General features: G+C 52.2%; 44 protein-coding genes and 1 pseudogene (2 of these 45 running past the window's edge). 18 read left to right on the top strand and 27 right to left on the bottom strand.

The window, feature by feature from the left end:
• Positions 1-155 carry the 3' end of a QcrA and Rieske domain-containing protein gene (locus HF324_RS15175; RefSeq protein WP_168803290.1) on the top strand. The gene continues 289 nt to the left of window position 1, outside the view, so only the last 155 of its 444 coding nucleotides appear in the window; the start codon falls outside the window, past its left edge; the stop codon is at positions 153-155.
• Between the two features lie 119 nt (positions 156-274).
• On the opposite strand, the gene HF324_RS15170 is transcribed toward HF324_RS15175, so the two are convergent.
• Positions 275-1,090 carry an alpha/beta fold hydrolase gene (locus tag HF324_RS15170; protein WP_168803289.1) on the bottom strand — a complete coding sequence of 272 codons (816 nt, stop codon included), beginning with the start codon at positions 1,088-1,090 and terminating at the stop codon, positions 275-277.
• A gap of 135 nt (positions 1,091-1,225) precedes the next feature.
• On the opposite strand from HF324_RS15170, the gene fbaA reads away from it, so the two are divergent.
• From fbaA to HF324_RS15150, 4 genes are all read left to right on the top strand, one after another.
• Positions 1,226-2,290: a class II fructose-bisphosphate aldolase gene (fbaA, locus tag HF324_RS15165; RefSeq protein ID WP_078672958.1), complete on the top strand. Its 1,065-nt coding sequence runs from the start codon at positions 1,226-1,228 to the stop codon at positions 2,288-2,290.
• Between the two features lie 237 nt (positions 2,291-2,527).
• Positions 2,528-3,376, top strand: coding sequence for an acetyl-CoA carboxylase, carboxyltransferase subunit beta (accD, locus tag HF324_RS15160; protein WP_168803288.1), 849 nt, complete (start codon positions 2,528-2,530; stop codon positions 3,374-3,376).
• Positions 3,377-3,482: 106 nt separating this feature from the next.
• Positions 3,483-3,920 (top strand): SsrA-binding protein SmpB, encoded by a 438-nt coding sequence (gene smpB / locus HF324_RS15155; RefSeq protein ID WP_078672956.1) that lies wholly within the window; start codon positions 3,483-3,485, stop codon positions 3,918-3,920.
• A gap of 38 nt (positions 3,921-3,958) precedes the next feature.
• Positions 3,959-5,125, top strand: coding sequence for a tetratricopeptide repeat protein (locus HF324_RS15150; protein WP_168803287.1), 1,167 nt, complete (start codon positions 3,959-3,961; stop codon positions 5,123-5,125).
• 134 nt (positions 5,126-5,259) lie between these two features.
• Here the strand turns inward: HF324_RS15150 and trxA are convergent, their stop codons facing one another.
• A complete protein-coding gene (gene trxA / locus HF324_RS15145; protein WP_168803286.1) occupies positions 5,260-5,556 on the bottom strand; it encodes a thioredoxin in 297 nt (98 codons plus the stop codon).
• Positions 5,557-5,702: 146 nt separating this feature from the next.
• Here trxA and HF324_RS15140 point away from each other — a divergent pair, with 146 nt between their 5' ends.
• Positions 5,703-6,269: a methyltransferase family protein gene (locus HF324_RS15140; protein WP_168803285.1), complete on the top strand. Its 567-nt coding sequence runs from the start codon at positions 5,703-5,705 to the stop codon at positions 6,267-6,269.
• A gap of 59 nt (positions 6,270-6,328) precedes the next feature.
• On the opposite strand, the gene HF324_RS15135 is transcribed toward HF324_RS15140, so the two are convergent.
• The 5 genes from HF324_RS15135 to HF324_RS15115 all read right to left on the bottom strand — a co-directional run bounded on the left by HF324_RS15135 (position 6,329) and on the right by HF324_RS15115 (position 15,492).
• Positions 6,329-7,831 carry a RagB/SusD family nutrient uptake outer membrane protein gene (locus tag HF324_RS15135; protein WP_168860190.1) on the bottom strand — a complete coding sequence of 501 codons (1,503 nt, stop codon included), beginning with the start codon at positions 7,829-7,831 and terminating at the stop codon, positions 6,329-6,331.
• A 10-nt stretch (positions 7,832-7,841) separates the two neighbouring features.
• Entirely contained in the window at positions 7,842-10,928 is a 3,087-nt protein-coding gene (locus tag HF324_RS15130; protein ID WP_168803283.1) for a SusC/RagA family TonB-linked outer membrane protein, read from the bottom strand.
• A gap of 571 nt (positions 10,929-11,499) precedes the next feature.
• A complete protein-coding gene (aspT, locus tag HF324_RS15125; RefSeq protein WP_168803282.1) occupies positions 11,500-13,215 on the bottom strand; it encodes an aspartate-alanine antiporter in 1,716 nt (571 codons plus the stop codon).
• Positions 13,216-13,271: 56 nt separating this feature from the next.
• Positions 13,272-13,751, bottom strand: a complete 480-nt coding sequence (gene rnhA, locus HF324_RS15120; RefSeq protein ID WP_246269545.1) for a ribonuclease HI — start codon at positions 13,749-13,751, stop codon at positions 13,272-13,274.
• Between the two features lie 103 nt (positions 13,752-13,854).
• Positions 13,855-15,492 (bottom strand): acyl-CoA carboxylase subunit beta, encoded by a 1,638-nt coding sequence (locus tag HF324_RS15115; RefSeq protein WP_220101319.1) that lies wholly within the window; start codon positions 15,490-15,492, stop codon positions 13,855-13,857.
• Positions 15,493-15,544: 52 nt separating this feature from the next.
• On the opposite strand from HF324_RS15115, the gene HF324_RS15110 reads away from it, so the two are divergent.
• On the top strand, positions 15,545-16,003 hold the full coding sequence (locus tag HF324_RS15110) for a DinB family protein (protein ID WP_168803281.1): 459 nt from the start codon (positions 15,545-15,547) through the stop codon (positions 16,001-16,003).
• 276 nt (positions 16,004-16,279) lie between these two features.
• Here the strand turns inward: HF324_RS15110 and HF324_RS15105 are convergent, their stop codons facing one another.
• A complete protein-coding gene (locus tag HF324_RS15105; RefSeq protein WP_168803280.1) occupies positions 16,280-17,218 on the bottom strand; it encodes a bifunctional helix-turn-helix transcriptional regulator/GNAT family N-acetyltransferase in 939 nt (312 codons plus the stop codon).
• 196 nt (positions 17,219-17,414) lie between these two features.
• Here HF324_RS15105 and HF324_RS15100 point away from each other — a divergent pair, with 196 nt between their 5' ends.
• Entirely contained in the window at positions 17,415-18,860 is a 1,446-nt protein-coding gene (locus HF324_RS15100) for a sodium:solute symporter (protein ID WP_168803279.1), read from the top strand.
• Between the two features lie 146 nt (positions 18,861-19,006).
• Here the strand turns inward: HF324_RS15100 and HF324_RS15095 are convergent, their stop codons facing one another.
• Positions 19,007-19,963 (bottom strand): ion channel, encoded by a 957-nt coding sequence (locus HF324_RS15095; RefSeq protein WP_168803278.1) that lies wholly within the window; start codon positions 19,961-19,963, stop codon positions 19,007-19,009.
• Between the two features lie 55 nt (positions 19,964-20,018).
• On the bottom strand, positions 20,019-20,726 hold the full coding sequence (locus tag HF324_RS15090; protein ID WP_168803277.1) for a DsbA family oxidoreductase: 708 nt from the start codon (positions 20,724-20,726) through the stop codon (positions 20,019-20,021).
• Positions 20,727-20,996: 270 nt separating this feature from the next.
• On the opposite strand from HF324_RS15090, the gene HF324_RS15085 reads away from it, so the two are divergent.
• Positions 20,997-21,395 carry a winged helix-turn-helix transcriptional regulator gene (locus HF324_RS15085; RefSeq protein WP_246269544.1) on the top strand — a complete coding sequence of 133 codons (399 nt, stop codon included), beginning with the start codon at positions 20,997-20,999 and terminating at the stop codon, positions 21,393-21,395.
• Positions 21,396-21,599: 204 nt separating this feature from the next.
• Here the strand turns inward: HF324_RS15085 and HF324_RS15080 are convergent, their stop codons facing one another.
• Complete coding sequence (locus HF324_RS15080; RefSeq protein WP_168803276.1) at positions 21,600-22,523, bottom strand: NADP-dependent oxidoreductase; 924 nt, start codon at positions 22,521-22,523, stop codon at positions 21,600-21,602.
• A 119-nt stretch (positions 22,524-22,642) separates the two neighbouring features.
• Here HF324_RS15080 and HF324_RS15075 point away from each other — a divergent pair, with 119 nt between their 5' ends.
• The 4 genes from HF324_RS15075 to HF324_RS15060 all read left to right on the top strand — a co-directional run bounded on the left by HF324_RS15075 (position 22,643) and on the right by HF324_RS15060 (position 27,032).
• Positions 22,643-23,974: a DEAD/DEAH box helicase gene (locus HF324_RS15075; protein WP_168860189.1), complete on the top strand. Its 1,332-nt coding sequence runs from the start codon at positions 22,643-22,645 to the stop codon at positions 23,972-23,974.
• A gap of 378 nt (positions 23,975-24,352) precedes the next feature.
• Positions 24,353-24,907 (top strand): RNA polymerase sigma factor, encoded by a 555-nt coding sequence (locus HF324_RS15070; RefSeq protein WP_168803274.1) that lies wholly within the window; start codon positions 24,353-24,355, stop codon positions 24,905-24,907.
• Between the two features lie 38 nt (positions 24,908-24,945).
• Positions 24,946-26,031 (top strand): FecR family protein, encoded by a 1,086-nt coding sequence (locus HF324_RS15065; RefSeq protein WP_168803273.1) that lies wholly within the window; start codon positions 24,946-24,948, stop codon positions 26,029-26,031.
• 23 nt (positions 26,032-26,054) lie between these two features.
• Complete coding sequence (locus tag HF324_RS15060) at positions 26,055-27,032, top strand: helix-turn-helix transcriptional regulator (RefSeq protein ID WP_168803272.1); 978 nt, start codon at positions 26,055-26,057, stop codon at positions 27,030-27,032.
• Here the strand turns inward: HF324_RS15060 and HF324_RS15055 are convergent, their stop codons facing one another.
• On the bottom strand, positions 27,033-27,923 hold the full coding sequence (locus HF324_RS15055) for a LysR substrate-binding domain-containing protein (protein ID WP_168860187.1): 891 nt from the start codon (positions 27,921-27,923) through the stop codon (positions 27,033-27,035). It lies immediately after the preceding gene.
• Positions 27,924-28,053: 130 nt separating this feature from the next.
• On the opposite strand from HF324_RS15055, the gene HF324_RS15050 reads away from it, so the two are divergent.
• Positions 28,054-29,319, top strand: coding sequence for an MFS transporter (locus tag HF324_RS15050; RefSeq protein WP_168860186.1), 1,266 nt, complete (start codon positions 28,054-28,056; stop codon positions 29,317-29,319).
• Positions 29,320-29,329: 10 nt separating this feature from the next.
• Here the strand turns inward: HF324_RS15050 and HF324_RS15045 are convergent, their stop codons facing one another.
• The gene (locus tag HF324_RS15045) at positions 29,330-30,313 is read right to left on the bottom strand and encodes a glycoside hydrolase family 43 protein (RefSeq protein WP_220100754.1); all 984 of its coding nucleotides are present in this window, start codon (positions 30,311-30,313) and stop codon (positions 29,330-29,332) included.
• 136 nt (positions 30,314-30,449) lie between these two features.
• On the opposite strand from HF324_RS15045, the gene HF324_RS15040 reads away from it, so the two are divergent.
• Positions 30,450-33,668 carry an AsmA family protein gene (locus HF324_RS15040; RefSeq protein ID WP_168860185.1) on the top strand — a complete coding sequence of 1,073 codons (3,219 nt, stop codon included), beginning with the start codon at positions 30,450-30,452 and terminating at the stop codon, positions 33,666-33,668.
• Between the two features lie 141 nt (positions 33,669-33,809).
• On the opposite strand, the gene HF324_RS15035 is transcribed toward HF324_RS15040, so the two are convergent.
• From HF324_RS15035 to HF324_RS15005, 7 genes and pseudogenes are all read right to left on the bottom strand, one after another.
• On the bottom strand, positions 33,810-35,483 hold the full coding sequence (locus tag HF324_RS15035) for a RagB/SusD family nutrient uptake outer membrane protein (protein ID WP_246269542.1): 1,674 nt from the start codon (positions 35,481-35,483) through the stop codon (positions 33,810-33,812).
• A 2-nt stretch (positions 35,484-35,485) separates the two neighbouring features.
• A complete protein-coding gene (locus tag HF324_RS15030; protein WP_168860184.1) occupies positions 35,486-38,497 on the bottom strand; it encodes a SusC/RagA family TonB-linked outer membrane protein in 3,012 nt (1,003 codons plus the stop codon).
• Positions 38,498-39,015: 518 nt separating this feature from the next.
• Positions 39,016-40,142 (bottom strand): annotated as a pseudogene (locus tag HF324_RS15025) (MFS transporter).
• 140 nt (positions 40,143-40,282) lie between these two features.
• The gene (locus HF324_RS15020; protein ID WP_168803265.1) at positions 40,283-40,873 is read right to left on the bottom strand and encodes a TetR/AcrR family transcriptional regulator; all 591 of its coding nucleotides are present in this window, start codon (positions 40,871-40,873) and stop codon (positions 40,283-40,285) included.
• A gap of 106 nt (positions 40,874-40,979) precedes the next feature.
• Positions 40,980-42,023 (bottom strand): alpha/beta hydrolase family protein, encoded by a 1,044-nt coding sequence (locus tag HF324_RS15015; protein ID WP_168803264.1) that lies wholly within the window; start codon positions 42,021-42,023, stop codon positions 40,980-40,982.
• A 21-nt stretch (positions 42,024-42,044) separates the two neighbouring features.
• Positions 42,045-44,465 (bottom strand): ABC transporter permease, encoded by a 2,421-nt coding sequence (locus tag HF324_RS15010; protein WP_168803263.1) that lies wholly within the window; start codon positions 44,463-44,465, stop codon positions 42,045-42,047.
• A 236-nt stretch (positions 44,466-44,701) separates the two neighbouring features.
• Positions 44,702-45,595: a hypothetical protein gene (locus tag HF324_RS15005; RefSeq protein WP_168803262.1), complete on the bottom strand. Its 894-nt coding sequence runs from the start codon at positions 45,593-45,595 to the stop codon at positions 44,702-44,704.
• 99 nt (positions 45,596-45,694) lie between these two features.
• Between HF324_RS15005 and HF324_RS15000 the strand changes: the two genes are divergently transcribed.
• Entirely contained in the window at positions 45,695-46,435 is a 741-nt protein-coding gene (locus tag HF324_RS15000) for a glycine-rich domain-containing protein (protein WP_168860183.1), read from the top strand.
• A gap of 27 nt (positions 46,436-46,462) precedes the next feature.
• Positions 46,463-46,816, top strand: a complete 354-nt coding sequence (locus tag HF324_RS14995; protein ID WP_168803260.1) for a hypothetical protein — start codon at positions 46,463-46,465, stop codon at positions 46,814-46,816.
• 1 nt (position 46,817) lies between these two features.
• On the opposite strand, the gene HF324_RS14990 is transcribed toward HF324_RS14995, so the two are convergent.
• The 7 genes from HF324_RS14990 to HF324_RS14960 form a co-directional block, all read right to left on the bottom strand.
• Entirely contained in the window at positions 46,818-47,996 is a 1,179-nt protein-coding gene (locus tag HF324_RS14990; protein ID WP_168860182.1) for an acetyltransferase domain-containing protein, read from the bottom strand.
• 79 nt (positions 47,997-48,075) lie between these two features.
• Positions 48,076-51,324 (bottom strand): S41 family peptidase, encoded by a 3,249-nt coding sequence (locus HF324_RS14985; RefSeq protein WP_168860181.1) that lies wholly within the window; start codon positions 51,322-51,324, stop codon positions 48,076-48,078.
• Between the two features lie 257 nt (positions 51,325-51,581).
• Complete coding sequence (locus HF324_RS14980; RefSeq protein ID WP_168803257.1) at positions 51,582-52,028, bottom strand: DinB family protein; 447 nt, start codon at positions 52,026-52,028, stop codon at positions 51,582-51,584.
• Positions 52,029-52,037: 9 nt separating this feature from the next.
• Complete coding sequence (locus HF324_RS14975; RefSeq protein WP_168803256.1) at positions 52,038-53,942, bottom strand: AAA domain-containing protein; 1,905 nt, start codon at positions 53,940-53,942, stop codon at positions 52,038-52,040.
• Positions 53,943-54,009: 67 nt separating this feature from the next.
• A complete protein-coding gene (locus HF324_RS14970) occupies positions 54,010-54,864 on the bottom strand; it encodes a YwqG family protein (RefSeq protein WP_168860180.1) in 855 nt (284 codons plus the stop codon).
• A gap of 16 nt (positions 54,865-54,880) precedes the next feature.
• Positions 54,881-55,525: a PAQR family membrane homeostasis protein TrhA gene (gene trhA / locus HF324_RS14965; protein WP_220100752.1), complete on the bottom strand. Its 645-nt coding sequence runs from the start codon at positions 55,523-55,525 to the stop codon at positions 54,881-54,883.
• A 72-nt stretch (positions 55,526-55,597) separates the two neighbouring features.
• Positions 55,598-56,599, bottom strand: coding sequence for a hypothetical protein (locus tag HF324_RS14960; RefSeq protein WP_168860179.1), 1,002 nt, complete (start codon positions 56,597-56,599; stop codon positions 55,598-55,600).
• Positions 56,600-56,692: 93 nt separating this feature from the next.
• Between HF324_RS14960 and HF324_RS14955 the strand changes: the two genes are divergently transcribed.
• A protein-coding gene (locus tag HF324_RS14955) for an SDR family NAD(P)-dependent oxidoreductase (protein WP_168860178.1) crosses the window boundary here: on the top strand, positions 56,693-57,671 show its 5' portion. It continues 479 nt past the right edge of the window; only the first 979 of its 1,458 coding nucleotides appear in the window; it begins with the start codon at positions 56,693-56,695; its stop codon lies beyond the right edge, outside the window.

Genomic DNA, 57,671 nt, shown 5'->3' with positions numbered 1-57,671 from the left:
CTTTTAACAATACGACGAAGCTGATTGAGTGTAACGCGCCCTGCGGCCATGGCAGCCGGTATTCGACCAGCGGCGCTGTTAACACCGGTCCCGCTACCGCGCCGCTGACAGCGTATACTATCACCGTAAGCGGGAATACCCTCACCGTTACGTGAATTACGAATTACAAATTACGAATTACGAATGGAGGGCTTCCTTATAGAGCGGTTACTTAATAACCTTTCCAAAAGAAAGCCCTCCATTCGTAATTCGTAATTCGTAATCCGTAATTGATTTAGTGTTTTAAGAGGAAGTCCAGTGCCCATCCGGCGAAGTGGGGTGAGCGTAGCACGCTGTTATGATCGCCGGCAACGGTGCCGTGCATTCCGCGGGGCATCATGGCGGCGAGGGAGCCGCCCGTATCGTTGTCTTCATCTTTATCACCTCCGATCACCAGTACCGGCTGCTGCACATCTGCCAATTCCGCAGGTGTGGTGGCCGGCTGGCCCCACTGCATCAGTGCCAGCGCCCGCTGATCTAACCCTTTCGCCTGTACGTTTTTGACCATGGCAGCCAATTCCGGTACATCTTTACCGGAGAGGGCATCGTAGAATTTCAGTCGGCGGGGCCATGCCGGGTCGGTGAACCCTGTGCCGATGCCGCCGAGTACGGCGCAGCTTACCTTTGGGTCCAGTACCAGCAGGCGTGCGGTGATGATAGATCCGCGGGAGTAGCCTACCACCCTGTAGGCTGACAGCTGCAGGTGCGCGGCGAGGCCGATGATATCGCGGGCTTCTGCGTCCTGCATGTAGGCGAGGCTGTCGTGCGGATGGCCGGAAGCGCCGTTGCCGCGCAGGTCCGGGGTGATAACGCGGAATCCGCGTTGCAGCAGGGAGTCGTACAGGGGTGTGGAAGACCATGAATCGCCGCTGCCCATGAAGCCGTGCACGAGGATGACCGGCTGACCGGTTCCTTTATCCGTGTAATGGATACGGGTCCCGTCAAAAGAAGAAAAGTAGTTGGCGGAATCGTTTGCATTCCGATCAAACGTACCGGCGAAGAGTGTTTTAAAGGAAAGCAGCAGTAGTGCGGCGCTGAGTATGTTACGCATGGCTATAACGAATAAGTGGTTAAAATACGTTTTTCCGCCTGTATTTTTCAGCGGAGATAAAAATACATTTCACTATAAAACTTATTTTTTACTGTGTATATTTGCTTTCCTAAAAAAACAAATACATTTTAAAGTATGGGAAAATACAGAGCTGGCGTATTATTCGGCGAAGAGCTGGATGCGCTGTATAACGATGCCAAAGACAACGGATTTGCTATGCCTGCCGTGAACGTAGTGGGAACCAACTCGGTTAATGCGGTACTGGAAACAGCTGCCAAAGTAAATTCACCGGTCATTATACAGTTTTCCAATGGCGGCGCACAGTTTTACGCTGGTAAAGGTATGCCGAACGACAAGCTGCAGGCCAACATCGCCGGTGGTATCTCCGGTGCCAAACACGTACATGAAGTAGCGAAATATTATGGTGTTCCGGTGGTCCTCCATACCGACCATGCTGCCAAAAAATGGCTGCCCTGGATTGACGGCCTGCTGGACGCGGGTGAAGCGTTTTTCAAACAGACCGGTCAACCGCTGTACAGCTCCCACATGCTGGACCTCTCCGAAGAACCTATCCAGGAAAATATCGAGATCTCCCATAAATACTTTGAGCGCATGAACAAGCTGGGCATGTCCATCGAAATCGAGCTGGGCGTGACCGGTGGTGAAGAAGACGGCGTGGACAATTCCGGCGTGGACAACTCCAAGCTTTACACCCAACCGGAAGACGTGGCTTACGCTTACGAAGTACTGTCCAAAGTAGGCAGCCGCTTCACTGTTGCCGCTGCATTCGGTAACGTACACGGCGTTTACAGCCCGGGCAACGTGGAACTGCGCCCTGTTATCCTGCAGAACAGCCAGGAATTTATTCAACAGAAATTCGGCACCAAAGCTAAACCGGTATACTACGTATTCCACGGCGGCAGCGGCTCTCCGAAACACCAGATCGCCGAAGCCCTGGGCTACGGCGTTATCAAAATGAACATTGACACCGATATGCAATGGGCATTCTGGGAAGGCGTACACGACTACTACGAAGCGAAAAAAGACTATCTGCAGGGCCAGCTGGGCAACCCCGAAGGCGCAGACAAGCCTAACAAAAAATACTACGATCCGCGCGTATGGCTGCGCAAAGGTGAAGATACCTTTGTAAAACGCCTGGAAGAGGCGTTCCGCGACCTGAACTGCATCAACAGAAACTAATACCGGTTCCCGGCAGACGCTGCCCTGCAGCGTTTCGCCGGACTGATAGCTCAGTATTACCGCCCGAAGCGGAAACAAAGCGACTTATAGTAAAATAATCGCTTTTGTTTCCGCTTCATTATTAGTGGTTAAAATAAAATAATTTATCCCGTTTCCGGGGGGAGATTCGGAACAACTGTTTGGTTTTATGCTTTAATTCGTATCTTGCACCACTATTTTCTAATCTAATAGTAAAATATGTCAAGCTGGTTTAAGCGAATTAAACAAGGCATCTCCACCTCCACCAGTGAGAAGAAGGAAGCACCGGACGGGTTGTGGCACAAGTGTCCTAACTGTAAGAAAACCACCACTGTTAAGGATCTGAAGGAGCACTACTACGTGTGTGACAAATGTAACTATCACAACCGTATCAACTCCAGGGAGTATTTTGAGATTATTTTCGACGACAATCAGTTCGAGGAACTGTTTTCCAATATTTACCCGACCGATTTCCTGGGCTTTAAAGATCTCAAGCCTTACTCCGACAGGCTGAAAGACGCACAAAAGAAATCAGGCCTGAAAGATGCCATGACAGTTGGCACCGGTAAGGTAAACGGATTAGGCCTGGTAGTGGCCTGTATGGACTTCAACTTCATCGGCGGTTCCATGGGCTCCGTGGTAGGTGAAAAAATCGCCCGTTCCATCGACTACTGCATCGTGCACAAAATGCCGTTGATGATCATCTCCAAATCCGGCGGCGCCCGTATGATGGAAAGTGCTTTCTCCCTGATGCAGATGGCCAAAACATCGGCCAAACTGACCCAGCTCGCCAACGCAAGACTGCCCTTTATCTCCCTGATGACAGATCCTACCACCGGTGGTGTGACCGCCTCCTTCGCTATGCTGGGCGACGTGAACATCGCTGAACCCGGTGCGCTGATCGGCTTTGCCGGTCCGAGGATCATCAAGGAAACCATCAAAAAAGACCTCCCTGCTGGCTTCCAGAGCGCTGAGTTCCTGTTGGAACACGGCTTCCTGGACTTCATCATGGACCGGAAAGAATTAAAAACAAGACTGGCCAACCTGCTCAGTCTCTTCAAAAACTAGATATTCATTTTGGGATTTGCGATTTTTTGATTTTGGAATTTTGAGGACCACCTGGTCAGGTTAAATCACAAAATCAAAAAATCGTAAATCCCAAAATTTTCACCCCATGGCCGAATTAAAGAACAGATCAGCATATTTTGAGTACGCAATAGAGGAAAAATTTATTGCGGGAATGGTATTGACAGGAACAGAGATTAAGTCTATCCGTGCCAGCCGGGTCAGCTTTAATGACTCCTTTTGTTATTTCTCGAAGGGAGAATTGTTTGTTAAAAGCCTGCACATCGCCGAATATTCTCACGGCACCAGCGCCAACCACGATCCCCTGCGCGAAAGAAAATTGCTGTTGACAAAACGGGAATTAAAAAAAATAGAGAACAAAATCAAGGAACGTGGCTATACCATTGTTCCGCTTCGTATATTCATTACGGATAAAAGTCTTGCCAAAATGGAAATAGGTGTGGGCAAGGGTAAAAAACTGTACGACAAACGGGAGTCTATCAAACAACGGGAGTCTGACAGGGAATTACGCCGCCAGATCAAATAACCACGCCGCAAGCTACCTTACTCCTTAAATCCTGTCCCTTGAACACGATCAGTCTACCTATCCGTTCTGCCGGCATAAGGGGAACGCTGTGCCTGTTGGCCTGCATACTGTTATGGAGCTGCCGCTCGGGCGAAAAGCTCTACAACAAAGGCAAGTATGATAACGCCGTCACCGCTTTCGTCAAAAAACTCCAGCGCAAACCCCAGGACGCCACCGCGCTTCAACTGTTGCCTGAAGCCTACCGCCAGGCACAGAAGATGCATGAAGACCGCGTCAACAACCTGCTCCGCTCCAACAATCAGCTTAAATGGGAACCGATACGCAACGAATACCGGACCATGCAACGGCTATACGAGGCCATTCACAGCTCCCCTGCCGCCCTGAAGATCGTCACCCCTAAAGATTACAGCGATGCTATCACCGGCGCCCTGGAAAACGCTGCCGAAACACGCTACGACAGGGGCATCGCCCTTATGCAACGCGGAGACAAGGCCAGCGCCCGTAAAGCATACGATGAATTCGGTGCAGCGCTCAAACTGATCCCCAACTATCGCGACGCCCAGGAACGCAAAGACGACGCTTTCCAGGCCGGCGTGGTATATGTGGTGGTGAGCGAAGTGGACGTCCGCTCCCCTTACTTCCAGTTCAGCGCCGACCAGTTCCGGGACTACCTCGTTCGCTCCCTCCAGCAGCGTAACGTCAACCGTTTCGTCGTGTTCTATGACGAACGTACCGCCAGGAACGAAAACCTGCGGCCCGACCAGTACATCGCCCTGCGCTTCCTGGACTTTATGGTGGGCCAGACGTATGTAGACCGCGCCCGGCGCGAGGTGTCCAAAGAAATCGTCACCGGTACCACCAGGGATACCACCGGTAAAACCATCAATACCTACACCACCGTGCGCGCCACCATTGTTACGACCAAAACAACGGTGGAATCCAGAGGCCTGCTGGACTACCAGATCGCCGACATCCATAACGGCAGGATACTCCGCTCTGACCGCATACCCGGCAGCTATACCTGGTTCAACCAGTTTGCCACCTATACCGGCGATTCCCGCGCCCTGAGCGAGGCAGACCTCGCGATCATCGGAGGACGGGACCTGCCACCACCGCCACCACAGGACCTTTTCATGGAGTTTACCCGGCCTATCTATAACCAGCTGGAAAAAGATTTGCGGGATTATTATGCTTATATAGACTAATCCTTCCCGGGACTAAAGCCCCGGGCGACACTTTTGAGGACAAGGCAGCATACAACCGCTATCAATATACAGAAAGACCGCCCTTTGATAATGATATCAAAGGGCGGTCTTGTTTAATCTCTTTATGTTGGCGATTACAGCATGGGCGTTAATACCGGTATCAATTGATGCGCCGGCACTACCCCACTCTGGCGCCAGGCCAGCTGCCCGTTTTTAAACAGCAACATGGTAGGGACGCTGCTGATCTGCCATTGGGCCGCCAGCTGCTGATTTTTATCGATATCGATCTTAATGATCCGGATCTTGTCTCCAAACTTGTCTTTCACCTCTTTCAGTATGGGCGGCATCATCTTACAGGGGCCGCACCAGGTGGCAAAACAGTCGATCAGCACCGGTGTGCCTGATTGAAGGATGGTCTGCAAATTTTCCATAGCGCACTGATTTAATCTCTTTGCAAAATAATCTTTTTTAAAGACTTGATAATGGACGAGTTGGGAAGCACACGACGGGAAACAACAGCTGAAGTTGAAAACATTTCATATATTAGGGATATCTGTAATCTCAATCCCTTCGTCCAATGAATACGTTATCGACTATCATCTACATGGCATGGTTCCTTTCAGAAATATTACTCAACCGTATACTGCGCGGCAAGGCGCCGGAGGACAAAAAGAACAAAGACAAAGGCAGCCTGGCTTATATCTGGATCGTGATCCTGATCAGCGTTAATGTGGCCGTGTACCTGTCGTACCGTACACAGTTCCCCATACTGCAGCAGGGCAGCCTCATGAACTACACCGGGTTATCGGTGATCCTCGCAGGCATGGTCCTGCGGTTTTATGCCATCGCCTCGCTGGGCAGGTTGTTTACCGTGGCTGTCACCATCCGTAAAGACCACCGCATCAAAAAAGAGGGCATCTACAGTATTCTCCGCCATCCGTCCTACGCCGGGTCCCTGTTGTCTTTCCTGGGCTTCGGCCTGTCGCTCAATAACTGGCTGGGACTGGCCATTGCTTTTATCCCGGTGCTGGCTGCGTTCATTCACCGCATGGACATTGAAGAAAAAGTACTGACCGAAGAGTTCGGCAGCGAATACACCGATTATATGCAGCACACCCGCCGCATCCTTCCTTTTATTTACTGACAGGCATAAAAAAGCCTTCGGAAAAAATTCCAAAGGCCTTGATGTATGAAGGGTAAAAACTAGTTATTCAGATTCGGATTGTTCTGCAACTCACTGAGCGGAATGGCAAACAGATAGTAAGGGCTGTTTTTCACAAAAGCAGATCCGTCCGGCAGTTTAACGGTACGATGCCCTACCCCGCGAACGGAGACAACGGAACCATCCGGCTGCGGCACCTTAATGATACTGTCTGTACCGTTAACGGCTTTAAACGGTTTCCTTACTACGGTACCGCCTGTACGAATAATGTCTACCAGCGAGAAACCTTCGCCCCATAGTTCTTTTCTTCTTTCCAGCAGGATGGTGTCTTTTATAGAACCTCCTGCAGCGGCGTTGTAGAGGTGGGAGTTACGGGCGCTTCTGAGCACATTCAGCACTTCAGCAGCTTTCGCGGTATTGTTGGTGCTGGCGTATGCTTCAGCTTCAATCAGGTACATTTCCGCAGCACGCATCAGTACTACATCAGACACCATTCCACCCGGATCACGGAAGCGGAATTTTTTGTACAGCAAAGCGCCGGGACCGCTGGTGCTCCACTGGAACAGGCGGAAACGTACGTCGGTGCTGTCAAAATAGCCCTGGAACCAGGGATCGGCCTTGAAACTTTTATAGTAAGATACCGGTGTGGACACATCGAGGAAAGTGAAGGTGGAAGCCGCCACGTTCTGCGTGGGCGTCTGCGGCTGGGCCCAGATCCACTCCACATTACCGGCGTCGTTGAAGCCTTTGTTATAATCGTCGCCGGACATCAGCGTGTAACCGTTACGCGCAGCCACGGCAGGATCGATCGCTTTGGCCGGCTGATTGCTGTAGAGATAAGCCCTTGCCAGCAGTCCGTTAGTGACCCTGGTATCGATTTTAAATTTCCGGGTATCGTCGCGCTCATAGTCCGCCAGTAAAGGCAGGGCGGCCTGCAGATCGGCGATCGCCTGCTGATATACCTGTGCTACGGTAGACCTGGCCTTACCCGGCGTGGACGGATTGGCCGGCTCTGTATAGATAGGCGCTGATTTTCCGTTAGGATCGGTAGTAACGCCAAAGGAATAGAACTCCGCCAGTGTCAGGTAGCAGAAACCTCTTAAAGCGGACGCCTGACCTTTCAGCAGCTTGCGCTTCGCTTCGTCGCCGGGCACATTATCTATTTTAGACAGGAAGTTATTGCAGTTATCGATGGTCTTGTACAGGATGGTCCAGTAAGCGCTCACCCTGTTTTTGGTATTGTCCACCATTTCGATGAACGTATAGGAGTCCCTGAAACCATACGAAGTGGTGAGGGCCACATCGCTGCCCATCGCATCGCTGGTAAGGTCCAGCGATTTGAGGCCTGGTACGGCGAAGGTGAAATAGGTCTCATACATATAGGCCCAGATCCCAGTCAGCGCGGTTTCGGCGTTGTCCACGGAGTTAAACACCTGGTCGTCGGGCACGGCATTGGTAGGCCGCGTGTCCAGGAAATCCTTATTGCAGGCAACGAAAGCAACTGCGGCGAATATAGCGATGAATAATAGTCTGTTCTTTTTCATGACACAGTTTTTAGAAGCTCAGATTAATACCGGCGGATAAAGATTTCACGGCCGGATAACGATAGTAGGTAGTACCGCCAACGGTCTGCTCAGGGTCCATACCCTTGTGGTTATACAAAGTGAATAGATTTTCCCCTGTCACATACACCGTGATGTTATTCAGGTGCGCCCTTTCCATCAGCGATTTCGGCAATGAGTAGCTAAGGTTCAGGCTTTTCAGTCTGGCATAGGTAGCGTCGTACAGGAAGCGCGTAGAAGCGGCCGTCCAGCTGGGCGCTACGGTACTTACCTGCGGCACGTCCGTGTTGCGGTTGGTGGGTGTCCAGGCGTCGAGCACTTCGGTAGACCATGCACGGCCGGCAGAGCCACCCAGTCCCATCAGGAACGTGTAGTCATTGTCGAGCACTTTACCACCGATGCTGTACACGATCAGGAAAGACAAGGAGAAGTTTTTATAGGTGAAAGTGTTGGTCAGGCCACCATACAGGTCCGGCAGCGATGAACCGGAATAATACAGGGAGGCTTTGCTGTAGTTGGTAGTATCCTTGATGCTTCCGTCCGGATTGGTGTATTTCCACTGCGCTTCACCGGTATTCGGGTTTACGCCGGCCCATTGACGCAGGTAGAAATCATAGATAGATTTACCCACCATGAGCTTTTTGGTACCACTGATGATCTCCTGCTGCGGCAGGCTGGTGATCTTATTGCGATAGTGCGTCATGTTGAGATCGATGGTCCAGCTGAAATCTTTTGTTCGTATAGGCGTACCATGCAGGTTGAGGTCTATGCCGGTATTTTTCAGTGCGCCTACGTTCTCGTCTACAGAAGCGTAACCGGTAGAAGGTGCTTTGGGCCTGGAGTACAGCAGGTCCTGTGATTTACGGACGAAGAACTCCGCGCTGCCGCCGAAGCGGTTGTCGAACATGGACCAGTCTACCCCGATGTTGAGGTTGAGGTTAGTTTCCCATTTCAGCCTGTCGTTGAACAGGTATTCACGGAAAGTACCCCCCAGTCCGAGGTTGCTGTTAACAGAATACAGCGGCAGGTAGTTATAGTAACGGTCGGTACCCAGGTTGTCGTTACCTTGTCCGCCGTAGCTGGCGCGCAGCGTCAGGAGGTTGAGCCAGGAGCTGCTTTTCAGGAAAGTTTCTTCTGTCAGTTTCCAGGAACCGCCTACTGACCAGAAAGTACCCCAGCGGCGGTCCGGTGCGAAGCGGGAAGACCCGTCGCGGCGCAGCGATGTGGAGAAGAAGTATTTACCGGCGTAGTCATATTCTGCTCTTCCGAGGAAGGAACTTTGCCGGTAGCTATCGGAGTAGCCGTCGAAGCTTCCGATCAGCGCGGCGTCAGCGGGTTCGTCCACACCGGGTACGGAGAAGCCGGATTTGGACCCTGAAAGAAAGGTGTATTTGAATTTATAGGCTTCCTGACCGAGCAACACGTTGAGGTGATGTTTTTCGTTGAAGGTGTTTTCGTAGGTCAGGAGGTTGTTGAAAGTCCAGCTGAAAGTGCGGTAGTTGGCTTTAGATACGGTACCGCCTACTTCGGCGTCGAAGCCGAGGGTGGGGTTCGTATAGTCGTGGCCTACACGATTGGAGTAGTCCGCATTGTAGCTGGTTTTGAACTTCAGCCCTTTGTAGAGCGTAGCTTCCGCGAAGAAACGGCCGGATACGTCGTCGCGAAGCACATTGTGTTTGTCGATACCGGAAGTCTGCACCAGGTTGGTGCGTGGGTTGGCCGGGTCGGGACGATAATCGCCGTAATCGAATATTTTGTTGCCTTTTGCATCGAGGAGATAAGCGCCGGTATTGAGATCGCGCTGATACACCGGATACATGGGCCCCATGAGGCGGCCGTAGTTGATATAGTTATCGCTGCGGCTGTCTTCTGAGGGAGGCGCTTGCTGATCGGAGTGAGCGGCGCTGAGGTTCAGGCCTACTTTCAGCCATTTGCGGGCGTCTATGTCCACGTTGGAGCGAACGGTGTAGCGTTTAAAACCGGAACCGAGGTAGATGCCCTGATCATCGAGGTAACCACCGGAGATCAGGTAGCGGGTTTTATCGGTTGCTCCGCTGATGGCTACGTTGGCTTCCGTGCGGTGACCGGTGCGTTGCATGGCTTTGTTCCAGTCGTCATTCCACAGTGCTTTAGCTCCTGCCACCAGTTTACCGTCGGTGCCTACCGGCTCGGGGAACGCGCTGCCGTAGGGGTTGATGCCCAGTTCCCCTACCAGGTCGCGGCTCGCGTTTCTGGCGGCAGCAATGGAGTCCTGACTATTCAGATTTTCATTGAACAGTGCACGCCAGAACATCGGGAAATATTGATCGGTAGACATCCTGTCATAATCTTTCACCGCTCTTTTAGAGAAGCCCTGACTAACGCGAACGTCTATATTACTGCCTTTCGCTTTTCCTTTTTTGGTGGTGATGATGATCACGCCGTTGGCGCCGCGGGAACCGTATAAAGCTGCAGAGGCAGCGTCTTTCAGCACGCTGATGGATTCGATGTCATAGGGGTTGATAGCGCTCAGGTTTCCGCCGTAAGGCACTCCGTCCACTACATAGAGCGGGTCTGCAGAGGCGTTGATGGAACCAACGCCACGGATGCGGATGGTGGCGTCAGAGCCGGGCTGGCCGCTCTGGGAAGCGCTTTGTACGCCGGGAGCGAGGCCCTGGAGGGCTTTGGTAACGCTGGACACCTGGCGGTTCTCCAGTTCAGTCCCCTTTATTTGTGATACCGAACCGGTATAAGAGCTTTTTTTGGTGGTACCATAAGCGATCACCACGATCTCGTCAATATCTTTCCCGGCAGATTGCAGGGTGACGGTGATGGGTGCGGTACTGACAGGCACTTCCTGTGAGGTCATGCCTACGTAACTAATGACCAGTGTAGTAGCGGCAGGATCTGTCACTTCCAGCCGGAAAGAACCGTCAGGCCCTGTCAGCACACCTTTCGTCGTTCCTTTAATGACGATGGTGGCGCCGGGCAGCGGCTCCTTGTCTTTGGCCGACAGCACGGTACCCGTAACGGTACGTACCTGTGAAAACGCCGCCAGTGGGCCCAGCAGCAGTAGGAGAATCAGCAATCGTTGTAACATAGATCTATGTTGATTGGTTTAGAGAACGAATAAAGGCAATAACAGGCCGGTACCTGCATCAGCGCAGATAACACCAGCTTAGCCTCCTTGTATTGTGTGTACTGTGACAGCTGCCTTCCAAAAAGCAGAGATGTTGCTGCAAATTTTTATCTCGGAAGACCTGTTGTGCAGATAGCGATATGATATTAACTACAGCAACAACAACTTTGGTTGATGCGTTGATCCGGCTGGTTCTTCATTTCCATTATTGGTTTCCTTTGTTGTTTCATAATCTGACCTTTCATTATTCTACTAATCCTATAGACTAATGGGACGCAAAGCTAGGGTGTTTGTACGTAAACAACAAAAGAATTGTTAAAAAAGTTGAACAGTGACGGAAAACTGTGATGAGCGGAACGCTGCTAAACCGCCGCAGGGGGAGTTCTGTGGCCATCAGTGCGGTTGCCGGCCGCCAGGTGCCCGATGGGCTTATCATGTTGGATTTTCAGCGGGCTTATCATGCTTTGTTTTTACGGAGCGCTTTGAATTTTTTGCACTCGGGCCGATTTGAAACGCCTATCATATACTCATCTTACCCTTTATGCATCAGCAGTACAATGATGACACCGGAAGTCGTTAGCGTGATATTAGCTACGGCGTAAGCGACCGTATACCCCAACGCCGGCACCTTGCTGTTTAGCGCGTCCTGTACGGCCAGTAGCGGCGCTGATTCGTCATGCGCACCGGCACAGGCTCCCAGGCCGATGGCCGGATGGAATTTGAAAACATATTTGGAGAGGAACAGCGCTACCACCATGGGCAACAGGCTCAACACCAGGCCTGCGAGGAACAGCGTCAGGCCTTCCTGCTTCAGTCCCTGTAAAAATCCTTCGCTGGCGGTCAGCCCCACGATGGCAATAAACACATGCAGCCCCAGTTTCGTAAGCACCCACTGCGATGCAGGCGGTATATATCCGAAACGGGGATTCACGCTGCGCAACCAGCCGAAGAAGAGGCCGGCCAGCAACGCGCCGCCGCTGGTGCTCAGTTCTACCGGCACATTACCGAACCGTACGCTCATCACGCCCACCAGGGCGCCCAGTGCAATACCACCTGCCAGGTAAGGGATGTCCGTTTCCACGCCTGTCCGTTCTTTAAACCCTAGTATAGGCACCGCAAGGTCCAGTTCTTCCTGTATGCCCACCAATTCAGCCACATCGCCTTTTTGTACGATGGTATTGGCTTCCAGCGGTATCTCGATACCGGCGCGTGTAATTTTGCGGACGCTGATACCATGCAGCTGCGGCTGCCGCACCAGCAACTTAATAGGTTTATTGATGGCGGTATTTTTACTGATCACTACATTGATGGCCTGTACCGGAAATGTCAGCAGGTCGGCATCGGCGACTTCCTTGCCCAGCATATCGCCTGAGGCGATGGCAGCAGACCGCTGCCCGCCGACAGCTATAATATCTCCCTGACGGACCACAAAATCCTGCGGGGTCTCCATCATCTCCCCTTCCCTCCTGACGCGCAGCACATACAACACTCTTTTCTTACGCCGGAAAAATGCCTCCAGCTCTGCTACAGATTTCCCCTCGTCCCCTACCAGTTCATTATTGACGAGGTAGGCGCGGAAAGCCACATGATCATAGGCATTTTTTATATCGCCGTCATCTTCCGCATTGGCGTCTGTGAGCGTTGCTTCCAGTTTACGGGTTTCTTCTATCAGTTTCTCCCTGCTGCCAGACATGAACCACGGGCCGATGACCGACAGAAACCAGCTGGTGCCGGCGGTCCCGAAGATATAGGTCACCGCATAGGCTACCGGTATCTGGTTGACCAGCCTTTCTTTGTCCGCCATACTGATGTCCAGTTCATTGATAGTATTGGAAGCAACGCCGATAATAGCGGAACAGGTATTGGCGCCGGACATCAGCCCGGCGGTAGTGCCTGTATCAAACTGCAGGACAGAAGCAATAGCCCAGCAGAAGAAGAGGCTGCTGCAGCAAACGATAAAAGAGAAAGCCGCTATTGGCAGACCATCTTTTTTAAGTCCCTGAAAAAACTGCGGGCCGATGCTGTAACCGGTACAGAACAGGAACAGCAGGAAAAAAATGGATTTGGCCGCACCCGGTATCTGGATATGTATGCCACCGATAACGATACCTACCAGCAGTACGCCGGTCACGGTACCAAGCGTAAACCCCCTGATACGTACTTTGCCCAGGAGAAAACCAATGAGCAGGGTTAACATGACAGCGATTTCCGGGTATTTCTGAAGGGTTTCTATCAGCCAGGTAAGCATAAACGAAGTTTTTCCGTTTATATTACAATCCGGGCAGCCTGTTGGTTCGGCGATGGTCAATTTCCGTTTTCGAAGCCCTGGTCTACCAGCCAGTTGCCGCTGTCAGCGGCCTGTGTGGCCAGTTCATCGCAACGGTTGTTCAGCGGGTTGCTGGCATGGCCTTTCACCCACTGCATTTTCACTTTATGTTTTCTGTAGAGCGGAATAAAGCGCATCCACAGGTCTTTGTTTTTTTTGTCTTTAAAACCGGTTTTTACCCAGCTCCATATCCATCCTTTCTCAATGCTGTCCACCACATATTTACTGTCGGTGAAAATGGTCATTTCCAGTCCGTCTCTCTTCAGCGCTTCCAGTGCGGTGATGACCGCCAGCAGCTCCATCCGGTTGTTGGTGGTTTTACGGTACCCCTGCGACATTTCTTTGCGCATGCTGCCCCATAATAGTACCACGCCGTAACCTCCGGGCCCGGGATTGCCGCGGGAAGCGCCATCCGTATATATCTGCAATTCTGCCATAGCGCGCAAATATATTGTCATTTTCGGATTTTCGATTTTTTGATTTTGGAATTTTGGGAAGATGAAGTCGTACTACCTGACAAAATATCAAAATCAAAAAATCGAAAATCAAAAAATCTGCTTTTTATACCTGGAACACACCTACGTTGAATGCCTGTTCAACCGGTGCATTGTTAGCGGCTTTGATGCTCTCGGAAATATGCCGCCGGGTATCGGCGGGATCAATGATATCATCTACCCAAAGGCGGGCAGCGGCATAATAAGGGGTGGTCTGGCTATTGTATTTATCAGTAATTTCTTTCAGCAGGCGTGCTTCATCTTCCGGAGTGATTTCCTGGCCTTTGGCTTTGAGGGAAGCCACCTGGATCTGCAGCAGTGTTTTAGCCGCCTGTTCACCGCCCATTACCGCTATTTTAGCGGAGGGCCATGCATAGATAAAGCGGGGATCATAGGCTTTGCCACACATGGCGTAGTTGCCTGCGCCATAGGAGTTACCGATGATGATGGTGATTTTGGGCACGACGGAATTGGATACGGCGTTGACCAGTTTGGCGCCGTCTTTAATGATGCCGGCGTGTTCGCTGCGGCTGCCCACCATAAAGCCGGTCACGTCCTGCAGGAATACCAATGGAATTTTTTTCTGGTTGCAGTTCATGATAAAGCGGGCTGCTTTATCGGCGCTGTCGTTGTAGATAACGCCGCCCATCTGCATTTCTCCTTTACGGCTTTTTACGATTTTACGCTGATTGGCCACGATACCTACGGCCCAGCCGTCGATGCGGGCGTAACCGCAAAGGATGCTTTTACCATAGTCCTGTTTGTACTGGTCGAAAGCGGAATTATCCACCAGGCGGTGGATGATATCGAGCATATCGTAGGGGCGGGAGCTATCGGCCGGCAGTATGCTGTGCAGCTCTGCTTCCGGCAGTCCGGGCGCTGCCGGCGTTATGCGGTCAAAGCCTGCAGTGGGCCCCTGCCCTATTTTGCTGACGATCCTTTTTATCTGGTCGAGGCATTCTTCATCCGTTTTGAATTTATAGTCCGCGATACCTGAAATTTCTGTGTGGGTAACGGCGCCGCCTAACGTCTCCGCATCTACGTCTTCCCCGATAGCGGCTTTTACGAGGTAAGGGCCGGCGAGAAAGATAGAGCCGTTGCCTTCCACCATCAGCACTTCATCGCTCATGATGGGGAGGTAGGCCCCCCCTGCCACGCAGCTGCCCATTACAGCGGCGATCTGGGTAATGCCCATAGCGCTCATGCGGGCATTGTTACGGAAAATGCGGCCGAAGTGTTCCTTATCCGGGAATATTTCGTCCTGCATGGGCAGGAATACGCCGGCGCTGTCTACCAGGTAGATGACCGGGAGATGATTTTCCATGGCTATTTCCTGCAGGCGCAGGTTCTTTTTGCCCGTCATGGGAAACCAGGCGCCGGCTTTTACTGTCATGTCGTTGGCCACGATCATGCACTGGCGGCCGCTTACATAGCCTATGCCGCCTACCGTGCCGGCGGCAGGGCAACCGCCATATTCGGCGTACATTTCATAAGCAGCAAAGGCGCCGATTTCGGTAAAAGGAGTGTCTTTGTCTATCAGGTATTGAATACGTTCCCTGGCCGTCAGTTTGCCCCGCTGGCGTACTTTTTCCAGGCTTTTTTTTCCGCCGCCCTGCTCTATCACGCCGAGGCGTTGTTTCATGGTGCTGATGGCCAGTCTCATGGCATCTTCGTTCTTGTTCGTTTCCAGATCCACTTGGTTCATAACGTTTGGGTTTTACTTTAAAAATACCGACAAATAAGTTAAATTACGAATTATGCAGCTTACAGAACACCTCGCTTCTTCCATTGAAGCGCTATATAATGGGAAGCCCTGGCTGGACGTAACTTTCAGGGAACATCTTTCCCGCATCGATGCGCGTCAGGCTGCCAAAAGCCTGAACGGCTCCAATAATATCTGGCAGATCGTGAACCATGTTATCTTCTGGCACCAGCGGGTAGAACGGTACATGCATAACGAGCCGCCCGAAAAAGACGGAGACCTCCCGGATTTTTATATGCCGGAAAACCACGGAGAAGAAAACTGGCAGGCTACCATCCACCGGCTGGAACATTCTTTCGACCAGATAGCAGCTACCATCCGGAAGTTCCCGGAAGCGGAACTGTTCGACACCTTCCCGGGAACAGATAAAAAGGCGATTTATTACCTGCAGGGCCTCGCAGAGCACGACGCCTATCATCTGGGGCAGATTGTACTGCTACGCAAATATCTTTGATTTACGGATTTTTTGATTTAGGGATTTTGAGATTTTGAGATTTCAGGGAATCAAACAGTCCCTGATTTACGGATTTTTTGATTTACGGATTTTGAGATTTTGAGATTTCAGGGAATCAAACAGTCCCTGATTTACGGATTTTTTGATTTAGGGATTTTGAGATTTTGAGATTTCAGGGAATCAAACAGTCCCTGATTTACGGATTTCAGGATTTACGGAGCAATCATTCCGCAAAATCCCAAAATCCGTAAATCAAAAAATCCCTAAATCCCAAAATCACTGCGTCAGGTCCATATCATACCGCTGTTCATACTGTTGCTGCCCCCACAGTTGCAGGAACTTCTCCCCTGTTTTACGGAAGCCTGCCTTTTTGTAGATATCGATGGCGGTTGACTGCAGGCTGGTCGTCATCAGGTAAACATTCTGATAATTTTTCTCCCGGCAGAAAGCGATGGCTTCGGCGAACAGGCGTTTGCCCAGTCCGCGTCCCCTGTAATCAGGATGTACAATGAACCAGCGCAGCTGGGCGAGGTAGCGGGACGAGCCCAGTATCGCTACCGCTCCAACGATCCTGTTGTCTGCAATGGCCAGGAACACCCTGTCTTTGTTGGCGTTGTAGGTGGACAGGAAATCCTGGAAGGTCTTACACACATAGGATTCAAACTCAAAGTTATAGCCACATTCTTTGGCATACAGTTCTCCGTGCAGGTATATCAGGTAACCGATATCGCCCGGTTGCAGGTCATAACGGAAATGGATATCCGAAGTAGTCGCCGCAGGCGCAGCGCCCGACAATACCGTTTCGATCGTTTTCATGGCGCCGGTCACCTGCAGGCGCTGAACTTCTTCCAGTGGCTCCAGTATCTGCCGGATATGATCGGAAGACCTTTCATTGAGGCCGGCCATCAGTTTACGGCCTTTAGCTGTCAGCTGCAGGAAAAAAGTCCGCCCGTCGGAGGGTGACTGGTGCCGGGTGATCAACCCGGCTGTTTCAAACTTCTTAAGGATACGGCTCAGGTATCCCCCGTCTATCTTCATGGTATTGATCAACTGGCCCGCGGTACATTTCTCCTGGTCCCCGATCTCGTACAGCACCCTCACTTCAGAAAGTGAAAATTTGCTATCGAGGATATGCTGGTCCAGCAGGCCAACTACCCCGGTATAAAAGCGGTTAAAGTGCCGGACATCCGCTATCAGTGCATCGTTAGACGACATATAAATCACTATTTCAGTTAAAATTACAAAAATACTTGACAATGTCAACTATTTTATTTGACTAAAGCAAATAATTTTCCGGGGCGGTAATCGTGTAAAAAACACCCTTACTGTATACATACACCCAATAGGGTAAGATGTTATATTTGTGATTTAGCACTTTATATTGCGGTGCGGTCTTGATTAAAACACATATATGTCGCCAGGATTATTATTTTCGTTCGTCATTGCTTACTTCGTTATCTTATTGATTGTCGCCTGGTACACCGGCCGTGGGTCTAACAACGACTCCTTTTTCATCGGCAACAGGAACAGTAACTGGATGCTGGTGGCATTCGGGATGATTGGCACTTCACTGAGCGGTGTCACTTTCGTAAGTGTTCCCGGAGCGGTCGGCAAAGACGCCTTTACCTATTTCCAGATCACGCTGGGTTACTTTATCGGCTACATCACCATTGCCTATGTGCTGATACCGCTGTATTACCGGCTGCAGCTGACTTCCATCTACAATTATCTGAACACGCGCTTTGGCGTGCTGTCGTACAAAACGGGCGCCTCTTTCTTTATCCTGTCGCGCACCCTGGGGGCTACGGCCAGGCTATACCTGGTGGTACGCATCCTGCAGGACGCGATCCTCTCCAGCTTCGGCGTACCTTTCTGGCTCACCACCCTGATCATTCTCTTTATGATCCTGGTATATACCTACGAGGGCGGGGTGAAAACCATCGTGTACACCGACACGCTGCAGACCACCTGTATGCTGGCGGGACTCATCATCTGCGTATTCTATATTCTGCATGCCATGGACATGAACATGGGCCAGAGCATCGCCGCCATGCAGGAGAAAGGACTAACGCGGATCTTTGAATTTGACCCCAACAGTAAACTGTTTTTCGTCAAGCAGATACTGGCCGGGGCATTTATCACCATTACCATGACCGGCCTTGACCAGGAGATGATGCAGAAAAACATTTCCGTGAAGACACTGCGTGATTCCAAGAAGAACATGGTATCGCTCGCCTTCATCATGCTGATCGTGATTGGCCTGTTCCTGTTCCTCGGCGGCCTGTTGCACCTCTACGGCGCGCAACAGCAGGTAAGCGCCACCGGCGACGCCCTGTTCCCCGAACTGGCGCTGCGCCACATGCCGCCGGTGATCTCCGTGATCTTCATCATTGCGCTGATATCTGCGCTGTTCCCCAGTGCCGACGGCGCCATGACGGCCCTCACCTCTTCCATCTGTATCGACATCCTGGATTTACAGCGCCGCACCGACTGGGACGAAGCGCGGAAAAAACAAGTGCGCCAGCGCATCCACCTGCTGATGGCTTTCATCTTCCTGTTGTTCGTAATGGTATTTGAGTGGGTCAACAACCCCAGCATGATCGGTGTGATCCTGAAGGTGGCTACCTACACCTACGGACCGCTGCTGGGCCTCTTCGCCTTCGGCATCCTGAGCAAACGCACGGTCAACGACCGTCTCGTGCCGATCGTCTGCGTGGTAGCGCCTATCCTCTGCTATGTGGTCGATACCTATCAGTCCCTGCTGTTCAACCAGTTCCAGATCGGACTGGAGCTGCTGATCATCAACGGCGCCTTTACCTATATCGGCCTGCTGATGATTTCAAGGAAAACGACCTAAGGATTTACGATTTTTTGATTTACGATTTTTTGATTTCTTTTGATAAAAGCAAAGACCTAAGCGATTAAAAAATCGCTTAGGTCTTTTTTAATTCGAAAAATCAAAAAATCGTAAATCAAAAAATCGTAAATCAAAAAATCCCTAAATCAGTTAATCTCCCTCGATTTATTGAGCAGGTGCAACTCCAGGATGGTGGTCTTCCCATTTTCGCTTTCCCGGTACATGGGGATGAATTTCCGGTTAAACTGTATTTCCTCGTAGGTATAGGAAGTACGCTGCAGTACCGTATTGGCATATACGTCGTTAAAGCCTTTTACCAGCACATAGATCTCCACGTCGGCATTCCGCATGTCTTCGGCCGTAAAGCCCAGCAGTGGGCTGTTTTCATCGATAGGATGTACCACCGTCCAGTTCATGGACAGGCTTTCAATCTTTCCTCTTTCCAGCGGCAGTGAATAAAACTTATATACCGGCGTACCGTCCTCCACAATTTGCAACCCTATGGTGACCGTCACGTCCACATTGGTGAGCGTGTGATTGTCTTTATACGAGGCAAAGCGGAACATCAGGCCGGTCATGTCTTTGTAGGGAGCAACCAGGGCGTGATCGCTGAAGACGAGGTGCGCCCGCGGCCGGGAAAAACGGCCGTACATCAGACCGGTGGCCACCGCAAAGGACAGGAAGCCCGACATCGCCTCGATAGCCGCCACCATATTGGCCCCGTCACCAACGGGGTTTACCCGGCCATAGCCAACGGTGGTAAAGGTTTCCGTGCTGAAGAAAAAAATCTCTTTCAGGCGTTCCCAGCTGGTTTGCCCGATAATGCCCTGAAACTGGTCAGCCCCCAGCGCCCAGTAGATGCCGGTGTAGAGGAGATTGATAGAGAAATAAAACAGGAGAATGACGCAGGTGAACTTCCACGCCGGCAGGTTGAGCAGTGTGTGGTACACGTTGAACCGGTCCCAGAAGGGGCGGCCTTCGCGGCGGATATTGAAGGTGCCATCGCGGTTGATAAACCGGCCTCCGTAACCACTGGGATTGGTACCGAAGCCGGTTTCGTCATTTTGTTTGGAGAAAGGGTTGATCCTTTTAAGGAGCGACATAAAACAGTTAGTTTGAACAACAAAGCTAACAGAATAATGTCATCTCTATCCGATCTTACTCACAGGTGCCGTCTACCGAACAGGAGGCGCCGTCGGTAATGTCCAGCGTTGTCAGCGGCTGTGTTTTACGCCATTCGCCATATGCCTGTGTAAGGGCTTCTGTAAAGGCTTCGGACGGTTGCGCGCCGGCCACGCCGTATTTACGGTCCAGCACAAAAAACGGAACGCCGCGGGCGCCCAGTTGCTCTGCCTCACGCACATCCAGGTTGACCGCCCCCGCAAATTCACCGGAAGCCAGCGTGTCTGCCACCAGCTTACGGTCCAGCCCTATGGCTTCGCCGATGCCGATCAGGGTATCATGGTCCGAGATGTCTTTTCCTTCCGTGAAATAAGCGATAAAGAGCTTCTCTTCCGCTGCAGCGCCCAGGTTGTGCACTTTCGCCAGTTGTATCAACCGGTGCGCATCAAAGGAATTCGCTACCACCGCCTGATCGAAGTTGTAGGTCAGCCCCACCTCACTGGCAGACCGGGCCACCTGCCGGTGCATCTGTACGGACTGCTCCCGGGAAATGCCTTTGTGCTGCGCCAGGTATTCATATACATCTGTGCCGGGCATGGATTTCAGGTCGGGGTTGAGCTGAAAGCTCTTCCACTCCACTTCTATTTTATCTTTCTCAGGGAATTTCTCCAGTGCCGCTTCAAATTTCCGTTTGCCAATGTAACAAAACGGGCACATGATGTCTGACCATATTTCTACTTTCATCCTATTCATACTTTATATAAAAAAACTTCTGCAAAGTTATTATTTTTGCTTTCCAAAAGTTACCAGTAACCAAAAGGATAGCACTATACAAAAAGTAACCATTTGATCATTGGGTTATTTTATCATTTGGGTATTTGGGCATTTGGGTATTTGGGTATTTTATTACTTGGCGCCGGGCATTTAAAGAAATACAATTCGATTCAATCCAATAAATATCATTTCACTACATATACCAAAAATAAACAAATAACAAAATATATAAATACCAAAATGATTAGGGAACCTGTTTTAACGGTGAAGGAAAAATGTATGGAGACGGGCGACCATAAAGATTGCCTGGGAGTCATCATGCCGGTGAGGGACGCGCTGGACGTCATCAACGGCAAATGGAAGCTGCCGATTATTATCGCTATCTCGCGCGGCCATAAACGGTTCCGCGACATTGAGAGGAATATACCAAAGATCACCTCCAAAGTATTGTCCAAAGAGCTGAAAGACCTGGAGGCACATAAGCTGATCAAACGCAGCGTGTTTGATAGTCAGCCGGTAAGCGTGGAATATACGCTGACACCTTACGCCGACACCCTGAACCCCGTGATTGACGCGTTGTTTGTATGGGGCACGCAACACCGGAAAACGATATTCGGATCATCGGAGCCCCAGGGCTAACGCCCCGGGCTACGATGTTGTTCAGCTGCTTTTATTTGAAAAGGACGATTTGATTTTTCATTGTTTATTGTCGCTTAGCAGGCAGCTTCTTTGCCCCACTTCCACCCCGGCAAAAGCCAGGCATCCTTTTAAGGCGCTATTTGGACGCGCCGGACATTTTTGCGCGAAAGACATCGCCGCAACCGCCAAGGCTTACTACGCGGGTTATTCCTCTATTTTCAGCACGATTTTACCTCTTCCGGGGCCGCCCAGCTGGCTGTAGTCCTGTGCTGCCGCGGCGGCGGACAAAGGCGCGAACACCTTCCGGACGGAAGGGCGGATAAGGTCTTTGTCCAGCAGTTTAGCTACTTCCTGCATGGCATGCAGTGTTTTGGTGCCTGCCCATACCGCGCGGATACCGGCGGCGGCAGCCTTTTCGGGTGACGGTTGCTGCACCAGGCACAGCAGGACACCTCCCGGCTTCACCAGTTGATACGAACGGTCAAGCGTATCGCCGCCGACGGTGTCCAGCAGTACATCCACCGGGCCGGTCTGCGTTTCAAAAGGAGCGGCGGTATAGTCAATCACTTCCGAAGCGCCGAGGGATTTTACAAAGTCCGTATTTTCAGCGGCGCTGGTAGCGATCACATAAGCGCCGGCATTGTATGCCAGTTGCACGGCGAAGTGCCCCACTCCTCCCGCGCCGGCGTGAATAAGCACCCGCTGCCCTTTGGCCAGCTTACCGACGTCGAAGAGTGCGCCCCAGGCGGTTTTGGCGCCGCCGCAGGCTGCTGCTTCCTCAAATGACAGGTGAATGGGCTTATGGAATAGCCGTTCCGCCGGCGCTACCGCGCAGGCGGCGTAAGAGCCGTCTACCGCGCCATACACCGCCTCTCCCACTTTTTTGTCCGTCACCCCTTCGCCGAGGGCAACCACCACGCCGGCAGCTTCCACTCCCGGAATGTAGGGCAACGGTTTTTGCATCATGCCCTCCCTGGTTTTCCAGTCGATGGGATTGACCCCGCTGGCTACAATATTGATTAACACCTCCCCTGGTCCGGGCGCCGGCACCGGCACCTCTTCCAGGCGCAACTGATCAGAACCGCCGTAGGCGTGCACGCGTATTGCCTGTACATGTATATCCTTCATACCATTTTTTTTTGCTGGCTTAAATGTAATGAAAAGCTGTCAGGATTCATGCGGAATGGGCCTTTACAGCCACAGGCCAAAAATATTGTTTACCTTCGCCGTTCATATTTTGTAGAAACATGACATTTGGGGATTTAAATCTGAACACACCTTTACGCAACGCCCTCGACGAACTGGGCTTTACAAAGCCTACCACCATACAGCAACGGGCCTTTTCCGTGATCATGTCCGGACAGGACGTATGCGGTATTGCCCAGACCGGTACAGGTAAAACCTTCGCTTACCTGTTGCCCACGCTGCGGCAGTTTAAGTTTACCAAGGAGAAACATCCGCAGGTGCTCATCATGGTGCCTACCCGCGAGCTGGTGGTACAGGTGGTGGAATCGGTAAAAAAGCTGACGACGTACATGAGTGTGGAAGTAATGGGCGTTTACGGCGGGGTGAATATGAATCCGCAGATGGCCGCGGTACAAAACAAAATAGACATACTGGTGGCCACACCCGGACGCCTATACGATATTATCCTCAGCGGCGCGCTCAAAGTAAAGTCCGTCAAAAAACTGATCATCGATGAGGTGGACGAGATGCTGAACCTGGGCTTCCGGATGCAGCTGACCAATATTATGGACCTGTTGCCCCCGCGCCGCCAGAACCTCATGTTCTCCGCTACCATCACCGAAGAGGTGGAAGCGATGATACAAACGCACTTCAACAACCCTACCATGATAGAAGCGGCGCCCACGGGCACGCCGCTGGAAAACATTGACCAGGTGCTGTACCGGGTGCCTAACTTCAACACCAAGGTCAACCTGCTGGAATTGCTGATCACCCGCGACGAGAGCATGGTCAAAACCCTCATCTTTGCGGGCACCAAAAAACTGGCCGACGATCTGTATGAGCAGCTGCAGGCCAAGTTCCCCGATAAGGTGGGCATCATTCATTCCAACAAAGAACAAAATCATCGGTTTAATACGGTCAACCAGTTCCAGGCGGGCCATTACCGTTTTCTGATTGCGACCGATATCATCGCCCGCGGTTTGGATATCGCGGAGGTGAGCCATGTGATCAACTTCGATACGCCGGAAGTACCGGAAAATTACATCCACCGTATCGGGCGGACCGGCCGTGCCGATAAAAAAGGGATTGCTATTCTGCTGACCAAAGACCAGGAGACCGAACAACTGGCCGCCATTGAAGAGCTGATGAGCTACCGTATCCCGGAGAGGCCATTACCGGAAGACCTGGAAATCTCCGATGTGCTGACAGAAGACGAAAAGCCGAAAGTGTTTATGCGTAATACCCTGGTGAAAGCCCCAAAACGTGAAGACGCCGGTCCTGCTTTCCACCAGAAGCTCGCCAAGAATATGAAGACCAATCAGAAAATCAGTCACAAGGAAAAAATGATGCTGAAATACGGCAAGCCGAAAAAACGCAAACCCAGGAAAAAATAATTCATACGGTTAACACCGCTCATCCCCGCCATTTTTAATGGTGGGGATTCTTTTTGTTCATTCTGGTATTTTTTTCTGCCCGCCATCGGGGCATTTGCGTCATTGATTTTTTCATATCTTATTAAAAATCAAATCATTGCAAACTCTGTTAACACCCGGTTAGCATCTTACGTTGCCCAAGAACGATTAACAATTGATTAACAAATTCAGTATCTTCCGGAAAATCCGGCAGCCCATTACGCATCGAATATACCTGAAAATTTATGTTTGACAGCAGCAGACACCCAATCAATCATTACACTGTATGACGAAAACCAGCGTAGAACAGCTGTTTCCGGGGTTAATACCCTCCCCCGGCGGTCTAACTACATTCAACGCATGAACGCCCATAATAACGATATAGAATTACTGGCCGCGCTGAAGACCGGTAGTGTGGAGGCATTTGACCACTTCTACCACCTTTATCGTGAATGGTTGTTAATTACCGCCATGACCATACTCCAGGACGAGGAAGAGTCCCGGGAGCTGGTGCAGGAGTTCTTTATTGATTTCTGGCAGCATGCGTTATATAAGCGGATAGACCTGAGCACTATCACCACGTTGAAGAACTTTCTTTTTGTCAGTATAAAGAACCGTTGCCTGAACAGGATTTCGAAGGATGAGACCCGGAAAAAGCGGTTGGCCTGGCTGCAACAGCCGCCGTATGTGACACCTGACAGCCGGCTGGAGAAAAATGAGCTGCGTGAGCAGCTGGAGGGCGCCATCAACCTGTTGCCTCAAAAACAATCGCAGGTGTTCCGGCTGGCTTACCAGGAACACAAGACCCGCAAGGAAATAGCTGCTGTCATGGACATCAGCGAAGAAACCGTAAAAAAACATGTTGCCTCTGCCCTGAAGACCCTTCGTCAATTATTGGAAAAAATCCGCTTCTGAGATACCCCGTCCGGACATTATTTCTGTTATTATGATTGATGAAAAATCTCACGTCCATATTTCAGCTGATGACTGAAAAGAAAGCCGGTATTATTTCCGCCGCCGATGAGGCATTGCTGGATGCTTACCTGGAGGAGGTACCGGAAGCCCGTGAAATGTGGAACACCATTGAGAGCGGCAGGCAGCTGCAGGAAAAGGCGCGCTGGCGCAATACCTACAGCATTACCGAAGCGCCGGCTCACCCTCCCCTGTTCAAATGGGGCACCGCCGCCTGTATTTTTCTGGCGGCATTTTCCGTTTACTGGTATTTTTATCATTCCTACGGTGTTCGTGCTGCGGCAGACGTAACGCCGCCGCCGGCGACGACCGTTGCCAACCTGGCGCTGGCCGACGGCTCCGTTCACCCGCTGACCGACGCTCCGGGTACGCTGTCTATCCGCCAGAAGCCGTTGCCTGTACAGGCCCGCAGCCTTTCGCTGCTGACCGCCGCCGGCCTGCCGGCCGGCGTCAACACGCTCACCGTTCCGGATCGCAGCCACTACAAAATAACCCTCTCCGATGGCACTGAAATATGGCTCAATGCAGGTACGCAGCTGAAATTCCCGTTCAGCTTCACTGAATCCACCCGGGAAACCTCCCTGAAAGGCGAAGCTTATTTCAGGATAGCAGCCAACGCCCAACAGCCTTTTGTGCTGCAACTGCCCAACAGCACCGTGCAGGTGCTGGGTACCAGCTTCCATGTGAATACATATACCCCTCATCATATTCGTATATCCCTTACCGAAGGCTCTCTCCGTTTGACCGCGGGCAGCCGGCAAGTCCTGCTGCGGCCCGGTCAGCAACTGATTTACAATGACAGCGCCCGTACGTTCGACATCCGGCGCTTCACAGAACAGGAGGCAGATGCCTGGCGCAAAAAAAACTTTTACTTTTCCAGCGTAACACTTGCCGGGCTCAAGACCCTTGCTTTACGCAACTACGGTCTCCATGGAGTGATAGACACCTCCCGGCCCCTGCATAAGCTATTCATCGCAAGCCCCGGCGGAGAACCGCTTCCTGCCGGCATCCTGCTGCCCGTTCAGGCGCCATCGCCGGCGGAAGACAGTATGCACCAGCTTCAATAGGTCCTGACCATAAACCATTTCCCATGAAATCAACTACCAAAATCCTGTACATCGAGAGAGATGACACGACGTTCACGCCGCACCAGGACATTCCCGCTGCTTTTCAGGGACAACTGATTCCGTATGCGCGTTTTTACTACCACGAAGACAAAGACGGCTCTATCCTCGACCAGAACATCCGGGCCGGGGAATTTTCCATCTGGGTACACAGCATTCATATGCGGCCGGGCGTGGAAGTACGCCACTGCTCCCAGTACCAGGTGATCACCCTTCATGCTTACGACGATGCCGATCACCTGCGGGGTACCATCAACAACCGGCAGCAACTGGAAAAAGAAGTCAGCCTCTTCAACGTGATGGCCTCGGAAGAGCCTACCCTGCCCGGCGCCTCACAACCACTCAGCTTTCACATCAACATTGAACCTTACGCTTTGAAAGAACTGGCACGGGAATTTCCGCTGCTCAGTTCACTCGCAGCCATTCCCATTTCCAATGTGACAGAGCCGCTGCATAAAGCCCCCTTTATGCTCAACCCGGTGAGCCGCCTGATACGCGACCGTATCCTGCGGGCCAAATACATCGGCAACAGCGCCTATAGCTTCTTCCGCCGCAATGCAGCCGACTTCTACGGCAATTACACCCGGCGGCTGATCGCTCCGCCTCCCATCATGATGAATGACGCCAAACGGCAACAGCTGCACGAAATTTTCAGCTACATCCTGAACCACCTGGATGAACCGCTGACTTATAAAACACTGCAACAGAAATTTGATGTGGAAGAGGCGTTGTTACGCCGCCCGTTTGAACAGGAGTTCCACCTGACCATACCGGAGCTGGTATTGCAGGAGAAAATGGCCGTGGCCTTTGAAATGCTGAGTACCCGCAATACGCCGGTAACCACCATTATGGAGCGGCTGGGATTCACCAGTCTCAATACTTTCCTGACTACTTTTGATAAATACTTTAAATACGGGGCCTTACAGGTAATGGACGCACAGTAATCACGGCTGCTTCTGTTTTTCTATGCCTTTCATCAGCTCCTTCACAAAAAGGTCCGCCGCCTTTTTACGGTAAGTGCCTTTCTGCCAGAGGATGTAAGCCTTTCGCAGCAGGGCCTTACCGGCAATGGGCACCGCCACCAGGTTCTTCCAGCCGTTAAGCGCCCGTTCATTCAGTAACGTTACCCAATGCCCGCCTTCCAGCATCGACAGCAGCGCATGCACATCGTTGAGTTCTATTTTCACGGCGGGATACACTTTATGCCTCTCCAGCACTTCGCTGAGAAAATCGCGGGAGCTGAAACCTTTGGAGGCCAGGATCAGCTCCATGCCGTCCAGGTTTTTCAGGTTGATCTCTTTCAGCTGCGCCATGGGATGTTTCTTCGACACCGCCATCACTATCTTGGAAGTAAACAGTTCCTGGCTTTCAAACTCTTTGCCCGGCGTCAGCTGGTGAAATGCCAGGATAAAATCCAGTTGAGACGAACGCAGCTTCCGCTCCAGCTCTTCCGTGTTACCGTAGTCCACAAAAATACGCAGCCCGGGATATTTGCCCGGAAAAGCATTCAGCGCCGGCAGCAGCAACGACGTAAAAGCATACGTAGCGCCGATGCGCAGATCGCCGGTGAGCAGGTTCTGTAGATCTTCAATGGCCTGTTTGCCTTTCTCCACGTCCAGCAGAATTTGCCGGGCATGCAGGAGAAACACGCTCCCCGCTTCTGTAAGCTGCACATGCTTGCCGACCCTGTCAAACAATGGCATGCCCAGTTCCGTTTCCAGCACCTTGATCTGTTGCGACAAGGTCGACTGCGTGATGTACATGGCCGCTGCAGCCTCCGTAAAGTGCGAGGTTTCCGCGGCTTTCACAAAATAGGCCAGTTGACGAAGCTCCATAGATCAATCGGTTTTACTAATCAATATCATTAAAACAATCTATTTTACAAATATATCAAAGTGACCGAAATTTGCACCATCGATTATTAAAAGGAATGTCAGTATTCCCGCTTTTATAAACAAATTTTTGATGGATGTATTTCGCTCTTTAAAATCCCGGAACTTCCGGCTCTTCTTTTACGGACAATCTATTTCCCTGATAGGTACATGGATGCAGAAAACAGCTGTTTGCTGGCTGGTGTACCGGTTAACCAATTCCGCCCTGCTGCTGGGCGTAGTCAGCTTTGTAAGCCTCATCCCCTCCCTTTTCCTGTCGCCCTACGCCGGCAGTTACATAGACCGTCATAACCGCTACCGCCTGATGATCATCACGCAGGTGATCTCGATGGTGCAGGCAGGCGCGCTGGCGCTCATGATCCTGCTGCGTTATTATAACATCCCCGGTATTATTTTCCTGTCGCTCGTACAGGGCGTTATCAATGCGTTTGACGTTACCTGCCGGCAGTCGCTCATGATGGAAATGGTGGAGCAGAAGGAAGATCTTCCCAACGCCATAGCGCTCAACTCCACCGTCGCCAATTTTGCCCGTATTGCGGGACCGGCGCTGGCCGGCATTGTCCTGAGCACCTTTGGGGAAGACATCTGTTTTGCCGGCAATTTCCTGAGTTATGTGCCGGTACTGGTTTCCCTGTTTATGATGAAGATGGACCTGCCGGTGATCGTGAAGTCAGAACGCAGCATCTGGGCAGAGCTGCGGGAAGGATGGCAGTATATTTCACATGACAGGGACCTTTCCTCCCTGCTGCTGATGCTCACCGCCAGCAGCCTGCTGGTGATGCCTTTCAATACATTGATGCCCGTTTTCGCAAAAGATATTTTCAATGGCAGCGCCAGAACATTCAGCTGGTTTGAAAGCGCCGCCGGTGTGGGTTCTATCGCCGCGGCTATTTATATGGCGCAGTTAAAGGCCGGAAAAGACCTCGTCAAAATACTCATCACTGCCAGCCTGATATTTGGTCTGAGCCTCGTGCTCCTCGCCTATGCCGGCTGGCTGCCACTGGCCCTGGTGTTCATGATGCTTTCCGGCGTAGGTATGATGGCACAGACATCTGCCATTAATACCTACATCCAGACGCACGCTATTCCAGCCATGCGTGCAAGGGCTATCAGTTATTACATCATGGCCTACCAGGGCATGATCCCCATCGGCAGCCTGCTGACAGGGATGCTGGCCCAGTGGATAGGACCGCGGGCAACTGTTTGTATTGCAGGGCTGACCGGCATCGTGGCCACCATCGTGTTTGTACAGCATCGCAGAAAAACACAGCCTGCCGTGACGATATTTCCGCCGGCCGGAAAAATGATGACCAACGACCGTAACAGCGCCCGCGCATAACAGCAGCGGCCTAGAGCCGGAGCCGCCGCACGCCTTCTTTGGTCATCACTACCGGCCGGATAGTACCGTCTTCATTAAACTCCATCCGGTCGATACAGGTTTCCCTTTCGTTGGCTCCTTTTTTACCCAGCGGACGGCGGTGATAAACAATGAACCACTGATCGTGCTTTGCATTGTGTATCACAGAATGGTGTCCTGCGCCGGTGGCTATCGCCGGGTCCTGCTGCAGGATTTTACCGATACGCTTAAACGGTCCTGCCGGACTGTCCGCGATAGCATAGGCCACACTATAGTCCGGCCCGCCCCAGCCGCCTTCCGACCACATAAAGTAATATTTTCCGTTCCTGATAAACATCGTAGGTCCTTCCACGTATTTCTCCGGGGTGATCTCCCGGAAAACGGTCCCGTCCTCAAAAGGAATGAAGCCGGTGAAATCATCTTTCAGCCGGGCGATATTACAGTGTCCCCAGCCGCCGTAGATCAGGTAGTAGGCGCCGTCTTTGTCATGGAACACGTACTGGTCGATCGGTTGAGCGCCATGGACGATACTGTCCACCAGCGGTTTACCGAGATAGTCGCGGTACGGCCCTTCCGGTTTATCCGCCACGGCTACGCCTATCCCGCCGGGCTCGCCGTTGTGCTGGATATCGTTGGCGCCGAAAAAGAAAAAGTACTGTTTCCCTTTTTTGATCACCGCAGGCGCCCACATAGCGCGTTTCGCCCATTTAACTGCGGCGGAATCCAGGACATGCGGATGTTTTTTCCAGTGAACAAGGTCATCGGAAGAAAATGCGTCGAAGAACACCTGTTGCTCGTAAGGCGCCGAAAAGGTGGGGAAGATCCAGTATTTTTTTCCGAACACCAGTCCTTCCGGGTCGGCATACCATCCCGGGAATACCGGGTTGCCGGCGTGGCCCGGCTTTTTCACTTCCTGGGCTTGTACTGTCAACGCCAGGGCAGCAGCGGCCAGCAGTGCAGAACATTTTTTCATCATGCGATCAGCTTTCATAGCCGATAAAAATAATAAAGCAGCTTTATTTATCCGGTAAAACTTTAACACATCCCCAACACCCACCGGTGCGCACACCCGCCATTTTTTGATATTTTTACACATTAGAACGGCCTTTAACATGAAAGCAGGAAAAAAAATCATCCGTGTGGCGCTGATATCGCTGGCTGCTTTATTGCTGTTGATCGGCATAGCCGGCGGTATCCTGTACAGTCAGCAGCAGCGCTTAACCCAACTGGCAGTAGATGAACTGAATAAACAATTTGCCGGTGAACTGGTACTGGAGAAAAGCAGCATCTCCCCTTTCAGTAATTTCCCCTATGTGTCCATCGCCCTGCACCATGTCCGTTTTTTTGCCAACAAACGCATGGACGGGAAGCCGTTGTACGAAGTAGAGAAACTGTACGCTGGTTTCAGCCTCCCTGATATCCTGCGGGGACGGTACCAGGTGCGCATTATCGTAGTGGCCAACGGCAAAGTGGACATCGCCCGTGCCGCCAATGGCGACGTAGACCTGATCAGGGCGCATGCTTTTAAAAGCGACAGCACCGCAGCCGCTGCCGCCGACAGCGCCGAAGCGCTGAGCCTCGATCTGAAAAAAGTGATCCTGAAAAATATCGACGTCACCTACCGCGACGCTGCTTCCGGCTGGAAGATCGTATCCCACATTGAAAAAATAAAAACCTCCTTTAAAATGGAGGGCGACCGCATAGCGCTGGAGCTGGACAGTAAAATGCTGTTCGACTTCACCAGCCGCACCGACAGCACTTTATTCCGTAACCGGAAAGTGTCGATGGACCTGAAAGGCAATTACGACCTCAGTAAACAACAGCTGGCCCTCGCCCCCAGCACTGTCCGGCTGGAAAACGCCAGCCTCTCACTGGCGGGCACCGCCGCCATGGGCAAGGAAACGATGCTGGACCTGCAGGTAAAAGGCGACCGTCCGGACCTCAACCTGCTCTTTGCACTGGTACCCAATGATATCGCCGCCATGATGGAAAAATACCGCCGCGATGGCCGCATCTTCTTCGACGGCACCGTAAAAGGAAAGCTGTCCAAAAACGAAATGCCCGCCATCCGCGTGAATTTTGGCTGCGAAAACGTGTGGTTCCAGAATAAAAACATCGACCGCAAGGTAGACTCCCTGGGCTTCAAAGGGTACTATACCAACGGGGACGCCCATACGCTGAAAACATCGGAGCTGCACCTGCTGGGCATCAACGCCAAACCCGGACAGGGCGTATTCAGGGGTAATTTCGTCATGAAAGACTTCACCGATCCGCATATTGTGATGCAGGTATACTCGGAGCTGGACCTGAAGTTCGTGGGCGAGTTCCTCGGTATCAAAGACCTGGAACAGTTGCAGGGACAGATCGCCCTGAAAATGAATTTTAAAGAGCTGGTAGACATCCATCTGCCGGAGCAGCAGCTGGCCAAACTGAAAGAGGGCATACAAAGTGAGCTGACCGTCACCAACCTCGAGTTCCGTATCCCCAACTATCCCCTGCCGGTACGTAAAATGAACCTGCATGCGCAGGTGCGCAACGGCAGCCTGCTGCTGGACTCCATCGCTTTTCGTATAGGCAGCTCCGATATTAAGGCGGGCGGTTCCATCAGCGACCTGCCTGCTATTTTCCATGCACAGCAGAAACCCATCGCCGTAACGTTCCGCGCTTCCGGCAACGCCATTCATCCCGGGGAGCTGATGCTGGCAGACACCACGCATAAAATACTGCGGCAGGAAGTGATGACCGGTTTTCACATCGGCCTCGCTTTTGAAACATCCGTACAGGAGCTGCTGCACCCCAACCCCTTACCCAGGGGCACTTTCCGGCTGACCAACCTCGGCGCGGCCTTCAAACAGTACCCTCATGCGCTGCACGATTTTGGCGCAGACATCACCATCAACGATACCAGCCTGCTGGTACGCAACTTCAGCGGTCATATCGACAGCAGCGGTTTTGCGTTTAAAGGCAGATTGAACAACTACCCATTGTGGTTCGATAAAATCAAAAAAGGACGTACTGAACTGGCCTTCGACCTGAAGTCAGACCGTATCGCCGTCAACGATCTGATTGGCCCCCGCGGCCGCAAGTTCATCCCGCAGGGCTACTGGTACGAAGAAGCCGGCAAACTCTGGCTGCGGGCCAAACTCAACATGCGTTATGATACCGTGTTCAAACGCGTGGACGCCCGTATCGCCAACATATCCGGCACACTTAAACAACATCCTGTTCAGCTGGAAAATATCAAAGGCAGGATACGGTACGGCACCAACCGTTACCTGGTGGTAGACACGCTTACCGGTAAAATCGGCACCACCGATTTTGACATGAACCTGAAGCTCTATGCTGGTCCCGACCGCCAGGGGAAAGAGCGCAATAATTTCTTCAGCTTCAAATCACAATACCTGAACATCGACGAGCTGATGAACTACGACTTTACAGACCAGACGGCCCAGGCGCAAGCGCCGGCCAAGCCTACTACGGTGCGGGAAAACGATAGCCTCCACGCCGCCGGCTTCAATATCTTCAAAATTCCTTTCAGCAATTTTGACGCCCAGGTCAATATCGGCAAAATACGCTACCACCGCCTCTGGATGAAAGACGTGCTGGCCAATGTGCACATGCAGAAAGACCAGCGCATCAAAGTAGACACTATCTCCCTCCGGATGGCAGGCGGCCATATCGGGATGCGTGGCATCCTCAACGCCTCCGATCCGGCCAAGCTCTACTTCCGCAGCGGCATCCGGCTCGACAGCGTAGACATGACCAAGATGCTGCTCAAGTTTGACAACTTTGGCCAGGACATGGTACTCAACAACAACCTGAAAGGCAAACTCACCGGGCATATCAAAAGCCACGTACGGCTGCACCCCGACCTGACGCCCGTGCTGAGCGAAACGGCCGCGCAGATGGACGTGGAAATCCATAACGGGGTATTGCTGGACTTTGGCCCCATGCAGGCCATGTCATCTTACTTCAAGGATAAAAACCTGCGGATGGTGCGTTTTGACACCCTGCGCAACAAACTGACCTTTAAAAACGGAACGCTTGAAATTCCCAAAATGAATATCAATTCATCACTAGGCTATATAGAGGTATCCGGTAACCAATCGCTGAACTTACAGATGAACTACTACCTGCGGGTACCGATGAAGATGGTCACACAGGTTGGTTTCCAGGCCCTGTTTGGCCGCAAGCGGGAGGAAGTGGACGCTGACCAGGTAGACGCCATTGAGAGCATAGATAAGGGCAAAAAAGGGCGTTTCATGCATATACGCATTTCGGGCACGCCGGATAAGTACAAGGTAGGGTTAGGGAAACAGAAAAATATTTAGGGATTTTTTGATTTACGATTTTGGAATTTTGGGATTAAATAGCGAGATAAATAAAAAGCGGATGTATCAGAAGTATTTTGATACATCCGCTTTTTTTAGTCCCCAAAATTCCAAAATCAAAAATCAAAAAATCCCCAAATACTAATACCCCGGGTTGCGGGTCAGCTTGGGGTTCAGCGCCAGTTCTATTTCCGGGATCGGGAATATACGGCGGAACACATCATTATCTTTCGGTTTAAAGCCCCATTTGCCTTCAAACTTACCGAAGCGGATCAGGTCATTTCTTCTCCAACCTTCCCAGGCAAATTCGCGGGCGCGTTCCACCAGCATTTCATCGAGGTTGATGCCGGCAGCAGGTGCGGCGCCTGCGCGGGTGCGGATTTTGGATACCAGTACATCCGGCGTTTGCAGCTCTCCTTTTACGGCGGTAGGCGCTGCGCCACGGAGGACCGCTTCTGCTTTCATCAGCAGTACGTCCGCCAGGCGGAACACCGGCATATCGTTGTTCTGAAAGCGGGTGGACGTGTTGATGTTTTTGTCGGGATAGAACTTGATAGAGCGGACGCCTTTCAGTTGACCGAGGAGGTCGTTGCCTACGTCCAGTTTGCCTTCGCCGCCGGGTTTGAGTTTCATTTCAGGGGTGATGGTCACCCACCAGTCAATCGGCTGGTCCGGTCCTTGTGAAGAAGCATCCAGCGTTTTGGTGCTGGTGCGGACGATATTTTTTGTGCCGTCTTTATTGTACTGTCCGCCTGCCAGCCAGGTGTTGTTACGCACGTCGTTGGGCAGGTTAAAGAAAGCGTAGAAGTCGGCGATAGTGCTGAGCGCTATACTGGGCCCGAAAGCGGCCGGCAGGTCGAATTTCTCTTTCAGGAAAGGATGCAGTCCGAAGCGGGTAAAGTGCATACCGGGGATCAGGTTGGCATCGTAAGGAATGGCGAAGATGGTTTCTTTGATCTGCGGGCCGTTGTCCGGCTTGAAGATAGCTGTGTAGTCAGCCTCAAGTGCGTAGGGCGCGTTGATCAGGATACTGTCGGCCATGGCCACTGCGTCGGTGTAACGGGGCGTGCCGGTATAGTATTCCGCGTTGAGGTACATTTTTTCCAGCAGCGCGTAGGCCATCCATTTGGTAGCGCGGCCGTAGGTAGAGCCGTCTACTTTCGTTGGCAGGTCCGGCAGGGCAGATTTCAGCGAACTTTCGATGAAGGCAAAGACTTCCTTGCGTGGTTTCGTTTCCGGTAGCGTAGGTACCGGATATGCGTCGAGGATGGGAATATTGCCGAAGGAGTCCATCATAAAAAAGTAGAACAGGGAGCGCATCGCTTTCAGTTCAGCCACGGCGGTGTTCCGCTGTGCGCCTTCCGGCAGGCCTTTAGCGAGGTTCAGGGCATTGTTGGCGATATTGATGCCGCCAAAGCCCCATTGCCAGGAGCTGATTACAAAAGGCAGGTTGCCGCTCCAGGTATGCAGGTGCAGGAAGCGGTATTTACCACCGTCGTCGTAGTTACCGTCGCGGGCGGGGATGATGGCTTCATCGGTGCTCAGTTCCTGCAGCATCCAGTAGTCTACACCATAGCTGAAGCCGGCGCCGTTCATGAAGTAGGTGGCGTCGCCGGATTTGGAGCTGGCCAGCTGGGCGTATACCGCACCGATGGCTGCTGCGTAGGAAGCGTTGTTGGTCGGGAAGTTACCGGGCGTGTAACGGGATTCCACGTCCACGTCCAGCTTGCGGCATCCGGACAGGGCGATGGCCGCTGCCAGGGTTATATTCAGTAATTTATGCAGTTTCATATTCATCAGTAGCTTAACGTTCATGATTAAAAAGTAGCGTTCACACCGAAAATGAAGGAGCGTGTTTTCGGATAGTAGTTACGGACGTCGATGCCCGGCGTAAGGCCGCCCAGGTCGATTTCCGGATCTATACCGCGGTAGCTGGTAATGGTGAACACGTTGTTAACGTTGCCGTATACACGGATAGACTGGATATACTGGCTTTTTGTTTTGAAGGTGTAGCCCAGCGTGAGGTTGTCCATACGCAGGTAAGAACCGTTTTCCAGGAAGCGGTCAGAGATGAGGAACGAGTTTTTATCGTTGTAGGACTCTCCCAGCGTGAATTTGGCGATATTGGTCATCTTCGCGTCGGTAGGCGTATTAATGGCAGCCAGCGTAGCGTTCAGGATTTTGTTGCCTGCCACGCCGCGGATGAAGACCGTCAGGTCAAAGCCTTTATACAGGAACGTGTTGCTCCATCCATAGTTGATTTTCGGTTGCGCAGATCCGGCCACCATCAGGTCGGCAGTGCTGGGAGAAGTGGTCACCGTGCCATCTGCTTTCTGGTAGGTGGAGATACCGTCTTTGTCTTTACCGAGATAGTGGAACAGCGTGAAAGTGCCGATAGGCTGTCCTTCAAGTATCTTCTGGCTCCAGTTGCCCGACTGTCCTTTACCACCGAGGATAGCGGTCGGGATGTCTTTCAGGGTAAACTGATCGTTGGCCAGGGAGCTGATTTTGTTGGTATTATGGGAAGCGTTGATGGTGGTCCTCCAGGTGAAATTTTTGCCCCTGACCACGTCTGCATTCAGCACCACTTCAATCCCTTTGTTGCTCACTTTACCTACGTTGGCCAGCAAGGTGGTGGCGATGTATTGCGTGGTGGACACGGGATAGTTCCAGATAAGGTCAGACGTCTGTTTGTCGTAATAGTCGATGGCGCCGCTCAGTCGTCCTTTCAGCAGGGTGAAGTCTATCCCCGCGTTGAACATGGCGGTACGTTCCCACTTCAGGTCAGGGTTGGCGTTTTGTACCGGCGCGATGGCGTTGATCAGCTGACCGTTATCATAGTAGCGGCCCACGGTGCTGTACTGCAGTTGCGCGGTGAGCGGATCGAAGCCGAGGGAGTTACCGGAGATACCGTAGCTGACGCGGAGTTTCAGGTCGTCCAGCGCGCGTACTGTTTTCAGGAATGATTCCTGGCTGATACGCCATCCCACGGAGGCAGCGGGGAAATAGCCCCAGCGGTTGTTTTTACCAAAAGCGGAAGAGCCGTCATTACGCAGGGAGGCCTGTACGTAGTATTTGTCCGCGTACTGGTAATTGATCCTGCCGTAGTAGGAAATGAGGCGCAGCGTGGTAAGGGTGGTTTGGGCGGAGTTATCGAATACGATGGTACCGGCGGGCGGATTGCTGAGCGCGAGGTTGTTCCAGGAGAGCGCATCGCTGCCGAAGCCCTGCGTGGTAACGCCAAAGCCGTCGCCGCTGCGGTCTTCCTGCCAGGAGTACCCTGCCAGCACTTTGAAGTTGTGTTTGCCGAAGGTTTTATCGTAGTTAAAATAAGATTCGATGATATTTCGTGTATTCGCCCACGATATACGGTTGGCTTTTCCGCCGTTACCTTTGGCGAGCACGGAGAGGCTGTTGTAGTATACGTTACGGTTGAACTGTTCCCGTTGCGTGGTGAGGCTGGCGGTATAGGTAAGGCCGGGAAGGATCTTCACTTCTGCGAGGCCGGTAGCCAGGAAGCGGGAAGATTTGGTCTGGTCTTTATTGTTGGCGATGAGCGCTACCGGGTTGTTACTGCCGCGGATATTACCGGCATAGTCTTCCGTAAAGCTGCCGTCGGGGCGTGTAACCGATACCGTAGGCAGGTAGTTGAGCATATTATACAATACTGCGTCCGGCACGTTATCCTGTTTGGTGGAGGAGTTGAACACGGAGAAATCGAGACGCAGCCGGTCGTTGAAAGCACGCTGGCCAACGTTGGCGCGTATACTCAGGCGGTTGAGCGAAGAGCCTTTGATGATACCGGGATTGTCAAGATAGTTGACGCTAAAACCATAATTGGTGGCTTTGGAGCCGCCCATGATGGAGAGGTTATGGTTCTGTGATACGCCGGTACGTTGTACTTCGTCCTGCCAGTCGGTATTCACCAGCTGTTGCGTACCCGGGATGGTATCGTTGTTGATGGGCGCCAGCACCTGCCCGTTGTCAGCGAGGTATTTACGGAGTTCGTCGCCGGTGAGCACTTCGAGCCGTTTGGCTACTTTCTCCACGCCTACGTATGCGTTGTAGGCTATGCGGAGCTGGTCAGCTTTAGGGCGGCGGGTGGTGATCATGATGACGCCGTTCGCCGCTCTGGCGCCATAGATAGCGGTAGAGGCACCATCTTTCAGTACGTCTATGGTGGCGATATCATCCGGCGCCACGAGGTCGATAGGTGCACCGGGCACGCCATCGATAACATAAAATGGCTCCTGCGCACCGGAGCGTAAGGTAGAAGGGCCTCTCAGGATCACCGTTGGCGATTGGTTAGGATTCCCGCTTTTTGTTACCGTGAGGCCGGGCACCTTTCCCTGCAGCAGCATGGAAGGGTTGGCGATAACGCCTTGTGTGAATTCACCGGCGCTGACGGAAGAGATGGAGCCTACCACATTTTTTTTGCTGGTTTTACCGTAACCGGTGATAACGACATCATTGAGCTGACGGAGTTGAGGCGTGAGCGATATATTAATGGTCTGTTGTCCGCCTACCGTTACATCTTTGCTGTCGTATCCGAGGAAAGCGATGTGCAGCGTGGCATTGGGGCTGCTCACTTCGAGTTTGTACAAGCCGTCGACGTCCGTCACGACTCCTGTTTTAGTGCCGGCTTCAGAGACGCTGACGCCGGGAAGCGGTTGTTTCTTTTCGTCTGTGATCTTACCCTGGACACTGAATTTTCCCTGGGCTTGCGCATCGTGTGACAAGAGGCAGATGCATATGACCATGCACGTAAAAGCACAGAAAACCTTTACGTAAAAATTCAGCAGCTGGCTACTGAAATAAAATTTGTTCATAAAAGTGCGCTTTAATTTAGGCTGTGTGAAAATGATGATTGATGACCGGGCATGCGGATGCCCGTGAAGAAATTCAAATGACGTGCGTTTCAGTGATTAGTTCGTGGAATCGTACATCTGTAAGGCTTTTCGGTTGATAAAGATGTTTATAAAAATAAGTTTTTCTATCGATTGCCCAAAGGATGATGTACATAAAGATCCACCATGCGAGTGCGAACTGACCGCAGTGACTTTCTTCATTGATAAGCAGGTTTGTAATAAAATTGATTTTGTAAAACTAGAAAGGGGAAACAGGATTTAATAAAGAATGGTGTTACCAGATTATTAATTCATTTTGGGATTTTGGGATTTTGGGATTTGGGGATTTTGGGATTTGGGGGTTTTGGGTTGCGATTGGGATTGGTGTTGGAATTGGGGGTATTCAGATATTTGGTTATTGGGTTAAAGACAGGTCACGCCCACTTAATACCCAAATAACCAAATATCCCAATAACCAAATATCCCAATAACCAAATAAGTCAACTTAGTTGCATTCTGGCCTTGATCATTTCACTCACGCGGTAGACCATCCAGATACTGAACATGGTCAATACTGTCATCAGGTACCCTACGATGTCATAATGCTCCAGCGGACTGTTTTTATCTTTCTGTACGACAATCATACCTGCAATCGCAGCTGCAACTCCGCCTGCAATTTGTTGCAAGGAAGAGTTGATACTCATGAAAGCGCCTCTGTCTTCCATGTTTGGTACGGCGCTGATGAGCGCATTGCTTGGAATACTACGGCCAAGGATACCTATCATCAGCAGCACGTTCCAGGTAATTACGATCACGAGCGGCGTAGGGCCCAGCTTTGTATAAACGAGCGCGATGATGATCATCCAGATGGCGCCCATAGCAAACAGTTTAAATTTATCGATGCGGTCTGCCAGTTTACCAATAAGCGGAAGTATGACCAGTGCTACGATGCCGGACACCATGAACAGGAAAGGCAGTTGTTCATTGGTGAGGCCGAGATTATTGACTGCGAACGCGCTGCCGAAAGGCATCATCAAAAAACCACCGATGGATACCAGTGCAGTAGCGGTATACCCCATCCTGTACTGTTTGTTGGCAAAGGTTTTCCATAAGTGTGCCAGGGGAGATTTGTTTCGCTGCATTTGCAGGTGCTGGTTCACAGGTCTTAATTTTACCTGTATCAATACCATTACCAGCATGGCGAAGCCGGCCACCAGCAGGAAAGGCATCCACCATCCGTAGCGGTTGGCGAAGAAGAGGCCGATAGGCACGCCCAGCACCTGGCTGGCGCCGAAGCCCATCATCAGGTAGCCCATCACCCGCCCCGATGATGAATGTCAAACAGGTCAGTAACGATGGCCATCGAAATAGAAGCGATCACACCACCGAAAAGTCCGGTGATGATACGCGCTGCTACCAGCAGCGGATAGGTATGCGCCAGGCCGCAGAAAATGGTACCCAGGATAAAGCCGCTGTAAAAAAAGGTAAGCAGCTTTTTACGGTCGAAGCGGTCGGCGAATCCTGCTGTCAGCAGGCCGGAAGCCCCGGCGCTGAAGGCATAGGCGGACACCGCCAGCCCGAATTGACTGGGATGGAGGTCCATGGATTTCATGAGCAGGTCACCCATCGGCGACATGATCATAAAATCGAGGATGACGGTAAACTGGGTAAGCGCCAGTATCAGCACGACAAATTTCTGATACCCTGTAAAGGGCACCTTAGTGGTATCTTTTTGCATGTGGATCAATAATTGAAAATAAGGGCTGATTAAGGTTTTAAAGCTTTTACAACGACATCAAATGTTTGACGGAGCAATTCGTCCGTCAGTTTAAAAGGTTTTTTAGCAAAGCTGCGTCCCTGGTGGTGAAAACGCAACAGGTTGTACAACGGCGCAAACGCTACCGACCACCAGGCTTCCACCGGCAACGGGACGAGTTCTTTTCTTTTTACGGCCCCCGCCACAAAACGGTGCATACTATCGTGGAACATCGAGCTGATGGCCGCTCCTACTTTTTCACCATAGCTGGACATGTGTATTCTCTCGATGAACGACGAAGACAGCGGGTTGGCCATCAGGTATTGCGACCTGCTCTTCCATTGCTGCCACAGGCCTGTTTCAAAAGACTGGTCCGGATCGAAGTCCTTTAAAATAGCACTCGTCAGCCGGTTTCCCTCTTCTATGGCCACCTGTGTGATCAGATCGTCTTTGTCCTTGTAGTAAATATACAAAGTGGCGACGGAGATACCGCAGGCCTTTGCCAGACTGTTGACCGAAAAGTTTTCTATACCATTGGCCGCTACCATCTGCATCGTCATCTGTCTGACGAGCTCCATTTTTTCCGTGTTCCGGGTCCGCATGATTTTTTTCTACAAACGTTTGAGGATACAAAAATAAGTGAATGTTCGCTTATTTATACTTTTCCCCTATAGATTTTTTTTCGGGAGACAGGAAGGCTCCTGCTGATCAGCGTACTTTCAGCCACTGCAGCAGGGCTGTGAGCATTTGCGATTTATAGTCCGTCGTATCGCGGGGGTTGGCGGTATTCCGGAAAAAATGGTCCACGGGGTATACTTTATAGGTGAGGTTTTTCTTACCGAGGCGCAGGAATTCCAGCGGCAGGTAATCGAGGCTGTATACAGGGGAATTGGTATCGTGGATGCCCGCCACCACGAACAGCGGGATATCGAGTTGGGCAAACTGCTGCACGGGCGGCTCTGCGCCGTAGCTGGCCCAGCGCTGGTAAGTGTTGCCCTCCCAGTCTTTCCGGGTATCCTGCGGATGCCGGTAGATATCTTCAAACTGGCGGAGCAGCGAATCAATCCGCCGCTGGGCCGCTTCGTAGGAGATATGGCCTTTTACAGCCTCCAGGCGGGCATCGTGGATGAAGTCGTACAGCTGGTTAAGGCCGCTGCCGAAGACACTCGCGCAATGGGTCACTCTTTTGTTGAGCACCGCCACTTTGGGGGCTACCTGTGCTCCTTCCGAGTAGCCATATACCACTACACGGCCGGCGTCTACCGGGAATTTCGCACATACCGCATCAATCACCCGGGAAGCCGCTTCCGCACGCCATTCGAGGCCGCCTTTATGCCGGTAGATATACGGCATAGGCAACAGCCGGTCCACATCTTCCATGGTGACGGTATCCCGCTGCACCTGTATGGTATCACAGAACGGGACGCCCGGCTTACTGATCATCACCACATGGAAACGGTTGGCCAGCTTCAGCAGGTCGTGATCAAAGGTGTTCATCACCTCCATCCGGCGCGGCTGCTTCACCAGCAGCGTCAGTGGCAGATGACTGGAGCCATCCAGCAATATGAGCAACGGCTTTTTGGTCTGTAGTCCTTCGTTGGAGACATAATAACGGATATCCCCTAACGCTGCATCGTGCAGCGTATAAGCGTTCAGGTGATAATCCGCCGGGGTTACGGGTTGTGCGTTCAGGCCGGTTGTCAGCCATAACAAAAGCAGACAACCGGCCCATCGGTATAAGCGAAACATCATACCCTTAATATACGAAAAGAATTAACGCAACGCCACTACCGGATTAGCCCGCGCAGCCTTTACCGCCTGCAGACAGATAGTGACAATGGTAATAAGGACGGCCAGCAACGCCGTGGCGGCAAACACCCACCATCCGATACTGATACGGTAGGCAAAATCCTGCAGCCAGCGGTCCATGATCCACCAGGCCAACGGCGACGCCACTACGATAGCCACCGCCACCAGCTTCAGGAAGTCACGGGACAATAACGCCACGATGCTGGTCACGCTGGCGCCCATCACCTTCCGGATGCTGATCTCTTTGGTCCGCTGTTCCGCCGCGTAGGTCACCAGCCCGAACAACCCGAGGCAGGAAATCAGGATGGCAAAGCAGGTAAAGGAAACAAAGATCTTACCGGTACGCTGGTCGGCTGCATAGAGGCGACTGAAATCGTCGTCGAGGAAAGTGTACTGGAAAGGCTGGCCTTCCATGCCGGCCACACTGTGGTACTTATCTTCCATTTTACTGAGCAGCGCGGGGATATCAGCGGTACGGATGCGGAAAGCCATCATATCGGGGCGCTTTGCCAGCCGCATAACGATGGGCGGTATCCTGGTGCGCAGCGAACCGCTGTTAAAATCCTTTACGATACCGATAATACGCAATGGTTTATTGCCTTCATAATTGGCGTACAGGAAGCGGTTATTCAGATCGGTATATCCCAGCAGCTTAGCGGCGGTTTCATTGATCAGCAGCGCGTTGCTGTCGGAAGGAATGGACGGTGAGAAATTGCGGCCGCCCGCGAGCTGCATACCCAGCGTGCTGACATAATCCGCGTCTACCTTCCATTCAAACAGTCCCATTACCTGCCCGGCGCTGGCTGCGGCATCTTTAGCGAAGATAGCGGTACTCATAATGGTGGATACCGGTAAGGCGTCCGTCATGGTACCTGCCTGCACCCCCGGCAGTTTCAGCACCTCCTCCTTGAAGGCTTCGGCATGCACCCAGAGTGACAGTGTATTTTTCAATACCACCACCTGCTCACGGCTGTAGCCCAGCTTTTTATTGCGGATGTAACTCAACTGGCTGTAGATGACCAGTGTGCCTACGATCAGGACCACCGCCGTGGAAAACTGGAACACCACAAGGCTGTTGCGCAGCCACCCACCCCGGAAACCTGTCGCCAGCTTCCCTTTCAGCACCTGCACCGGTTCAAACGAAGAGAGGAAAAAGGCTGGGTAACTACCCGCCAGCAGTCCTACCACAAAAACGGTGGCCAGCATGCCGGTCAATAACCACTTATTCAGCAGCATGTCCGGCGTAATCGCTTTACCGGCGACCTGGTTGAGGTAAGGCAACAGCAGCAGCGCCAATGCCACGGCTATCAATGCTGCGATCGTTGTCGTCAGCATAGACTCGGTAAGGAACTGCGTGATCAGGTTGGAACGTTGAGAGCCCAGCGCCTTCCGCACGCCGACTTCCCTCGAACGGCCGGCAGAGCGGGCCGTAGAGAGATTCATAAAATTGACGCAGGCGATCAGCAGGATAAACACCGCTACTACCGTGAATATATATACATACTGAATATTACCGCCCGGTTCCACCTCGTTGGTGAAAGGAGAATACAGGTGGATTTTGGTAAGCGGCAGTACATCATACCGGAAATGGCCGTTGCTGCGTTCCAGTTCGTCGATACTGCTGCCGATCATCGCTTTCAGCGGCCCATCCATATAGGTTTTTGTCAGCGTTTTCAGCTGACTGAGGAGCGTAGCTTCGTTGACGCCTGGCCGTACCAGCAGGTAGGTATCGTAATTATCGGCCATCCATGCTGTATTACGACTATCTTCGAGGCTGGCCATGGACCAGATAAAATCATAATGCATGTGCGAAGCGGCCGGCATATCTTTCATGACGCCGGTCACCATATAATCGTCCGTATTGTTGATATGCATTATTTTACCCACGGCAGCAGCGGTACTACCGAAATACTTTCCGGCCATCTTTTCTGAGATGACCATCGTATATGGTTTGGTAAGCGCTGTTTTAGGGTCGCCGGCAAGCATGGGCAGGGTAAACACCTCAAACAGGGTGGAGTCCGCGAACCCGGCATTATGTTCCATCAATGTTTCGTTTCCTTTTTTGATCAGGACGGAACGATCGCCAAAACCACGGAACCGCACATAATTTTCGATGCCCGGGAAGTCTTTCATCATGGTAGCGCCCAGCTGCGCCGGCGTATACCTTTCCCGGAAAGCGTTACCGTTGACAAGGAAATCCGCATTCACCCGGTAAATACGGTCCGCCTTACGATTGTACCGGTCGTAGCTCAGTTCATCCATCACAAAAAGCGTGATCAGCAAACAGGTAGCCAATGCCACAGCAAGACCGAAAATGTTAATAGCAGCATATCCCTTGCTGCGTACAAGGTTCCTGACAGCGATTTTAAAGTAGTTCCTGATCATTGAACAGTTGGATGTTTGCCCTTGCAGTAAAAAGACAATGCCACATTTCAATATACTGAAAATCAAACAGTTGATTTTCCTGCTTCAAGATAAATGTACGATTTTAAAACAGGCCCTGTCCATTTCCGGACACAGGCAATTACGAATTACGAATTACGAATTGAGGGTCCCTTTTTGGAAAGGTTATTAAATAACCGCTCTGATAAGGGACCCTCAATTCGTAATTCGTAATTGCCTTAGTGTTCCATGATACGGTTCTCGCGTACGTCTTTCAGGTGCGTCATGATATGCGGGGGTAACAGCGGACTATCAAACGGCAGGTCAATAGACATTTTTTCAAAGTTACGGGCATGTGGCACACGATCGAAGATTTCGTAGAGCGCTATGGGTTCTTCCGTGAAACTAACGCAGGTACTGATAAACGAAAGTTCATTGACCTGGAAACCGGGGCGTTTCATTTTATCCTCCACGTCTTTCAGCCGGCCTACAAAATGGCGCTGCCGGATGAAAGTAGTACTGTTCATGATGATAAAGAGGTAATTGGCGAACGAAGTGATTTTGCCGTAATACATGTGGTTATCCCGGCCGGTCCGCTCCACCAGGTATTCATCCCCGGAGCGGTATATCTCAAGCGAAGAGCGCCAGATGCGGTCGCCCTCTTCCTGGTCACGCATCGGCAGATTGCGGTTGTAGCAGTACCAGTAACCTACCAGGTGCTCCAGCAGCTTATGGTTGACCGGCGCCAGCGGTATATTGATCTTCAGTTCATGGAAAGGAAATCCTTCCGTGGCGGTATTGATAAAATCGATGTAATTCGTGTACCCCAGCGCGTTAGCGATGGTGTTTAACCTGGAGAAGTTGGGGCTGCTGATAGCGGCCGCGGCAGTCCGGTTTTTCCACGGTTTCAGTTTTTTGATGATCAGGTGTTCGTAGAAATAGTTGTCGCCGAAAGACAGCGGGGCAGCCGCCGCTTTTTTCTTCTTCCGCTGTTTGTCCAGCAGCGCGTTAAATTCACCGGCCACATGCGCCCACTCTGTTTTGGAGACGTCTTTCCATTCTTTTTTACGGAGGAAATGCCAGGAGATATAGTTCATCAGGCGTTCCAGGTTAACCAACTCTTCCCTTGTCATGATAATACGATTTTAAGACGAAAAAAAGACGCTGTAAGATAATCAGAAGATTTGGGTATTATCGGAAAAAGCGAATTTACTTTCAACTAAAAAAGACAAATGATGACAAGTATGACTAACACTACGCCCCGTATCCGCGAAGGGACCGACTTCAGACAGGACCCGCTCTGGCAAAGAATTGAAGCTTTTCAGCTGGATGACCCCACAGCCCCGCTGCCCTTCTCACGGAAACTGGCCCGGGAAAACGACTGGAACGAACGCTTCACCAGCAGGGCCATCACAGAATACCGCCGCTTCGTTTATCTCTGCTGCATCTCTCCTACCGGCGCCTCTCCTTCGTATGTGATCGACCAGGTATGGCACAAACACCTGCTTTATACGGAGAACTACTGGGATGAATTCTGTGAAAAGGTCCTCGGCCGGAAACTTCACCATCACCCTTCCAAGGGCGGCCCTCCGGAACGGGAAAAACACGACGACTGGTTCCGGCAAACCCTCCGGCTTTATAGGACCGTTTTCGATGAAAGTCCGCCTCCTGATATCTGGTACAACACTCCACGTTCTCCCCGAAAACGTCTCCGCTCCCGCTTCTTTCCACGACTGCTCCCTTTATTATTGTTCCTCAGTTTGCTGCTGACAGGCTGCACGCCCGGCGAAACAGTGTTCGGATTAATCGTACTGGCGCTCCTCGCTTATAATACGGCGCGCAAGTCCGCCAAAAACCAAAGCGACGGCGACTCCTCCGGTAGTGCCTGCGGCGGCGGCAGTTCCTGCGGAAGCAGTTGCAGCAGTAGCTGCGGAGGCGGATGCGGCGGTTGTGGCGGAGGCGGCGGAGATTAAGTTCATTTACCACAAAAACAGATCACTATGCGAACTATATCCAGACAGACAAGCTACCTTATCCTGACAGCCAGCGGCGCTGTCATCCTTGCCTTCCTGCGTTTTTCCTATCACCGCTTCAACCCTTTCCACCTTGCCGGTAAACAATTCCTGGGCTTCTACAGCCTGCTGTTGTTGTTTACACTGGGCAACGTGTTGCTGCTACGGCGGCAATATCCCCGGATGGCCGGTGCGGTCAACGGGTTCTGCCTGCTGCTGGGCATCGCGCGGCTGATACAGGGCATGTATCACCATAAGCCTGTCGGTTACCTGATGTTATTGTTGATGTTCCCTGTTATCATAGCTTTCTCACTGAAATCCGCCTCTGACACCGCGGCCTGACTTACAGATAACTCAGCCACCATTGCCGGTGTGCCGCCCGGTACCCGTCAAACCAGCGGCAGGGCTTATACAGCGCCGCTACCACTCCGATCCAGATAAGATATACTAACGGCAACGCATAACCGAATTCGGCCGGCCTGAACCAGAAGGGCACCTGCGCAATCTGCGCGGAGGAATGTCCTGTGCTGAAAAACACGATCACCAGCAGGGCATGCAGCAGGTAAAAATGCAGTACATAATAGAAGAAGGGCACCCGGCCATAAACCGTTAATACCCCGCTCCATCTCTGTTGCAGGTTTTCAAAGGCAGCCAGCGCCAGCAGTGCCGGACCGAGGGTCATGGCTGCGTATTGCAGGGACGGCGGGTATTTGCTGGTATCGAAGAATGACAATACATTGGACCAGCCATCCGGATATATTTTACGGGGAGTGGGATTACCATACAGGTTGATCCACCGCAACAACACAAACAGGGCTATTAACGCCACACCGGCCATGATCAGCCGTTGTTTTCTTTTGGCGGCAGGAAAGTCGCGGGTAAACCAGCTTCCGATACTATACCCCAGCAACATGATGCCTGTCCACGGTAATATCGCGTAAAATATGCCCAGCAGGTGGGCGGCATCCAACGGCACCACGGTGCCGCGGGCTGTCAGCAGCATCTGCCACACGACAGCCGCCGTCCCTTCCGCCGGAAATTTCATATAGTCGACAACGTTATGACCAAAGAATAATAGTATGCCTGCTATGAACACCGCTTTCCGTGACCACCAGCTCAGCAGTCCCAGCATCACCATGCTCCATCCGATGGCCCATATCACCTGGAGAATGATAAAATTAAAGGAGGGATTGAAAGTAAGCCCCAGCGTTATCAGTGTCACTTCCACCAGCACCAGCCACAGGCCTCTTTTAACGAGGAAGCCCGCCGCGTCCTGCCGCGTCCTCTTCTGTGCTGCCAGGAAGGCCGATACGCCGGAGAGGAAAACAAAAGTGGGCGCACAGAAATGTGTGATCCAGCGGGTAAAGTACAACATCGTGCTGGTGGTGGCAGGATCGAGCGGATCCGCCGTCATGGCCGTACGATGAAAAAAATCACGGGTATGGTCCAGGGCCATAATTACCATCACGAGGCCACGCAGCACATCAATGGAAGTTACCCTGTAGGGGGTGGTTGTGTTCATGTGGACGGTTTTAAAAAAAGTCAGCCCGTCCGGTAATGGGTACCAAACGGGCCGACGGTGTAACGACTATAAATATACGTTATCTTTTTTCATATGCCGGTGTTTCCGGCGCTTTATATCCTTTGGACTGCAGCAGTGCTTTAATTTCGGTAATGCCGCGCTCGAGCTGCGGATCAACGCCTCTGGCCATATCGCCCAGGTTTTCGTCTACCGCGATATCCGGGTCTACGCCGTGGCCTTCGGGGAACCAGGTACCGTCGGCGTAATACATACGGAAGCTGGGGGCCGTCACGTCTCCGCCGTCAATCAGCGAAGGCGTACCGGAGTAGCCGATCAAACCGCCCCAGGTGCGGGTACCGATCAACGGGCCCAGGTCTCTTCTACGGAAGTAGTCCGGGAAAGCGTCTCCGCCGGAACCGCTCCAGCCGTTGATCAGCATTACTTTAGGCCCGAAGTGGCCTACCAGCGGCGCTGATATCGGCTCTCCGTCGCGGGTGGCCCAGTAAGCCAGCGGTTTGCGGTTGAGCAGTTCTATGAAACGGTCAGGTATCTGACCGCCGTTGTTGAAACGTTCGTCAATGATCAGTGCGGCCTTGTTCCACTGGGCGCTGAACTGGCGGACCAGTTCATCCTGACCGTCGATGCCGGTGCTGGGAACAAAGATGTAGCCTACCTGGTTATTGGTAGCTTCCGCCACATGTTTGCGGTTGCTTTCGATCCAGGCCAGATGGCGCAGGCGGTATTCATTGCCGATGGCTTTCACCACCGCTGTTTTAGCGCCCTCAAAAGAAGGACGGGCGTTATAGGTGATCTCCACGGCTTTACCTGCCAGTCCCTGGAAAGCGCTGAAAGGCTCAGCGGCAGTAGTCAGCGGTACGCCGTTGACCGCCAGGATATAGGTGCCTTCCGGGATATTGACGCCCGGCTCGTCCAGCGGGGAGCGGGCTTCAGCGTCCCAATCGGCGCCGCGGATAATGCGTTTCACTTTATAGAACTTACCATCCGCTTCCCAGTCACAACCCAGGTATCCTACATTCATTTCCTTCGGTGTCTCCAGGTCGCCGCCAGACACATAGGCGTGTGAGGCGTTCATTTCCGAGATCATTTCGCCGATCACGAAATTTACTTCCTCACGGGTGCGGGCGCCTTCGAGGATGCGGGCGTATTTCTCTTTCATGCCGGCCCAGTTAACGCCGTGCATATGCCGATCGTAGAAGAAATCGCGTTCTATGCGCCATGCTTCGTTAAACAACTGCTTCCATTCCTGCATCGGATCGAGCAGCATGGTCATTTCATTGAGGCGGAGTTTTTTGTCCACTTTCTGGTTGGCCCCCAGATCGATGATCGCGTAGCGATCGCCGGTAACGAGGATTTTCTTGCCATCGGCAGACACCTGGTACTGTCCCGGGTCTTTGATGATTTCTTTCTCTTCGCGGCTCTCGAGATCATAATATTTCAGGGTAACGGTCCGCTCGCTGACACCGGTATTGGAGGCGTTGTTATAAAGGACTTTGCCTTTCACTGCCGCAAGCCGTGAGTAATTGCCCGCTTCCACCGGCAGCTCGTACAACCGGGATTCGATATTCTCAAGATCGATTTTTACTTCAGGGTTGTTTTTAGCGGTTTCCTCTCCCCCTTTCTTTTTGTCTTCTTTTTTGGGAGATGACTGAGCGGTGTCCTTGCTTACTGCTACCGCGTCGTTTTGGGTGGATGTCACCGGCGGCACATCTTTACGCAGGCTGATCGCCGCCACTTTTGTGGTGTTGGCGTAGATGAAGCTATTCTCCACATCGCTGTAGATGGGCTTAAAGGTCCTGTTGGTGAGCAGGTAAAGATACTTTCCTTCCGGATCAAACACCGGGTCGATGCTTTCGTAGAAGTCGGCCGTCACCTGGTGGCGTTGATTGCCGGGAACATTATAAAGGAAAGCGGCATTGTGCAGGTTATCACAGTCACGGCTATACGCCAGCCAGCGGCTGTCGGAAGACCAGCTGCATTTCCAGGTGCGGAGGGCATCTTCCGTATAGCGCAGGGCTTTGTCTATGTTGGTCACTTTACCGGTAGCCACGTCCACGATATGGATCCGCATGGTCTGGTCGATGAAAGCAATTTTTTTATTGTCGGGCGACCAGTACGCATGGTAGCGGAAACCCGGACCGATGTGGGTTACCTGCCTGGCGGCTTCTTCTTTGCCATTTTCGGCGATCCACAGTTCGTAGTCACCGGTCTGATCGCTCCACCAGGCGATATACTTTCCATTGGGGGACCAGGACGCATCTCTTTCAGCGGCGCCGCTGGTGCGGGTGAGATCTTTCACGAAACCGTTTTCAGCAGGCAGGGAGAACACTTCGCCGCGGGCGCCGATGAGTGCGCGTTTACCATCGGGGCTGATGTCTGCGTACTGGATGTCTTTATCCGTTTTGATCGTGCGTGGTTTCAGGGTAGCCACGTCTGTGGTGATATTGATTTTTACTTCTTTGGACTGCTGCGATTCCAGGGAGAGCGTGTACAGTTTACCGCCCGCTTCGTATACGATATCGGTTGGGCCCATGGCGGGCGTATGTACGTCATAGTCGGTATAATGTGTTACCTGTTCAAAGGTTTTGGTATCTGTTTTATACCGCCATAGGTTCATTCTTTTCTCCGGCCCCCGGTCAGACAGCAGGTACACGTAATTGTTGTACCACATCGGAAATTCATCCCCGGCTTCGCTTTTAGCGGATATATTTTCTGACTGGCGGGTATCGAAGTGATAGATATGGATGTTGGCCTTCATACCGCCGCGGTAGCGTTTCCAGGTACGGGCGCTTTGCGAGCGGATAGCCACGGCGATGCTTTTACCGTCGGGCGAGTAGCTGCCGAATTCGGCGTAGGCCAGGGGTAGTTTGACGGCCGAACCGCCGGTTTCCGGTATCGTATAAAACTGGTTGAAGCGGTCTTTCGTGCTTTCGCGGCGGGAGGAGAAAAGCACCTGTTTACCGTCCAGTGTCCAGTCGATGACCATATCGGGAGTACCATGCTGCGTGAGGCGTAAAGGCACGCCGCCGGTCACCGGCATCACGTAAGCATCGAGGTTGCCATCGTAATTGGCCGAGAACGCGAGCTTGCTGCCGTCGGGCGAAAAGCGGGGATACATCTCCATACCTGCCGGAGAGGTAATCCTGATGGCGGTACCGCCCTCTTTGGGCACGAGCCAGATGTCGTTGGCATAACTGAAGGCGATCTGCGTACGGGAAACGTCCGGGTAGCGGAACAGGCTGGCACTCACCTGCGCATAGGAATGGGCGCCCAACAGGCACGCCATGGCCAGCATAATGTTTTTCTTCATAAGCGGTTGATTGTTAAAGGGTCTTCTCCGGAGGTTGATTTTCCGGATAAACGAATGTAACAAAAACGAAACATTTTATATTAAATTATCTATGTCGTTTAAAAGACGACTGTGCTACAGAAAAGTTGCTTTCTGCGGTATTTATTTTTTTGTGATGAGGTAAAACGCTGCATCATCCAACGCTGAACGGAATAAAAAAAGGGCGCAGCAGGATATCCTGCTACGCCCCTGCGTAAAAAAGGTCTGTATAAATGCCGTTACCGGTAAGACACCAGCTGCTGCAAATGATGTTCCAGGTGCACAACGTAGTCTTCTATCAGGAAAGCCAGTGTCACCAGTTCCGTGCCGCCTGCATAACTGGTGCGCTGCAAAGCATCTTCCGGTATATGACGGGCGATGCCCAGCAGCAGGCGGTTTAAACCCTCCCAGCTATCTGTCAGCTGACGGGCGGACTGGAGCTGATGGTAGCTGTAGCGGTTCCATTCATCCTGGTTATACCCGATGCGGGGCGTTTCCTCAAACTGCACCCTCACAAAACGCTGGTGGTTATTGGCGGCACTGTCTATCAGGTGGCCCAGTATTTCTTTTTTGCTCCACTTTGTGGGAAGAGGTTTAAAAGCGAAATCTTCTTCACTGATATTTTTTAACAGCGCCGGGATGGTGTTACACAGGTGTTCCCAACGGTCAAGGCTTGCTGTGATCATATAGTTAGTTTATAAGTCCATAAATTCCCAGGCGCTCTGGTAAGCGTTCTGTGTTTCTGCGTAGGCGATGAAGCCAGCGTAGAAAGGTAACTGTGATAAGGTGGCGCTGTCGCCGACCACGACCAGCTTTTTCCTTGCTCGGGTCATGGCCACGTTCATGCGGCGTATATCGGAGAGGAAGCCGATGTTGTTATCGGCATTGCTGCGGGTCATGCTGATGTATACCACGTCCCGCTCCTGCCCCTGGAAGCTGTCGATCGTATTCACGGAAATACTGGCGGCATGCGGCTGCAGCTCCGCGGCGTGTTGCAGCTGCTCCTGCAACAGGTATACCTGTTGTTTGTAGGGAGAGATGATAGCTATTTCCGGGAAGGTATTGTTGCCCGGTTGTGCTTTCAGGGCGGCTACCAGCTGCAGCAGATGGCGGAACAGGAAGGACGCTTCTTCCGGGTTGGAGGTGCTGGTGCCTTCTGCTTTTTCATCGAAGCCGCAGCCGGCGGTATCTACGAAGGCCAGCGGCATATCGTCTGCAAACAGGCGGTGGCCGGCCACCGTATGATGGGCCTTTAGTTTGTTATCATAAAAAACAGCCGAGGCATACCCCATGATCATTTCGTTCATGCGGTACTGTTCTTCCAGCAGCACTACCGCTTCCGGGTGCAGGGCCACACTCTTTTCCAGCAGCGTGTTACTAAGCCCCAGGCGGGCCGCTTCGGCCGACTTGATGGTCGGTGGCAGCTGGCAGTGGTCTCCGGCGAAGATGACTTTCTGCGCTTTGATGATGGGTATCCAGCACGCGGGTTCCAGCGCCTGGCCGGCTTCGTCGATCACCACTGTTTTATAACGCACGTTCCGCACGGTGTAGTGGTTGGCGCCGACGAGCGTGGCAGTGATCACCTGTGCTTTGGCAATCAGGTCGTCCGTAATATACTGCTCTGTCTTATCCACCTCTTTCATGATCTTATGCGCTTCATCAAAGAGGGCTTTGCGTTGTTCTCTTTCCGCCTTGCCGAAGTTACGCTTGTATTTATGCGCCATGTTTTTGAACTCGCTGGCTTGTTTCTTCAGGCGTTTCACTTCCTTCATGCTGGCGTGTTCAGACATTCTGCTGTCGAGCGTGAGCGACGACAAGCGCTCTGATACGCGGGCGGGGTTGCCTACGCGCAGCACATTGAGCCCTTCATCCGCCAGTTTTTCGCTGAGCAGGTCAACGGCCGCATTGCTGGGCGCCACCACCAGTATTTTCTCCTGGTCTTTTTTGATCAGCGCTTTGATGGCCTGTACCAGCGTGGTGGTTTTGCCGGTGCCCGGAGGACCGTGCACAATCGCCAGCTCGTTGGCCGACAGGATTTTATTGACGGCTTCCTGTTGCACGGTATTCAGTCCCGGCAGTGTTACCGGGGGCGTTGTGGTATCGAAGGAGGGTTTTCTTTCACCGGTGAGGATTTTCACCAGATGCCCTTCCGGCTTGTCTGCCAGGGCAGCCGCTTGCTTCAGCGCCTGCTGCATCTCATCGTAACTGTTATCATCGAACAGCAGGTCGATGCCCAGCTTGCCGTTGTCGGCCCATTCCGGCAGCTCGTCCGTACGCAATGTCAGCTTGAGGCGGTTGCCGCCCTGAAAGGTAACGGTGCCTTCCACCCTGTCCTGCAGCGGATCATGATTGGAAAACAATACCGCTGATACGCCGAAACGCAGCTGGTGGGTGATATCCTGGTGAGTAGTACGTTCCACTTCCACGGTGAGATAATCCCCGCGGCTCATTTCCGTGCCCCGGATGGCCACCGGGTACCAGGCAAGGCCGTTCGCCCTGCGTTCTGCCGCGGATGAACTGGCTGTCTGGCGGAGCCAGGATTGTTTATCTTCTTCCCTTTCCTGCCGGAGCAGCTGGAAGAGATTATCGAAATATGACATTGAATCTGAAATACCAGTGAACAAAGACCGCAAGTTAGTCAATGTCCCGGTCATGACCATCACCGTTTCAGGAACTGTACAAAGAGAGATACGTTTGGTCAAACGCCCGGGCAAGCAATGCTTTTTTATCCATCATGAACTGCAGGCAGCCGGCATCTCCCCAGCAGAAGCCCACTTCCTGGTCGGAGTCTACCTGGAGCAACAGGGTCATATCCCGCTCGGCAGCTTCCGCTGCCTGCTGATCGCCTTTAAAGTGCTTCAGCAGCGCGTTACGCGCATTTTTAGGTGAGTAATCATACGGTTGGCCCACGACGAGGTACATGGCCGCTTCAATATTGTGATCATCGTGCTGACCGTCGGGATAGCCACCGATGCGGGCCACACCGTCTGTCAGTTCCGAGCAGAGGTCGTCCATGGCGTCACCTTCGTCATCGGAAAGCACTTCGTAGTCTGCATAGGCATAGTTGGGCGGCATCAGCGCGGCAACAGGCTCCATGCCGTACCCGTTGAACCGCCCTTCCGCTTCCAGGATGGTTACGGCGGGAGGCGGGGTACGTTGCAACCCCGTTTTATCAGCCACATAGATGACCTTATGAGTGATGTCCCTGGCCGTTTCCAGCTCTCCCATAAAAAAATACAGGACACCGGTGGCAGGCAACAGCTGATCTGTTTCCAGCGGATGGATGGTCTCCAGGTCCAGCTGCGCGATGAACGTCATCGGCGCACCTGTTTTCGTTAACGGCCATACAAAACCGGCAGGCAGGTCCGGATCACCGCCTACACGGGAGTTACCGGAGCGCTGATAGTTTTCCCGCGCAGCGCGTTTTAAATTAACAATGGGACGGGCAGCGGACAACACATAATCGGCTACCTCCGTAAGTTCGAATTCGTGGATTAACTCCTTAAACTGTTCAGTGGTCAAGGCTACAATATTTAATTTACATGGATAACAAAATGGCCACATAGTGGCATACCGCCCCGGATAGTACCAACAGATGCCAGAGCGCATGCGTGTATTTGTATTTATCCCACAGGTAGAAGATAACGCCGATGGTATACAAACCACCTCCTACGCACAACATGACGATGACGGACAGCGGCAGGTCGGTGAAGAAACGTTTGCCGCCTACCACCAGTATCCAGCCCATTATCAGGTAGATGATCGTGGAGATGATATCAAACCGCCCCGTGAAAAACACTTTAAACAGGATGCCTACCGCCGTAAGGCCCCACAGGACCGACAACAGCGAGATCCCGAAGGCGTCGTTCATATACACCAGCAGAAAAGGCGTATAGGTACCCGCTATCAGGAAATAGATGCTGATATGATCGAAGATGAGAAATACTTTTTTGACGGCCGACTCCTGGGAGATATGATAGATCGTCGAACAGGTAAATAACAAAATAAAACAAAAACTGTAGATTCCCGCCCCTACAATGCCCGGTGTGTTACCGTGCGTGGCGGCGATGCTGGTGAGTACCGGAAGCCCGCTGATGCCGAATACGATGCCAATAGCATGTACCAGTCCGTTTACGATTTCCTGTTTCCGTGTATAGCCTGTTGGTGAAGCTGTCATTCCCATGAGTCAAAACATTTACCGGCTGTAAATGTAGGACAAACCACGGAGCCACCGCGATAGAGATTGTCTATAGGATTATCTTTTCTTGAGAAATCCGCCGACCATCTCGCCGTTGGTGATCGTTAGTTCCGCACCTGCTTCGTTATACAGCTTGCAGGTGAACTTCATCTTTACTTTCACGCCGTAATATCCCGGATAGCCGGACCAGTCTTCCGCGCTCATGATGGCGAAGGTGCCATCAGGCTGATTGGTGGCGCCGTTCAGCGATGTCCAGGTCACCCCTTTTTCATCCGTCCAGGTGAGCAGCATGCCGTTACCGAAAGTCTGGTTGTTCATGGTCATGTAATTGTAATTGCCCGGCTGGAAGAAATTTTTAAATTCCAGGTCGCTCGCTGCATCAAAATTGGCCAGCATACCCTTGGCGATGATCATTTCTGTTTTGCCCAGCGGGAGATTGGCACTGCCAGCCCAGGAGATACCGGTACCCAGCAGCACATCTGTACCGCCGGTGGTTTGTGAAACGAGCACGTACAGGCTGGCATCTGTCACTTCCTGCACATAGTCTTTCCCGTTAACCGTCATTTTGTAGTAGAAGTCCGCCGGCGGTGCAGGTATTTCAGGACCGTCGCCGCTTACTTTTACAGTAACGCCGCAGGAAGATCCGCTGGTCTTCAGCGGAAAAATAAAAGAGCCTTCCTGTTGAGGCGTTCCCCTGCCCATCAGCGTAATCGTATATTTGCCCGTAGCGGTAAAAGTACCGCCGCCGGTAAATTCCATCCCGTTCACGTTCCCGGTTGTCAGTATCCATGTACCCGGCATGGCCACCTGCACCGTTACCTGTATTTTTGCACCGGCAGCAACAGGGGTGCCGGCTTTAAAAGTGCCGGTTACCACAGCGTCGGAACAGCTGCCGCCCTGATGTTCGAGGGCATAGGCCGCCATCTCGGCCGGTTGCTCAACGGGCCCTGTGACAGGGCTTTCCCTGGAGTACTCTTTGGAGCATCCCCACAGGGAGATAACCGTCAGCAGGGCGAGGAAGGTGCGGGCGCAGTGTATTCGGAAACGTGAGATCATCATTGTGCGTTAAATAGGGTGCAGTCACAAATATATTAACATAAATTAATAAGATCTATCTTTAGTCATCCAATTTATTTTTTAACCCAGCGGACGATGGAGCGAGCATTTACACAAGAAGAATGGGAAGCCTGCATAAAAGTGCTGCAGGTCTTATCAAGAGATCCGGAGCAGTCGCCGGACAACATGGTATTAAAGGGGTTGGTGACCAAACTGTACAAGCGCGCCAAGAAAGACAACAAGGCAGCGGTGGCAGAAGCAGCCCTGACGGCGGTAGCGCCGCCACCGGTGAGGATGACTTTACAGCGGTTGAAGCAAATATCGCAGAAGCAGGATGTATTGCGGCAATACGACAAAAAAGAGGTGCTTTCCCGGACGCAGCTTTTCAGGAAATATGAACAGCCGGACACCGGTCAGCCAGCCGGTAAAGAGGAAAACCTGACGCTGACCGGTCATCAGCGCTGTTACACTTGCCAGGTCCCCTACAGGAACGTGCATTTTTTCTATCATATGCTATGTCCTTCCTGCGCAGCGCTCAACTACAACAAACGGCTGCAGCGCGCCGATCTGCACGGGCGGGTCGCCGTAGTTACCGGCGGCCGCATCAAAATAGGCTATCTCACCGCCCTGCGGCTGCTGCGCGACGGCGCCCGGGTATGGGTGACCACCCGCTTTGCCAAAGACTGTGCGTTGCGCTTCAGCGAAGAAAAAGATTTTTCCGAATGGGGGCACCGGCTGAAGATTGTGGCGCTGGACCTGCGCAGTCCCGGCCAGGTGCAGCAGTTCATACAACAGCTGTACGCCGGTGAGGCCCACCTCGACATCCTGATACATAATGCGGCACAGACGGTCAAAAGGCCGGCTGCTTTTTACCAGCATCTTTTCGCAACGGAAGAAGCGCCGCTGGAAACATTGCCCGCGGCGGTACGGCCGTGCCTCGCTCCTGCCCCGCCCTTCCGCTACCTGGGCGATGGCTGGGAGCAGCAACTGCTGCCCGCCGAAATGCACCAGTGTTTTCCGGCCGGACAGTACGATAAAGACCGGCAGCAGCTAGACCTCCGCACCAGCAACAGCT

The organism is Chitinophaga oryzae (assembly GCF_012516375.2).
GTDB classification, from domain to species: Bacteria; Bacteroidota; Bacteroidia; order Chitinophagales; family Chitinophagaceae; genus Chitinophaga; species Chitinophaga oryzae.
Note: the sequence above shows the minus strand (reverse complement) of the source record. Positions and strands in the feature narration are given on the sequence as shown.

Bases quoted from the DNA above. Each gene is read 5' to 3' on its own strand.
- HF324_RS15170 (WP_168803289.1), bottom strand. From the start codon at position 1,090: ATGCGTAACATACTCAGCGCCGCACTACTGCTGCTTTCCTTTAAAACA.
- fbaA (WP_078672958.1), top strand. From the start codon at position 1,226: ATGGGAAAATACAGAGCTGGCGTATTATTCGGCGAAGAGCTGGATGCG.
- accD (WP_168803288.1), top strand. From the start codon at position 2,528: ATGTCAAGCTGGTTTAAGCGAATTAAACAAGGCATCTCCACCTCCACC.
- smpB (WP_078672956.1), top strand. From the start codon at position 3,483: ATGGCCGAATTAAAGAACAGATCAGCATATTTTGAGTACGCAATAGAG.
- trxA (WP_168803286.1), bottom strand. From the start codon at position 5,556: ATGGAAAATTTGCAGACCATCCTTCAATCAGGCACACCGGTGCTGATC.
- HF324_RS15140 (WP_168803285.1), top strand. From the start codon at position 5,703: ATGAATACGTTATCGACTATCATCTACATGGCATGGTTCCTTTCAGAA.
- HF324_RS15135 (WP_168860190.1), bottom strand. From the start codon at position 7,831: ATGAAAAAGAACAGACTATTATTCATCGCTATATTCGCCGCAGTTGCT.
- HF324_RS15130 (WP_168803283.1), bottom strand. From the start codon at position 10,928: ATGTTACAACGATTGCTGATTCTCCTACTGCTGCTGGGCCCACTGGCG.
- aspT (WP_168803282.1), bottom strand. From the start codon at position 13,215: ATGCTTACCTGGCTGATAGAAACCCTTCAGAAATACCCGGAAATCGCT.
- rnhA (WP_246269545.1), bottom strand. From the start codon at position 13,751: ATGACAATATATTTGCGCGCTATGGCAGAATTGCAGATATATACGGAT.
- HF324_RS15115 (WP_220101319.1), bottom strand. From the start codon at position 15,492: ATGAACCAAGTGGATCTGGAAACGAACAAGAACGAAGATGCCATGAGA.
- HF324_RS15110 (WP_168803281.1), top strand. From the start codon at position 15,545: ATGCAGCTTACAGAACACCTCGCTTCTTCCATTGAAGCGCTATATAAT.
- HF324_RS15105 (WP_168803280.1), bottom strand. From the start codon at position 17,218: ATGTCGTCTAACGATGCACTGATAGCGGATGTCCGGCACTTTAACCGC.
- HF324_RS15100 (WP_168803279.1), top strand. From the start codon at position 17,415: ATGTCGCCAGGATTATTATTTTCGTTCGTCATTGCTTACTTCGTTATC.
- HF324_RS15095 (WP_168803278.1), bottom strand. From the start codon at position 19,963: ATGTCGCTCCTTAAAAGGATCAACCCTTTCTCCAAACAAAATGACGAA.
- HF324_RS15090 (WP_168803277.1), bottom strand. From the start codon at position 20,726: ATGAAAGTAGAAATATGGTCAGACATCATGTGCCCGTTTTGTTACATT.
- HF324_RS15085 (WP_246269544.1), top strand. From the start codon at position 20,997: ATGATTAGGGAACCTGTTTTAACGGTGAAGGAAAAATGTATGGAGACG.
- HF324_RS15080 (WP_168803276.1), bottom strand. From the start codon at position 22,523: ATGAAGGATATACATGTACAGGCAATACGCGTGCACGCCTACGGCGGT.
- HF324_RS15075 (WP_168860189.1), top strand. From the start codon at position 22,643: ATGACATTTGGGGATTTAAATCTGAACACACCTTTACGCAACGCCCTC.
- HF324_RS15070 (WP_168803274.1), top strand. From the start codon at position 24,353: ATGAACGCCCATAATAACGATATAGAATTACTGGCCGCGCTGAAGACC.
- HF324_RS15065 (WP_168803273.1), top strand. From the start codon at position 24,946: ATGAAAAATCTCACGTCCATATTTCAGCTGATGACTGAAAAGAAAGCC.
- HF324_RS15060 (WP_168803272.1), top strand. From the start codon at position 26,055: ATGAAATCAACTACCAAAATCCTGTACATCGAGAGAGATGACACGACG.
- HF324_RS15055 (WP_168860187.1), bottom strand. From the start codon at position 27,923: ATGGAGCTTCGTCAACTGGCCTATTTTGTGAAAGCCGCGGAAACCTCG.
- HF324_RS15050 (WP_168860186.1), top strand. From the start codon at position 28,054: ATGGATGTATTTCGCTCTTTAAAATCCCGGAACTTCCGGCTCTTCTTT.
- HF324_RS15045 (WP_220100754.1), bottom strand. From the start codon at position 30,313: ATGATGAAAAAATGTTCTGCACTGCTGGCCGCTGCTGCCCTGGCGTTG.
- HF324_RS15040 (WP_168860185.1), top strand. From the start codon at position 30,450: ATGAAAGCAGGAAAAAAAATCATCCGTGTGGCGCTGATATCGCTGGCT.
- HF324_RS15035 (WP_246269542.1), bottom strand. From the start codon at position 35,483: ATGAACGTTAAGCTACTGATGAATATGAAACTGCATAAATTACTGAAT.
- HF324_RS15030 (WP_168860184.1), bottom strand. From the start codon at position 38,497: ATGAACAAATTTTATTTCAGTAGCCAGCTGCTGAATTTTTACGTAAAG.
- HF324_RS15020 (WP_168803265.1), bottom strand. From the start codon at position 40,873: ATGCGGACCCGGAACACGGAAAAAATGGAGCTCGTCAGACAGATGACG.
- HF324_RS15015 (WP_168803264.1), bottom strand. From the start codon at position 42,023: ATGATGTTTCGCTTATACCGATGGGCCGGTTGTCTGCTTTTGTTATGG.
- HF324_RS15010 (WP_168803263.1), bottom strand. From the start codon at position 44,465: ATGATCAGGAACTACTTTAAAATCGCTGTCAGGAACCTTGTACGCAGC.
- HF324_RS15005 (WP_168803262.1), bottom strand. From the start codon at position 45,595: ATGACAAGGGAAGAGTTGGTTAACCTGGAACGCCTGATGAACTATATC.
- HF324_RS15000 (WP_168860183.1), top strand. From the start codon at position 45,695: ATGATGACAAGTATGACTAACACTACGCCCCGTATCCGCGAAGGGACC.
- HF324_RS14995 (WP_168803260.1), top strand. From the start codon at position 46,463: ATGCGAACTATATCCAGACAGACAAGCTACCTTATCCTGACAGCCAGC.
- HF324_RS14990 (WP_168860182.1), bottom strand. From the start codon at position 47,996: ATGAACACAACCACCCCCTACAGGGTAACTTCCATTGATGTGCTGCGT.
- HF324_RS14985 (WP_168860181.1), bottom strand. From the start codon at position 51,324: ATGAAGAAAAACATTATGCTGGCCATGGCGTGCCTGTTGGGCGCCCAT.
- HF324_RS14980 (WP_168803257.1), bottom strand. From the start codon at position 52,028: ATGATCACAGCAAGCCTTGACCGTTGGGAACACCTGTGTAACACCATC.
- HF324_RS14975 (WP_168803256.1), bottom strand. From the start codon at position 53,942: ATGTCATATTTCGATAATCTCTTCCAGCTGCTCCGGCAGGAAAGGGAA.
- trhA (WP_220100752.1), bottom strand. From the start codon at position 55,525: ATGGGAATGACAGCTTCACCAACAGGCTATACACGGAAACAGGAAATC.
- HF324_RS14960 (WP_168860179.1), bottom strand. From the start codon at position 56,599: ATGATGATCTCACGTTTCCGAATACACTGCGCCCGCACCTTCCTCGCC.